The organism is Nostoc sp. LPT (genome assembly GCF_017115165.1).
In the GTDB taxonomy this organism is placed as follows: Bacteria; Cyanobacteriota; Cyanobacteriia; order Cyanobacteriales; family Nostocaceae; genus Nostoc.
In genome coordinates this window covers 1-57,671 of sequence record NZ_JABXKF010000063.1, presented here as the reverse complement: position 1 = coordinate 57,671, position 57,671 = coordinate 1, and the positions used below count along the sequence as shown (strand labels likewise).

Genomic DNA, 57,671 nt, shown 5'->3' with positions numbered 1-57,671 from the left:
GTCAACCAGCGACAAATTCCATAGGTGATTGCGAGAAACACTACCGTCAGCGTGTAAAAAACAAACTGCGTTTTGGCATCGCTGACCGTTGCTCCAAACAAGGTTGTAAAATCTATCAGTCCGTTTGTACCATTGAATAGTTTTTGCTGACCGTTAAAAAAGTTGAAAAATACAATAGTTCCAGCTTGAGTCAAGATAGAAAAATAAACACCCTTGAGACGATTTCGGAAAACCAAATATCCCAACAATCCCGCCAATAACCCTGGAATTAGTACCACCAAAGCTATTGTCAAAGGAAAAGAATAAAAAGGTTGCCAAAACGCGGGAAGTTCCGTAACTCCATAAAGACCCATGAAATCAGGCAATTCTCCAGTAGGGACTTGCAGTTTCAGATACATTGCGATCGCATATCCACCCAAACCAAAGAAAATACCATGTCCCAAACTTAGTAAGCCAGTATAACCCCAAATCAAATCAATACCTAAAGCTGCGATCGCCAGCGATAAAAATCGCCCCAACAAATTCAGACGAAACTCCGACAACAGCAGTGGCATGATAATTATAAGGAGAAGTGCGATCGTAACCACCACCCCTACCTCAATTAATAACCCTCCTCCCCTCTTCCTCATTTTCTGCGTCCTCCCTTCGGGTTCACCAGTCGCCTGCGGAGGGAAACCCTCCCGCAGCGCTGGTTCACTGCGTCTCTGCGGTTTAAACATCAACAGTACGTCCCTTCTGCGGAAAAATCCCTCCAGGCTTCCACTGTAAAAACACAATAATCAGCGCAAACACCATCACCTTAGCCATACTCGTCGTGGCAAAAAAAGTAAACAAATCAGCCAAAGGTTTAACAGGAGTCAACAACAAAGCCAAAGTACCAGAACCAATTAAAAAATTAGCCGTACCAATACCCAACGCCGCCACAATCGTCCCGGCTAAATTCCCCACACCTCCAACGACAACCACCATAAAAGTATCAATAATATAGTTTTGTCCCGTATTTGGCCCTACAGAACCAAGCAAACTAATCGCACATCCAGCCACACCAGCTAAACCAGAACCCAATGCAAAAGTAATTGCATCCACCTTTTGAGTTGGGATACCCAAACAAGCGCTCATACTTCGGTTTTGCGTCACCGCCCGAATTCTTAAACCCCAGCTAGAACGTTGTAAAAATAAGTAAATTCCCGCCACACAGATTATTGTTAAAGCAATAATAAATAATCTGGCAAAGGGTAATTGCACACCACCTAAAGACATCCCTGCTTGTAACCAAGTCGGTGCTGTTACATCTACATTTTGAGCGCCAAACCAAGGTTGAGTTACTGCTAACTGATAAGTTTGACTCAATAAATTGCCCGTTGTGATTGTCACCCCCAGCGATAATAAAAATATCACCGCCACAATCCAGTTACGAACTCTTCCTAAATCAGTACGAGAATTTAAAATCCATAAACCTCCAAAAAACAGCAGAGAAAATAAGCCTATGCCAATTATCAATACCCAATTCACACTGCGGACAAACTGCTGAAAAATTAAACTTACTCCCCAAGTTGCCAATAGAGTTTCTAATGGGCGTCCATAGAGATAACGAATCACGCCTTTTTCTAAAAGTAATCCCACAGCAGCCGTGAATATAAATGCAATGATCAAAGCCAAAAATATATAGACTTCAAACCACAGCCCACCCAATTGTTTGCAAACATTTTGCACAACATAAGTTGTATAAGCGCCAAACATCATCAATTCACCATGCGCCATATTGATAACGCCCATCAATCCAAATATAATCGCCAGTCCCAATGCAGCAATTAATAATACAGCGCCAATACTAATACCATTAAATACAGCTTCTAAGAATCCTGCTAACACTTATTTCTCCACAAAAGCTATCAGCGAGTAGTTAGTGTTTCGTGTGCTTCGTTCCCAGCCTGAGACTGGGAACGAGAATATTACGAATTACAAATTACGAATTATTTAGGTTTTATTGTACTTACCACCTTTAGCAGGGTCACTCCAATCACAAGCAAATCCCTTAGTTTCTTTCACAAATTGATTCCAAGGAACTGGCTCAACTGGTGCAGGAGTAGCATAGACAATATCAAACAAACCATCTAGCCTTACTTGACCAATTCGCACAATTTTAGATATGTGATGATTAGCATCCATTGTCACTTTACCTTCAGGTGCATCTATGGTTTGACCATAAGCCGCAGCACTTACCTTAGCAATGTCTGTAGTACCAGCTTTTTGTACTGCTTGCTTCCACAAATAAACTGCAATGTATGCTGCTTCCATTGGGTCATTTGTTACTCGATTCTCGCCGTACTCTTTCTTAAAAGCTGCGACAAACTTCTTATTAGCAGGTGTGTCTACTGTTTGGAAGTAATTCCAAGCAGCGTAGTGACCTTTGAGATACTCTATACCAATTGCTTTAACTTCTTCTTCGGCAATACTGACAGACATGGAAGGATATCTTTCTGCTGTCAATCCAGCACCTTTCAATTGTTTGAAGAAAGCAACGTTACTATCACCATTCAGAGTATTGTAAATTACACCTCCATTAGGCAAAGCTTGCTTAATTTTAGTGATAATTGGTGTAACTTCTGTGTTGCCAAGAGGTAAATAATCTTCACCGACTGTTTTTCCGCCTAAAGCTTCTAGTTGAGCTTTAATAATTGTGTTAGCAGTCCGAGGAAAAACGTAGTCAGAGCCAACTAAGAAGAATTCTTTGCCCTTGTTTTTTAACAGCCAATCAACAGACGGTTCAATTTGTTGATTTGGCGCAGCGCCAGTATAGAAAATATTTTTAGAACACTCTTGACCTTCGTATTGTACAGGATACCAGAGCATGTGATTTTTGCTCTCGAATACTGGCTTAACATTCTTGCGGCTAGCAGAAGTCCAACAACCAAAGACTACAGCAACTTTATCTTGATCGATTAGCTTGGTTGCTTTTTCTCTAAAAGTATCCCAGTTAGAAGCGCCATCTTCGGTAATTGCTTCAATTTGTTTACCTAAGACACCACCAGCTGCGTTAATTTCTTTGATTGCTAATTTTTCAGCATCAACAACGCTTTTTTCACTAATAGACATCGTACCACTCAGAGAATGCAAAATACCTACTTTTATGGTGTCACTAGCAGTAGCCGCCGCTGGTGAAGCAGTAGGAGGCGCAACTGGACTCTCTGTAGCAGTTGGAGAATTGTTCGCGCAAGCTTTCAAAAAAAAGCTGCTTCCAAAAGTTAAAGAACCGTAAATTATAAACTTGCGTCGGTTAAATTGTCTTCTCATCTTTTTATGAATTTTCCGTTGAGGAATTAGCCAACTTATAGAAAGCTGACAATATCAATCTTTAAAGTGTGATATTAGTGCGATAGTTTACTAGTAAAAAGTGACGCCTTATACAAAAAAGTTTGTTTTTGTAATAAAAAACAAACTTTTTCATATTAAGCTTTATTAACTTTATAAATATTCTCATATCTATGCAATACGTTATGGAAGAACAAAATCTTTCTCTGCCAAGAACATCTTTGATTCTAGACAGTTAAAAACAGCTATCTTTGTGCAAAATTATTGTCGATGCTGAATAGATAGCTGGTTAACACAATAATAGTTTTAATCATTAAGTCAGGTTAAAATGTTCCACCTACACTGCTATTACTTAGATACTCCTGGTTCAATCCGTGCCCCAAGCTGAAGAACCCGTCCAAGATCGTCAGCGTTTCGCCAGGTTTCAATTATCTTGCCATCGGTAATATAATGAATGAACGTAGCAGTGAATGTCTGTTGACGACCGCGACTTGGTATGCCAAGGAAACTCTCCTGGATGCAGGTATTAGTCGCACGCACAACAACTTTGTTACCTTCAGCGATTACGTCTTCAATTGTCCATTTCTGCTGGATAGGCCCAAATGAACCAAAGAGTTTGCGTACCCCTTCAGGGCCAAGGGGAAGTCCTGGTAAACCACCGTGCATTTTCCAAGTCGGGGCGGTTATCTCGCAAATTTCTTCGATCTTATGCTCGCTAATAAGTTCAATCCACCGTTGAGCAATTATTTTGTTGTCCTCAATGGAAGACATTGCTGCTATTCCTTTGTTGAAAATTAGGCGAACTCTAATTATTTATTTAGACAGACAAGCTGCACAATTGTCAATTAACCAAGTATGAGATTGAATTAAAATCAGTGCAGTTATACCATGTCCGCTTGATTATTTATTAAACCCGAATCACCCCACCCCGCCAAAGCTGTGCTTTGTCTCCCCTTCCAAAGAGCGGGGAGGGGATTAAGGGGAGCCAGTGCGTTGGGCGGGCAAAGCCCTACTTGTTCGCTCTTAGCGTTCCTGCAGGGTAGCACCTGGCGTGTGGGGTGCAATGACTATGGGAATCATAACTGATTACGCGAACATGAGCGAAGATGATATTATATCCATTTTTTATAACTCCAAAGTTTGACTGTACCTCATGTATCAGCATCAATAATATTTAATTTATGTCTTTAACTGCGGGGCTTTTAGATTAGCATTTGTGTAATAATTTCATCTTCCTGGCCAGTTGCAAAATTAGCAAAGCGCTTTGCCAAAGGTGGTATCAGTACTAAAGGATTGCTAAATCCAGAGAAAACATGAACGCCTTTAAATCCGGGGATAGCACCAATTAAGGGGAGTTGATTGCTACTAAATGCAACTAAGCAGTGATACCAAGTCCCTGGTAAATTCTCCAATGCTGGTAAAATTTGACCAACACTTTTTCGCAACCATTTTTCGCTTACGTCTGAGTTTACCTTGGCTTGAGGATCTGCGATCGCACGGCTAATTTGACCGATGCGGATACTACCATCTTGAAACTGAATCGCACCCACATCTAAAATTGGCGGTACTAACTCATTACCAAGTTCATCCCATAATTCATCAACTTGAGTAGATTCAGCTTCTAGTTGAAACCGTTGTTGATTCGCTGGCATAACTAAGGTGCGTAACCTGACATCAACGGGTGAGGTTTCAATGATTTCTGCGTGGGTAAAATACAGCTTGATAGAAACACCAGCAGATTTGAGAAGCTGGCGGCTAAGTCCACCCGCACAAACGACAACGTTAGCACTGTGGAAAGTTGCAGTGGTAGTTTGTACACCATCTTGCAATACTTGCAATACTTGAGTAATCTGCATTTCACCCCCAGCCCGCTCAAAGGCTTGGATGTAAGCTTGTGCTGTTTTTTCTGGGTGAATATGACCGTGTTTGACAGTTAAAGCTCCAGATATTGCCTCTCGATTTAGCTGCGGTTCCAATTCACAAGCTTCTTGGATACTGAGTAAACGGGGTGGAATGGCAGAATCATTATATGATGCAGCAGTTGCTTCTGGGTCGCTATCGGCTGAAATAGTCAGTAATAAATCTAATTCCCGAAATTGGATATCAGCGTCTAACTCTTGAGATAGGATATGGTAACGTGCGATCGCTTCTTCGCACAATCGCCGAGTTAGTAGTGTAGTACCCGACCAATAGGCCAGCCCACCATAACTATAGCGAGTTGCATTCTGTGGTCTGTTGTATTGCTCCAACAAAAGTACAGCAAAACCTTTCTTCGCTAGTTCGTAGGAGAGTGCAGCACCTGTAATTCCACCACCAACAACAATCCAGTCGTAGGTTTTCATATTTTGCAAATTGTGAATAGGTCAACCCCTGCAGGAAATTCAAAATTCAAAATTCAAAATTCACGCATTGAAGCACGACCAGGATAAATCCGGGGGCTTGAATTAATGTTGCTTTGCATTTTTTCTTTTCCATAAATAAATTCAGAATTATACATAATTTATTTTCGTTAAAACTTGAGAATTATTAATAAAAATTTTTCAAATATTGATTAACAGGTATAAAATTATACATTATTATCAAAATATGATTGAGGCGATGGCCAAATCCCGCAAAGAAGACAGCCATCGCTCCTATCTAAACCCCAAGATCGATAAAGGCGATCGCTAAATCCCGCAAAGAAGACAGCGATCGCCTTTATATAAACCCCAATATCGGAGTATAAATATCATCATGTCACAATTACCAGAATCTGCCCAGTCCAAGTTAAAACAGTTTTTGTCTGGGGAAAATTTAGATACATCCACTAGCCATCAACCAACCGGACAACCATTACCCCGGCGAGAACCGATTAAACATACATTGATTGGTTCTGCCAAAGCTGTTACCAGCACCATCCACTATTTACAAGTAATTGGTTATGCCAGCGTTGGAGACTGGAGTCCACTAGTACCCACCGAGAACCCAGATAAGGTGATGAGCATTTTAATCCGCCAGATTCTTATGCAATAACCTAAATGTAGAGACTAGCAATTGCTAGTCTCTTTTTCTATTTCAGGATTTACGCAAAACATAACGAAAGTAGCGGTAATTCATGAATTACCGCTACGCAATCATCAGGTTTTCAAGCACATCTTGCGTAAGTCCTGTATTTGATTTACCGAAAAATTGGGTTTACAGCGTTTTTCAAGTAATTGAACCACACCACGCCCTACTCCCTTATCTCCCTCATCCCCCTCATCCTCCTCATCTCAATTGTGGTCTAACTACCTGAAAACTGCTGTAATGTCAAGAACCAGTAAATGCGCGTTCACCGACAGCAGAAACCACGTTTTTACGCACATTACGCTTGCGATCGCTTTTACGAATACCTCCAGCCATCTGATACTCATAGCTATTCTTACCAAATTTATAAGCAATACCACGCAAAATTTTCTCAGAATAATCTGCTAAATCTTGCTCATTTTCAAGGATCTGGGTTAGTAAAACATCAATAGTGGAGAGGGTAGTATTGTATGCTTCTAGAGATTGTCGCAGGCTTTCGATTTTTCCAGTATAATCTTTGACTGACAATCCCTCTCCGACATCTAGACTTGAATTGATAGATTTAATGCTTGCTAGACGTGTTTCAGATTTGCTAAGAATACGTGAATTACGTTTTGGTCTTGCCATAATTGTTACCCATTTTTCAAATTTCCCATAACTCTATAGTGGACAATTGTTTCAAAGGTTGTCATACGTAAAATTATTGGTTTTTATTTAAAAACCTAAAATTTAAGTAATTTCCAGCTACTTCTGATAACGTCAGAGCGGAATTTGATACAGAGTGCGCGAAACACTCAAACGTGAAGGCGGGATTTGATCCAGGGAAGGCGGAATTTGATACAGAGTGCGCGAAACACCCAAACGTGAAGGCAGAATTTGATCCAGGGAAAGCGGAATTTGATACAGACTGCGCGAAACACTCAAACGTGAAGGCGGAAGTTGATCCAGGGAAGGCGGAAGCAGTTATTTCCGCAAAAAGTGAATTATATGTAACTCCAAATTTTGCCCCAATTGCGGAATCTATAAAAGAAAGCGTGTAATATCAGTAAAATGTGATGTTGCATTCCTGAGGTAGTACATGGAGTCACTAACAACGGGTGTGATCGTAACTCTGGCTTTAACCATTGAGAGGGCGCAAATGATGTTTATTTCTCGTGGTCTTTTAGCTAAAGCTTGTGTTTTACGATTGCTCAATGCCAGAGCTTACTTTAATGGATTAATCTTTACTCACTAAAGAAAAAGTTGGATTCTCCAAATTTCAACTATACTAATTTCCAAAGTAAAAATTCATTAATACTAACTTTAAAAATTTTAAATTCAATTATGTTAACACACTGGAAAAATTACTACTGCGCTGTATTGACTATTATAATCTACTTGGTAGTTGGCATGAATTTAGGAAATGCTCATATCGTTTTAAATAAAAATAATGAAGAAACATTGAAGTGTACTGACGCAGAACGTAGAAAGATTAATGAGTTTAATCAAGAAATTTATAAATTTCAACATATATTGGAATTGGATGATGAAGAATTTACAGGGAGCGTTACTGAAGAAGAAAAAGAAAAGCTTGCAGCATGGCGTGAAGCTTTGGTTGCTTGTAATTATAGTTTAAACGACGTACCCACTCTCCTTGCAAATCTTAGTAGTCAAAATGAAAACACTAGGGCTGTGGCGAAAGACGTTCTTACAGAAATGGCTCTAAAAGCCTTGCCAGCAGCTTTCCTTGCAGCCCTTAAAAACAATGACATAACTATTCGCAATAATGCAATAGAAGTTCTAACTAGTTATGAAATTTATACCCATGATGAAAGATACACTAAATCATTGGCTAATGCTCTAAAAGAAGACAATCAAAGCTTTCGTATTTTCGTTTTATCTATCATAATTACTAATCTAGAGATAAATAGAGGAGAAGTCAATGATGAAATTTTATTTGATTCTATAGCTGAAAATCTTGATAATAAAAATCCAAAAATTCGCACTTTAGCAGCAACTATTCTTTACAACAGCGAATACTCTAAAAAGATATTAGATAACTATAAAAATAGTCCAGACCAGAATACCCGTCAACGTGCTGCTGAAATTATCAAAAAAATTGAACAGGAACCAAAGATTGCAATTGAGAGAGGTCCTCGTCGTCTTAAGATTGTAGCTTTCCGCACAGCACTTTTAAAGTATTTTGCAAATCAACATAAGAGAAGACATAATAATCAACGTTCTAGATGACACAATCATTAAATAAATAAAAAATAGTAAAGCCTTTTTCTATAAAAATTGCCAGATAAGAAAAGATTTTAACATTATTTACAGGTACAGGATTGTGATGTTTATTTCTTTCCAAGCGTTGATACCTACTTTAGATTTACTATTATAATTTATGTCTCACAACTTCTACCGCGTTCAACTTCAAGGCAAATCTTTTAAAAACCAAAATCTTACTGGTGCAAACTTTAGTTACGCTGACATTAGAGGTGTAGATTTTTCTAAAGCCATTCTCATTGGTGCTAACTTCGATCATGCTGAAGCTGGATTGCAGCGCTGTTGGGTAATTAGTTTGGCAATTGTCGCATTACTTCTATCAACAATGTCAGGATTTGTTTACACTTACGCCGGCTTAACCATAGCTCATTTAGGCATTTTATCGCGTATGGTTATCTTGCTGACGTTAATTGCCTTCTCTGTTGTCACTATCTACCAAGGTTTAAGAGCAGCAATAGGAATTATAGCTGTTATCTCTAGTATTTTGATGCTCTTCACTGTCGCTATTAGTTCAGAAAATCTAGAAGTGTTGATAGTTGAATTGGTATTTGGAACTTTGAGTATGGCTGGAGCTATAGCTGGGGCTATAGTATTTGCTGAAGCCGTAGTTATGACTAAGGTTATCACTGTGACTCAAACTACGGTGTTGGCTGTAGTCATGGCTTTGTTTGGTTCTGTACTTGGAGTTTTACCTACAGGTTTTGATAAGGAAGAATTTATTGTAACTGCACCTCTAGCTAGTTTTATAGCTTTATCTATGGTTGCTCTTGGCACTTATCTTGGTGAGAAAGCATTTGCTGAAGATGAAAAATATTCACTGCTAAAAAAAATAGCTGTTAATCTCTGTGCTAAAAGAAGCACAAGTTTTTGTGGTGCAAATTTGACCAATGCTGATTTTACATTTGCAACACTCAAAAGTACAGATTTCCGAGATGCTCTTCTTACTCGTACCTGTTTCTATCAAGCAAAAATGCTCAACCGTGTTTGTGCTGAGAAAACTTACCTTCAAAAGGCACAAGTGCGCCATGTGTTGGTTACAGGACAGGGACAGGATAAGAATTTTGACCGCCAAGACCTGCGCGGTGTCAACTTCAAAGGAGCGAATTTGGTGGATGCCAGTTTTATTGGTGCAAACCTCAGTCAAGCGAATTTACAAAATACCAATCTATGCAGGGCAAAGCTAGTCCAAGCACAACTTAATGGAACGGATTTCACAGGCGCTACTCTCACCGGGGCATACATTCAAGATTGGGGCATTACCACTGATACAAAGTTTGATGGGGTGCGGTGTGAATACGTTTATATGCGACTGCCCACTAAAGAGAACCCTGATCCACTTCGCAAACCTGATAATAATAAAGAGGTTTTTGCAGATGGGGAGTTTGGGGATTTTATTCAACCAATATTTGACACCCTTGACCTTTACCACAACCAAGAAGTTGACCCAAGAGCGATCGCAATTTCCTTTAAGCAGTTAGCAGAAAATCATCCAGATGCTGAATTAGAAATTGTGGCGATAGAAAAACGGGGACAGGATAAGTTTCTGCTTCGTGCCAAAACAGCGATCGCGGCTGATAAATCCCATCTGAGTGCAGAGTATTTCGATACTTACAATGAGATAAAAGGCTTGCCGGAGCGGGAGATTAAATTACTACTAGAAGAAAAAGATAGCAGAATTCGTAGTTTAGAAAATTTTGTTAATCAGGCGCTACAACGCCCTAGTTTTTATTCAAATGTAGAACAGGTAGGTACTATGACTAATAACCCTGGTGGATTTTCAATTGATGGTTTAGTTGGCGGCAACGTCAACAACGTTCAAGGTGAAGGCAACCGAGTATTTCAAGGAGATACAACAATGTCTGGCGATCGCAATATCAACACAGGTGGCGGCAACTATAACGAACGCATTGAACGCGATTATATCCAAGGTAATTACTACGCTGCTGGACAGCCCCAAAGTCTTGCTGAAGCTGCTGCCGAGATTCAGCTATTGCTAAAACAATTAGAGCAAACTTACCCGACCACTACTACATCACAGCAAATGGTAGTAGCAGCAGAAGCCATAAATCGAATTGAAAGCAACCCAACCTTGAAAAAACGAGTAATAAATGCTGTTAAAGAAGGTGGTTTAGCTGCGTTTGAGAAAGCTATTGATAACCCAGCAGGTGCTTTTATTGTTGGCGCTATTAAAGGCTGGCAGGAAGTGGAGTTTCGCACTGCGAACTAGTCTAAAGTCCAGAAATTACGAATTACGAACTTGTATTGAGCGCAGTCGAAATATTACGAATTACCATAAGTTGCTTGTAAACGGCTTAAAAGATATTCTCCCGCAAGGATAGGGGGATAGATAGACGATTGTTCTTTCTGGCAAGTCTCCAAACAAGCAATTTCTGTATCATCATTAGGATGACAGAAAAAAGCGATAGAATACCGGGATTGGTTCATCCTGTTATCACTGGGAATCATCACTCGATGCTTAGTTGAGCAAAATCGATGATTTGTCCACCGTTGCATTAAATCGCCAGTATTGACTATTACAGTATCAGGAATTGCAGGCGTGACAATCCACTCTCCAGATGCTGTCTGTACTTCCAACCCGCCAACGTCATCTTGCAAAAGTAAGGTAATACTGCCATAATCGGAATGTTCACCAGCACGCACTTGTCCGGGTTTTGGTGGTGTCTGCAATGGCGGATAGTGGAGTAAGCGCAAGGTATGATTTTGTTGATTATGTCTTATAGTAAAAAAATCTTCTGGCAATTCTAATGCCAATGCATAAGCTTGTAATATCGTGTTAGCAAGTTCTGTGCAATTATCATAGAAGCTGACAATAGAAGCATCTATCTCTGTAACCGCTTGTTTGTTTACATTAAACGCCTCTTTTAAGTCGCCTGGTTGATTGGGGTCAAGACGTTCTCTCTCAATCCCAACGTAACCCATATTACTAAATTCATCACTCCAAGCTTGCTTTTGCTTAACTTCTAAAGGTAAATTGAAAAAAGATTTGCTGTGAGTGAATACTTGTTTGATTAGGTCTTTTGATATTCCCGAATTTTGCAAGTAGACGAAGCCAATTTCATGACAAGCTTCATAGATTTGTTTGATGACAGCTTGTCGATTTATTGCGTTGCCCTTAGTAAAATTAGTAAAATCAATTACTGGAATTGTGACCATTGATTCAAAATACCACATCTTTACGCAACTTCAGATTTTGAATGCGAGTATCTTTGGTAGCTGGTATATCTTCCTGAGCAAATGGAATCTGCTTAAAGTTAGCAGCCAAATATTCTGCTAATGCATCTTGTTCAGAACCATCAGCAGCAAAGGTAGCTAAACCTGTGCGTTTGCTCTTATCAGCATCTTTTGATGTTAAATCAACCCGTTCTGTTTTCGGAAAAGGATAGCCATCACCACCACTTGCTAGAAAGTTTAGGGTGACAGTGCGGAAGATGCGATTAGAGTCACCCACTAACTCTGCATTTTTCACCACTACATCAATAATTTTGCCTTTCCCATCTTTGATAGCCAGGGATTTAACACGCTTACCTGCTGGCAAATTTGGGTCAAAGCTAAAGGCTAATCCCGCTACTTGGGGAAAACTGCCAGGGGTCGCACCGGGCGCTATGGCTGCTACACTGTGTTCAATCACTGCTAGTAATTCTGTAGCATTCAAAGTAACTAAAGTCAAGCTATTGTTAAACCGTAAAGCATTGGTGATATCAAGTTGGGAAATTTCTTTTTCTTTCTTGCCTGCTACAGGATTTGCTTGGGGTGGTAGTTTGATAACATCCCGCGAGCGAGTCGAACCTGCGGGAAAAGTATATATACCGATATTGTCACGGATACCACCACCATTTTTAATGGAAATGACAGTTTTAGGATCATATCGTTTAGCGATCGCTAAATTAGCTTCGGCTGTCAAATTCCCGAAATTGGTTTCTTGAGTGCGGACATCACCTCGCCAGCCATTGAGGAAAACGTTGGTTTTCCCAAAAATCTGACCATCTTGGGCAATAATCACTTTTTTGAGTGCTTCTGTAATCGCGACAATTTTGGCATCGGGTTTCCCACCCACAGCTGCTACACCTTGGGAATCAGTCGCATAAGTACCGCTGATTTTGGGGTCAATACTTTTAGGAATAATTACTCCATTAGCATCAAAATTAACTACTAAACGACCAACGTAACGATAGTTACCATCGGTATTAACTACAGCTATCGGATTACCATCTGCGGCTTTTTTGATAATTGGATAAGTTCCAGCAGATTTATCACCCACTCGCAGACGGTCTGTTTTGTCGGCTAGTAAGGTATTGGAACCACCAGCAACAATAATATCTACTCCCTTGAGTAATGCTGCTAGCTTTTGCTCAATCGCAATTTGCTGCATGTGTGCCAATAGAATGACTTTATTAATCTCTGGATTTTTTGTCAGCAGTGTATCAACAGAAGTTTGAATTTCAGCAGCTAAAGCGGCGATATCTGCGGTATCACGGTCATAAAATTCTTTAGGCAACACAGTCACACCACCGGGAGAAGAAATAGTCCGCAGTGTGGGAGTTGTCGCCCCAACCACAGCAATTTTTTCACCATTGACGGTAATAATGGTGCTACGGGCAATTTTATTCGGAATTTTACTTGCTTCTTGTCTATCAGCAGTAACTAATTTTGCCAGGTCTTTATCAGTGCTGAAATCTAGATTCGTGCTGAGATAGGGAAATTTCGTCCCTGGGTAATCTTCTTTAGCACGGAGTAAGTCGGCAACGACACCCGTACCTAAGTCAAATTCGTGATTACCAAAGGCGATCGCACTAAAACCAAGAGCATTTAAAATTAAAATATCTCCTCGTCCTTGTCCGCCAAAAGCTGTGTCACTGGCAAATAAGAAAGGACTGGGAATGTAAGCATCTCCAGATGAAAGGATTAAGGTATTAGGATAATCAGGTTTACCATCACGATTAATATCCTGATTTTTGAGTGCATTCAACACCGCCGAAAAGTTGGGTGCATCCTTCAGCGCTGGCACACCTGCTTCTTGGTCAGAAGTATGTAAAAGTTGTAGTATGAACCCTGACTTCTGTGCTGTTTTAACTTGCACTACACCACCAGTAGTTCCTAAAAATAAAAAGATGCCAGATATAATCAAGCCAGTCCTTAAATCTCGGCGATTAAACTTACTTAAAAATAGATTTTCCCGATCGAAAAAAGACATAATACATTTTAGAGTTCATTAGTGGTGAATAATTTTCTAGTTTGTTACAACCAGAAGCTATAATATTTAACCACTATTCCAGACATCCAGCGCAAATGTGTGCTAGGAATTACATAACTTTTGCCATTTATATGATTATTTTTACATCTTGACAATAAAATCTGTAATTCTTTTCGTTTGGTTTTCTTACTAAGCGATCGCATATAGCAATCCTAAATGAGATTGTGAAAATTTTTGTTATGGTCGTCCTTGGTCATTTGTCCTAAGTAAATTGCAAATAATATCATGTCCGGCCAATTAGTTATAATTCTCTTTCTCTATGCAGAAAGCCCAAAAACCCGTCCCATCTGATCTCTGCGGTCTTAATGATAAGTCTTTAACCGGACATGATATAACAAAGGACAAATGACTAATGACTAATGACAGCCAACAGAAAAATATTTCACAAATGATTTGATTTATGACTTAAACAGAACTTAAGCAGCAACGAAAATATTTGCATTATTCAGGAATAATCCGGTATCGAGTGTAGCAATTTGGATTTTGGCGATCGCTCCAGTGCCATCTTGATCGAAGAAGAGAGAACCATTACCTGTGTTGTAAATAAATCTTTGACTATTTGTAGTGGCTGCTGTACCGATCACAAAGTTATTGGCAGCGATCGTCGTACCAGCAACTAGCCCTCCACTAAAACCAGCGGCAGAGACAACAATCGTATCCTCCAGTACGTTAAAGTCAGTAATCGAGTCAATTCCTTCACTGCCAGATTGGAAAGTAAAGAGATCGCTTCCAGCACCACCAACTAGGATGTCATTGCCAGCGCCACCATAGATGACATCGTTCCCGTCCTCGCCAGAGAGATAATTGTTGTATTCATTCCCTATGAGAGTGTCATCAAAGTAGCTTCCTATGGCATTTTCAATAACACATATACCTCCTTGGGAGTTAGCGATCGTAAATCCTCCTTTAACACCAACAACTTGACTAATGAAGCCGCCAGCATTAAGGTCGTTATTCGCCAAAGTAGCATTGTTCAAGTTAATAATTACCGAATTAATTGCTTCTTGACCGGATATGGTATCTGTTCCGCCTGCATCCCAAATACAAGACCAATAAGTTCCTTCACCATTAAAGGATGGAAGTGAATAAAAGTTATTACCTGTGTTACTTGTCCGATTGATCCCGTAAATATGTTGGATGGCGGCGATATCAAATGCCATTGGCCCTGCTGCAAATCCCCAATTTGCTTCATATCCAGGGGAATAGGGACTTTGAGTATCAACGTAAGACATGATTGTCGTCACAAACTGATTGAGATTCAAGTCACCAAAATCTTCAGCGTCTTCAACGCCAGGAAAGATAGAAGAACCTCCTCCATCGTCGTGAGGATGAGCTAATCCCAAAGCATGACCAATTTCATGGATAAAAGTGTCGTAGTAGTAGCTACCAACTAAGAGTTCTGAATCAGGATAATTTTGATAATACTCCCAGTTAATTAGAACATCTCCTTCTGCAAAAAGGTTAGAGGATTCTCCTGGTGGCTTTGCTTGACCTAGTACGCTATCACTACTAAAAACAGAAGAATCAACACTATGAAAGGTTAACTCAGCTTGAGGATCGTTAAAACCAGAATACTCTACCTGGAAATTAGCGACATTCGCCCACGCCTGTATTGCATTAGTGAAGGCATTTATTTCAGTGTTATCGAAGTTGTCATCCCAAGACTCATTATCAACAAACGAATAAGTGATTTTTCTACTGTCGTTTTCAATCTTCCAACGACTGCCCCATAGTAAGCTGTCTACATAGATTGAACCAGTTTGAGTAATATCATTAGTAGAAGTAACAAAATTAGACATCTGCTTCTCCTTTTGAGAATTTAGAGTGAGATAGTTATTTCAAAGAATATGGAGTAGATAGAGCTAGATTTTTACTCAATAAAATTAGAAGTAAAATTCCTGATAAAGCATCTTGTGTGTAAGTGTAATGATGCTTGTAACTGGAGCTACCAACTCATCCACAAAATACATAATAAAAAAAGTAGAAAAATTATTCATTCACCCTTTATGTAGTCTTATATGCAAGATAATGTATGTAAAATTGCAGAAAACTGCATTGTAAAAATCACAAGGTTACAAAAGATAGTGCAAATATTAGAATTTAAGGATTAACACTGGAAAGTTGATTGTCTTTGATGTGAATACAGTTTTTGTAAGCAGTAAAAGAACAAGGCAAGCAGGCAATCTAGAAATTACTGCTCGTTCCATCAGCTTAGACATCAAGGAGTAATCGTACGTAAGCTCTAGCAATAACTGCGTTCTCTGATAAATTCTGGAAATTGTATTTAATTTACTAATTAAAATTTGCTTTTCTGATAAAGTTTAATAAAATCAAGCTTTACCTATTCTTTGTATTACTACTATCGCATCGTAATAATACCTAAATTTTGGGATTACTCATCAACGAGGAGAAGATATAAAAATATTTTAGTGAAGTAAAACTACGTGTAATTTAATACACTTTTATTCATGCTATTTTGTGTTGTTGCCGCAGTATTTCCCAAATATTTTCCATGAAAACTGAGGCAGAGAAAACAATATGTTTTTAGACATTTTAGCTAGCCTGCAACGGTTATTTGTCGGTTACATTCCAGCCGCTGTATTAGGTAGTTTCATCGGATATTTAATCGGGATGAATAGCATGATTTATTAGCTATTTAGGCTGATATTTCAGATACCACATAGTATTCCTTCTATAGCTTTGCTACCTATTGCCCTAATTACGTTTCAACTGGACTTTCCCTTAACCCGGCGGGGTTGCTTCTTCAAAGGGACGGATAATCGCCGGGGCTGGTGTAACTTCTGGTTTAAAGATTCCCTGCAATGCTTGTTCTAAGGTTTGCGCCATGACAATCCGGTTTTCGTAAGCCACTACTACCCGTACCAAGGTTGGCAGACTATTCTGTGTAGCTTCTAGATAGATTGGCTCGACATACAGCAGCGATTGCTCAATGGGAATTACTAGTAGATTGCCTTGAATAGCTCTCGAACCCTGGCGATTCCACAAGGAAATTTGCTGAGAAATTACTGGGTCTTGGTTAATCCGCGCCTCGATTTGCTCTGTTCCGTAAATCAGGCGTTCTTTAGGAAAGACATATAGCACCAGCTTACCGTAGTTTTTGCCATCCGATCGCGCCGCTAACCAAGCAATTAAATTAGTCCGTTGTTTGGGAGTATAGGGTAGAAGCAGAATAAATTCTTCAAAGTCTACAGTGGGTAGACTAGTAATCAAATAATACGGATCTACTGGACGGGGTTCGCTGCCATAGATTTCATTCGGAATCTGCCACTGGTCTTCCCGGTTGTAAAATACTTGGGGGTCGGTCATGTGGTACGTCATCAACCGCTCAGATTGAATTTTGAAAAAGTCCACCGGATATCGGGTATGACTGCGGAGATTGACTGGCATTGTACTGAGTGGTTTGAACATATCGGGAAATATCGCTGACCAAGTGGCAATGATTGGATCGCTTTGATCGGCAATGTAAAACTTCACAGTGCCATGATAGGCATCAATCACTACTTTGATAGAATTGCGAATGTAGTTGATCCCATCGCTACCAGTGTCTGAGTAGGGATAGCGATCGCTCGTTGTGTAAGCATCAACAATCCAATAAAGATAACTGGGATTACTTGGAAAATCTTGATTAGCCGCAGCAGCAACTAAATAGGGGTCGCTGTCAAATTTCAGGAAGGGTGCGATCGCTTGAATTCTTTCCTTGACATTTCGTCGCAGTAGCACTCTTGTATCTGGCAAAAAGTCTCGCGTCAGCACCATCTGCCAATCTTTCAAATACATCGCAAATAGCCACCGTCGCCATGCTGAACCGATTTCAACACCACCTAGACCCTCGTAAGAGTTGTAAACATTATCACTACCGCTAGGATAGTCTAGCTCTCTAACTTTTGTGCCAGTCATTACATAAGTATTAGTAATCTCACCGTAATAAATCCGGGGTTGCCCAATCGGAATACTTTGACGAACGGCTTCATTAGAAGTTGTAAGGGCGCTACTATTACCGCTAATATCTTTAACAAAATATTCTGGTAGCCCACCCGCCCCAACTGTATTAACTGGACTAACAGTAAACCCGAAACCGTGGGTATAAATTAAATGGCGATTAACCCATGTTTGAGCTTCCTGTGGTACGGCACTGTAATCTAATTCTCGTGCGGCAATCAGTACCTGCCGCCGTTCTGTTGATTCAACTGCTTCCTGCTTCGGTTCTGGCGGCTTTTGGGGGGCAGGTGGTCGCGGTGAAGGTTCATCTGTTTTAAGAGTATATCGATCAATATCGGCATCGGGGAACTGATAATATGGGCGAATTTGTTGCAGTTGACGGTTAGTTTCTAACAGTGGTCGCTCATCCCACAGGCGAATATTCCGAATTGTCGAGTCATTCTTTTGAATATCAGCTTCAGTCAGTGTTCCTTGGGGGTTGAAGCTTCTAGAATCAATCGCTTCTAAATCGAATGCTTGGCGAGTTAAGGCGATAGTCCGCTGAATGTAGGGTTGCTCTCGTTGCAACTCATTAGGTTGGACAATTAAATATTCCACTACAGTAGGTAAAACAATATCAGCAGCTACAACTAGTATTAGATAAACCCGTAACCCGTAAAATACAAAGCGACGATACTGAGATTTGGGGTTCCAGAAAAACGTTCGCCAAAGTAGGTAAAAGGCGATCGCAACTGCCACAATGCACAAAACGGTGTAGGCTGGCAATTGGGCTCTCACATCGGTATAGCTAGCACCATAACTCACTCCACGGCTAGAATACACCAGTTCATAACGACTCAGCCCATAACTTAGAGCTACTACCAGCATCAATAAGCCACCCATACCGAATAAATGACGCTGCTGCTGGGGCGAAAAACCAGGGAAAATTCCCTGACTCAAACTATCCGCCGACAAGAGATAAGTGAGAGTAACGGCGACGAAGCCATACAAACATAATCCCATCAGCCAGAGTTCTAGTAGTTCCCAAAAGGGTAAGGAAAATACGTAAAAGCTGATATCTCGACCAAATAAAGGCTCAGTGCTGTTGAAAAGAGTGGGGTGCAAATATTCCAGCACCTTTGGCCAGTGTCGGAATATGATGAAGGCAAAAATGAGACTGGAGAGAATTGCGATCGCAGTCAGTAAAAATTGAGGATAGATTAAGATGGCGATCGCTACTCCCCCAATTAAACCGAGATACCAGACTTGAGAGACAATCTGCCTCAAAAGTTGCCAGATTGTCTCCGGTCGAAATAGGGCGGGAACGGGTAGAATAGCCTGATTAACTGGAGAATGCCAGTAGAAAAGAGCAATTTGACCATAGTGAACCAGCATTAACCCAATCAACAAGCTCAGAACCACAGTTAAGGGTAATAACCAGTGTAATTTTAATGGTTGAAAGCGTTGCGGCCCAAGTATCCGGGTTTCGTTGTGTCTTAGATAATTAATACTGAGAAAATTTGTTAATTCACTGTTGACTTCTACTGGCTCAATCTTTAAAGACTGGGAATATTTTAGCCGTTGTGCTAAAGCCAGATTTAGCAGTAGATAGGCAGCAGTTATTCCAGCCACGACTACCCACAAAATACCACGAGTCACCAGCCTCAACAAAAATACTTGGAGATAGCCGACTTCTTGAAACCAAAAAATCTCTGCTCCCAGACGGGAACCCAGATCCAACAGTAGCCACAGCCCCAAGAATACAATTAATAGTCTAAAGCCCCATTTCCAATACATTAATAACTAATTTAAGAAGAACGCCAATTCTCTATTTGCAAGCTAAGTACTCTTTGAAATTCTCGAACATTAGATGTTACAACAAAAGTTCTGGAATTATTTCTCGCAGCTTTTGCGTCAGAACCTCAATCGTAGAAGCTTCTGTTACCAATCCAGGTACATCATCACTAGTTGCTACCCAAACTTCTGCGTCTGAATCCCAAAATGCTTCAACCTTAAATGTGATTTGTGCCATCATTGAGTGCTTACAATGTAGTTCCAGTTTAGAGCATCCGAGTTCTCAAGGTAAGCGTAGATGCACCATTAGATACCAAGTAATCGCATTTTTGCTCATCAAAGCGATGTCTCCAACGGGCTACGCCTACGCCTTTGATTCACCATCATTCACCCTTGGATCTCGGTTGTTGGAGTTCTGAGCATGAAATCTCGTGTTCAAAGGGGTTTGTCGTTAGATATTGCTTTTCACTCACTATAATTTAATACGCACGCTCCCTACTTACTTGCATAAGTTCGTAGATAAACTAAAGTAAAGTTATCGTGAGCTAAAAAAGCATGATGTTTTCGCTTCCTGTCAACGACGCTCAAAATAATTTACAAGAACTGATAGACCAAGTTGCACAGCAGGGTAAGCCTGTGATCATTCAAGGCAATCATGGTAATGCGATTCTGCTGGCGGAAAAAGACTGGTCTGCAATTCAGGAGACTCTTTACTTGTTATCTATACCTGGAATGGGAGAATCTATAAAAGAAGGACTAGCAACTCCGATTCAAGAATGCGATGAGGAGTTGGATTGGTGAGTCAGCGCAGTAATGGAGAGCCACTTCCGAATTCTGAAGAACTGAGTTGGAGGTTGGTTTACACAAAACAAGCGCAAAAAGATGCCAAGAAGTTAGCTTCTAGTAATTTAAAGGAAAAAGCTGAGGAGTTGCTTGTAGTTCTTAAAAAAAATCCCTTTCAAAATCCTCCACCTTATGAAAAGCTGGTTGGTGATTTATCAGGTGCGTATTCTCGCAGGATAAATATATAGCATCGCTTGGTATATGAAGTCATCGAATCCGAACAAGTAGTCAAGATAATTCGGATGTGGACGCATTACGAGTAAGTTTTAGGTACTTGATGAGATGATTTAATTTTGGGGTTGACCCAAACTTGATATTAATTGTGGTTGACTCTTAAATAATCGCCCTTCACTCAGCATGATTGAGCCTTAGATTTCGGATGTTGCGGTTCTGCAAATTATTTATACTGTCCAATTTTGTGTTACCAAACCTGGTACTTGACTAAAATCACGATTGTTTCGGGTCAAAAGTACCAAATTTTGTGAAATAGCAATTGATGCAATTCGCAAATCCATTGTAGCGACACGAACTCGCTGCGCTTTTAGTCCATCGAAAACTGTTGCTGCACTAGTATCGAATGGTAGAACTGGAGCAACTGAGAAACCTTGAAGAATCTCCAGCAGTATCATCTATCCTCGAATTGTATCAGCCGATGTTTGGGCACGATTGATAAAGGTATTAGCACCAAGAACTTGTTCGTGAAGACTAATAATGGAAAATGCAAAATCTGCGGGTGAGTGTTGAGCAATTCGAGCCGTTAAGTTTGCGTATTCCGAAGCAGAACGCCGTTGTAAAAAACTTATATGGTCGGTATCCAAAAGATACTTCACGTTTGGTCACTGGTTTCGTCTGTGGGTCTATCAGCGTGGCGCAAAGACTCACCATACTCCAGAACTTTGAGGAAAACTTGCTCATCCGAAATTGAACCCGTCACTTTCTCAAGCCAATTGCTAGGAGTGGGAGCAGGGATAAGCAAACGTTTAAGTTCGGCAACTGTCTGCTCAAGATTTACCAAACGTTGCTCAATGGTAGTTTCATCTAGCATAATTTTTGAGTAGTGCAAAAAATCAACGGCTGGCATCATGTCAATCATAGCTGACTATCGATCTGCAATAATTTTCAGATATTTATCCTAAGTGGTTGTAATCCATGTATCTGTTAATTATGGGTTGACTATTAATAATCGCCCTTCACTCAGGATGATTGAGCCTTGGATCTCGGATATTGCTGTTCCAAGCACGAAGTTCCGAGTTCAAAGGTCGAAATTCCGAGTTCAAAGGTCGAAGTTCCGAGTTCAAAGGTCGAAGTTTCGAGTTCAGAGGTCGAAGTTTTGAGTTCAAAGGTCGAAATTCCGAGTTCAGGGGTCGAACTTCCGAGTTCAGAAGGTGAAAAGTCGAGTTCTGAGCCTCAACATTGGAGATTAGAGGTTTATTTCTCCTGTTTTCTTCTCATTAATCCCGGCTTTTAACTTCTTCTTTACTCCAAACATATTTACGGCAGACTTCGCAGGCGGCTTTTGCTTCCTCGGTTTGCGGATTGGTGAAGATGGGATGGTAACGCAAGCTGTCGCAACAGACTTGCAACCATCCACGCCAGCCACCGCGCCACAACCTCACTGTGCCGTCATCGCCGCCACTGACAATCGTCTGCCCATCGGCGCTGATAGCAACAGAATTGACATCACCCTCATGACCACGCAATGGTTCAGCCAAGGGAAGACCTTGACAGTTCCACAACCGCACCGTACCGTCATCACCGCCACTGACAATCGTCTGCCCATCGGCGCTGATGGCGACAGAATTGACAATACGCTCATGACCACGCAATGGTTCAGCCAAGGGAAGACCTTGACAGTTCCACAACCGCACCGTACCGTCATCACCGCCACTGACAATCGTCTGCCCATCGGCGCTGATGGCGACAGAATTGACATAACCCTCATGACCACGCAATGGTTGTGCCAAGGGAAAACCTTGGCGGTTCCACAACCGCACTATGCCGTCAGTACCGCCACTGACAATCGTCTGCCCATCGGCGCTGATAGCAACAGAATTGACATCACCCTCATGACCACACAATGGTTGTGCCAAGAGAAAACCTTGGCGGTTCCACAACCGCACCGTGCGGTCTTCACCGCTACTGACAATCATCTGCCCATTGCCGCTGATGGCGACAGAATTGACAATACGCTCATGACCACGCAATGGTTGTGCCAAGGAAAGACCTTGACAGTTCCACAACCGCACCGTGCGGTCTTCACCGCTACTGACAATCGTCTGCCCATTGCTGCTGATGGCGACAGAATTGACAATACGCTCATGACCACGCAATGGTTCAGCCAAGGGAAGACCTTGGTGGTTCCACAATCGCACTGTGCCGTCAGTACCGCCACTGACAATCGTCTGTCCATCGCCGCTGATAGTGACAGAAGAGACATCACCCTGATGACCACGCAATGGTTCAGCCAAGGGAAGACCTTGGCGTTTCCACAACCGCACTGTGCTGTCAGTTCCGCCACTGACAATCGTCCGCCCATCGCCGCTGATGGTGACAGACCAGACATCACCCTGATGACCACGCAATGGTTGTGCCAAGGGAAAACCTTGGCGGTTCCACAACCGCACTGTGCCGTCAGTTCCGCCACTGACAATCGTCTGCCCATCGCTGCTGATGGTGACAGACCAGACATCACCCTGATGACCACGCAATGGTTGTGCCAAGGGAAAACCTTGGCGGTTCCACAACCGCACTGTGCCGTCAGTACCGCCACTGACAATCGTCTGCCCATCGCCGCTAATGGCAACAGAATTGACATCACCCTGATGACCACACAAGGGTTCAGCCAAGACCTTCCCTTGGCGGTTCCACAACCGCACTATGCCGTCTTTACCGCCACTGACAATCGTCTGTCCATCGGCGCTGATGGCGACAGACCAGACATAACCCTCATGACTACGCAATGGTTGTGCCAAGGGAAGACCTTGGCGGTTCCACAACCGCACTGTGCTGTCAGTACCGCCACTGACAATCGTCTGTCCATCGGCGCTGATGGCGACAGACCAGACATAACCCTCATGACTACGCAATGGTTGTGCCAAGGGAAGACCTTGGCGGTTCCACAACCGCACTGTGCTGTCAGTACCGCCACTGACAATCGTCTGTCCATCGGCGCTGATGGCGACAGACCAGACATAACCCTCATGAACACAAAAGGGAATGGAGATTCTTACTTTATTCATCACCCGAATCAAACTGTTCTGAACTGGTGCAAGAATCTGCTGGGGTAGTTTCTCATAATTCTCACCCATAGCTTGAATTGCCAAAACTAGACTATCTAGGGGTTGGAAAGGCAATAAATTCTCTACCCTCGCCGCTTTTTCTCGCAATCGTGATTCAGTGAGTGCCTTTTCTAATGTGGCAATCTGGTGCTGTTCATAAGCATCACTGAGTTGATAAAAATTCTTGGCTTGAGGTGATGATAAAAACTCCAGCTTTTCCAAATTTTCCCGCACCTCTGCTAGCAATCTCCCTTGCATAAACTCTAGCTGTTCCCAATTTTCCCGCACCTCTGCCAGCAATCCCCCCTGCATTAAATATGTTTCATTCTTCCCTTTGTTCAACCACTCTCGTAAAGCATCTGCTAACCTATCACTCAACCACAACAAATCTCGGTCTTGTTGTCGCCATTGGGCAAATCGCTGCCAACCCTCTATTAAGGCTTCATGGGCTAAATCAATCCACGCTTTTCCTTGTTCATCTTTTCCAGCTACCAGCAAACGTCCTTTCACCAATCCTTCATCTAGCAATTCACTCAATGCTTGCTGCTGTTTTTCGTTATAGCCAGCAATGACTAACAGTTTAGCTTTTGGTTGGCGCTGTCGCGTATCCTTTTCTCCCTCTCCCTCTTCCGTTCGCACTAATCGCAGGAAAATTTGCCCAATCCAGTCTTTCTCCTTTTCATTTCGTTCTTGAATCGGGGAATCTTGCTGATAATCTTCGTAAAGATAAACATTTTCTGCATGAAAATTCAGCGCCCCTGTCAATCCTTGGAAGTTTTCATACTGTTCTAGGGTAAGTTGATGCTTTTGTTGGTCGCGTTTTTCCCAGAGTCTAGTTAAAGCAAACTCCATCAACGGCAAATATCCCGGTTCTTTACCAACATCTTCTAAAATTTTTAGTACTAGTCTTTCTTCAACACTATGACCTTGAAGTTTAGCAGGTTCGGTTATTGTCTCTTTTAAATCAACTCCAGTGATACGCGGCATCAAAACAAGCTGATTTTCAATCAATTTATTTAAAGACGGATAGTCTAAACATGGTTCGATAAAATCCGATCGCATGGTAATCACAACTTTCAACTGCGAATCAGTCATGTCTACTACCTGAGTCAGCAATTCAATAAATCTCTGCTTTTGTTCAGCAGCAGAGACAGTAAATAGTTCCTCAAACTGATCTACTACCAATAAAAATTTTTCTGCACCTGTGAGATGCTCCAGAATTACAGGTAAAGGATTCGCTTCTTTAGTAATCAACTCCCAAAGCAATTTTTCTTTTCTCGCTCCCGGAAAAAATGCTTTCAGAACTCCTCTCAATTCCTGCAAAGGCTGAAATCCTGGCTTGATTGGCGGTAAAATTTGCCAGACACTATGATCTAATTCTGGAATCAAACCCGCCTGAACTACAGAAGATTTACCACTCCCGGAAGCGCCAATAATCGGAACAAAGGGCTTTAGTGCCAGTTTCTCCAGAATCTTCCTTACTACCTGCTTGCGTCCAAAGAAAAACTGTTTTTGTTCAGCTTCAAAGGCTTTTAAACCTTGGTAAGGACATTCTTCTTTGACTTCAAAAGTTTGAACTTGTCTTTGATGATTGTAAGTAACTAAAGTAATTGAACTTCCCCAACCCATTTGAATCGGTTGTTGACCACTCCCTTTAAGTTCGGCGCTAATACTACCAAAGAAATCAGCACTTGTCACCTGTCCATGCTGATTAGCCTTCTCTGCTGACAACCCAGCCAGTAAAGCAGTTGTAAAAATGCTGTGTTGTGCGCTTTTTTTGGCATAGGCTTGTTGAAAACCTCTGCAAGCAGCAATAAAGTAATAATCGCGCTGTGAACTAAAAGCGGTAAGACTTTTTTCGATGAGATTGCGTTCTATAAAATCGCCACTGTGACAGCAATCTAACAGCACTACTAGACTACTCAAGTCGGATTCTTTAATTAGTTCGTTCAGTTCAGCAAGACTAATCCCGCCTTTTTGTCCAACAATTTTTGTGTCTTCTGTAAAAATTGTCAAATCAGAAGTTGCCAGATATGCTTGTGGTCTTCCCAAGGAGCTAGATACAGAAATACCATGACCTGTAAAGTAAATTAGGGCTTCGTTTTTAACTGCTTGTTGTTGCAAAAGTGTTTTGAAAGCTTCAGCCAACTTAGTTGTACTAACTTTCCCTTTGAGAACAGCGATATCCTCAAAATCACCATGCGCTTTTAGTACCTTTTCTACCGCTTCTGCATCCGTAGCTGGTTTTGTGAGGTTGGGAAGCTGATTTGTATAATCTGTAATGCCAACAACAAGCGCGTAACGAGCCATCTATACATATTGAAGTTGTCTGTTACAGAATAAGATAACGTAAATACACCTAAAATCTGAGGGCTTGATGTCGAACATAGAACGTTTAGTCTTTGAAGAAGACGGGGAAATCTATACAATTCTGTTCGAGTCAAAGGAAACGCCAACTGTTCCAGAAGTAGTCACACCAGAGGTTAATGACGATAAAGAATCCTACGGCTTTCGAGAAGAGGCATTTGTCAAGATTAACGAAGTTCACCATCAAATTCGAGCTTATACCAAATATGCCATTGGCGCTTTTAAAAATTTAGGTACAGCTGAAGTCGAAGAGGTGACTCTCAAGTTTGGCTTGAAGATAGGCGGAAAAACTGGTATACCCTTCCTAACTGAAGGTTCGGCAGAGAGTAATTTTGAAATTGAGGTGAAGTGTAAGTTTCCTGAAAACAAGCAAAATTCCAGCACTTAAAGTTTTGCTTTGGCAGAGATAAGCTTTATACCTTCAACTCTGCTAGGAATTATGGAAGCGATGTTTCCTGCTGGCTACGCCTACGCCTTTGATTCACTATCATTCACTCTTGAATCTTGGATGTTGCTGTTCAAAGCACGAAGTTCCGAGTTCAAAGAGTAAACCATCGCCTTCCACTCTCCATCATTTACTCTTGGATCTTGGACGTTGCTGTTCAAAGCTTCAAGTTTCGTGTTCTCATCTCGAAATTCCATGTTCTGAGGTTGAAGCTTCGAGTTCAGAACTCGGAACGTCGAGCAATTTACTCCAACATCCGAGTTCTGAACCTCAACATTGCACCTAAGAAGTGCGATGTTGAAGCTATTTTCTACAACGCTGCGGCTTGAGGCTTGGATTTCCGAGATTTACGGGCGAACCTTTGCCCCATTTCCTCAACTACTCCATCTAAACCAGCGCCTTGTCCACTAGCTTTGGCATAGTTATACACCTGCAAGGCGGCTGCATAAGCTTCACTACCCACTGCTATAGATGTATCATCCAGCAACTCTTGTAATTGTGACAAAGACAGCAATACTGGATACAAAGCTTCAAATAATTGTACGTCTTTCCGCATCTCATTGAGGTCAAACGATCGCGGTAAAAACTCTGGGTTCTGTGTCGCTACTTCCAATGCTTTGCTGACAAAAGCGCGGCTTTTATCTCCCATCTTGGGTAAAGCTTTACGCTCCTCGTTACTTAAATCAATCAAAAATGGTAATTTGTCTTTAATTGTGGCGATCGCTTGCAACACCGCATCTCTATCTGATTGCGCTAGTGTTGCACTAATTGGGGCTGTGGACATAGAAATTAGTCTCCAGTATGTTGCTTATTTTTAGTGTGCCCACATATACAAGTTTAATTTCAATAACACCAATAAAAATTCCAAGGTCAAAAGGTGAGCGTTGTCAAAGTGCGGGTTACGCCTAAGCCTTTCACTCACCATAATTTACCCTTGGATCTCGGCTGTTGCAGTTGTGAACATAAAATTTCGAGTTTTGAGCATGAACTTCCAATTTTTAAAGGTGAAAACTGGAGTTCTGAGCCTAAATTGAGAAAATAATAAGTCTCTTTTTCGTGTTCTCCTCTCTTTACTTACTGCCTTTATAGCCGTTTGCAATTGAGTCGAGTACAGACCTTCTTAGAGGCACAGCAATGCCGTGTTTTTACCCGCTTACTTTACTCCAAACATATTTTTGGCAGGTTTTGCAGGCGGCTTTTGCTTCCTCTGTTTGCGGATTGGTGAAGATAGGATGGTAACGTAACCTGTCACAACAGACTTGCAACCATGCACGCCAGTCACCGCGCCACAAACGCACAGTGCCATCTTCACCGCCGCTAACAATCGTCTGCCCATCGGCACTAATGGCGACAGAATAAACCCAACCCTCATGACCATGTAAAGGTTCAGCCAAGGGAAGACCTTGTAGGTTCCACAACCGCACAGTGCCATCATCACCGCCACTAACAATCGTCTGCCCATCGGCGCTAATGGCGACAGAATAGACCCAACCTTTATGACCACGCAATGGTTCAGCTAAAGCAATACCTTGATAATTCCACAAACGCACAGTGCCATCAGTACCGCCACTAACAATCGTCTGCCCATCGGCGCTAATGGCAACAGAATTGACAAAACCCTGATGACCACGCAAAGGTTCAGCTAAGGCAAGACCTTGACGATTCCACAACCGCACAGTGCCGTCATCACCACCACTGACAATCGTCTGCCCATCGGCACTGATGGCGACAGAATTTACATAACCCTGATGACCACGCAAAGGTTCAGCTAAGGCAAGACCTTGCAGGTTCCACAACCGCACAGTGCCGTCACTACCACCACTGACAATCGTTTGCCCATCAGCGCTAATGGCAACAGAATAGACCCAACCCTGATGACCACACAAAGGTTCAGCTAAGGTCAGACCTTGCAGGTTCCACAACCGCACCGTGCCGTCAGTACCGCCACTGACAATCGTCTGACCATCGGCACTGATGGTAACAGAATAGACCCAACCCTTTTGATCGCGCAAAGGTTCTGCTGAGGTCAGACCTTGGTGATTCCAAAACCGCACCGTGCCATCAGTACCACCACTGGCAATTGTCTGCCTATCGGTGCTGATGGCGACAGACCTAACATTACCTTCATGACCACGCAAAGGTTCAGCTAAGGTCAGACCTTGACGATTCCACAACCGCACCATACCATTGGCACTGCCACTGACAATCGTCTGCCCATCGGTGCTGATGGCGACAGAATAGACATTACCCTCATGACCGCGCAAAGGTTCAGCTAAGGAAAAACCTTGGCGATTCCACAACCGCACCGTATCGTCAGTACCGGCACTGACAATGTTCTGCCCATTGGCGCTGATGGCGACAGAAGAGACATTACCCTCATGACCATACAAAGGTTCAGCCAAGAGAAGACCTTGGTAATTCCACAACCGCACCAGACCGTCGGCACCGCCACTGACAATCGTCTGCCCATCGGCACTGATGGCGACAGAATAGACCCAACCCTTATGTCCACGCAATGGTTTAGCTAGGGGAAGACCTTGGCAGTTCCACAACCGCACCGTATCATCAGCACCGCCACTGACAATCGTCTGCCCATCAGCACTGATAGCGACAGAATAGACCCAACCCTTATGTCCACGCAATGGTTTAGCTAAGGAAAGACCTTGATAGTTCCACACCCGCACCGTACCATCAGCACCGCCACTGACAATCGTCTGCCCATCAGCACTGATGGCGACAGAAGAGACATTACCCTGATGACCGCGCAATGGTTCAGCTAAGGAAAGACCTTGGTAATTCCACAACCGCACCGTACCATCAGCACCGCCACTGACAATCGTCTGCCCATCAGCACTGATAGCGACAGAAGAGACATTACCTTGATGACCACGCAATGGTTCAGCTAAGGAAAGACCTTGGTAATTCCACAACCGCACCGTACTATCAGCACCGCCACTGACAATCGTCTGCCCATCAGCACTGATAGCGACAGAAGAGACATTACCTTGATGACCACGCAATGGTTCAGCTAAGGAAAGACCTTGGTAATTCCACAACCGCACCGTACTATCAGCACCGCCACTGACAATCGTCTGCCCATCAGCACTGATAGCGACAGAAGAGACATTACCCTCATGACCACAGAAGGGAATCGAGACTCTTGCTTTATTCACCACCCGATTCAAACTGTTCTGAACTGATGCAAGAATCTGCTGGGGTAGTTTCTCTTGATTCTCCCCCATAGCTTGAATTGCCAAAACTAGACTATCTAGCGGTTGGAAGGGCAATAAATCGTCTACTCTAGCCGCTTTCTCTCGCAACTGGGATTCAGTAAGCGCCCTTTCTATCTCGGCAATCCGGTCTTTTTCATCAGTATCGCTGTACTGGTAAAAATCCTCATATTGTTGGGGTGATTGCAATTGTTCCCAGCTATCCCTCACTTGGGCCAGCAATTCCTTTTGCATTAAATATTTGTCATCCGGCCTTTCGTTCAACCATTCCCGTCGGGTATTTTCTAATGTATCGCTCAACGGTCGCAACTCTCGGTCTTGTTGTCGCCACTGGGCAAACTGCTGCCAACTTTCAATTAAAGCTTCATGGGCTAAATCAATCCAGACTTCTCCTTTTTCATCTTTCCCAGTAATTAATAAGCGTCCCTTAACCAATCCCGCTTCACCATCTAGCAACTCACTAAGCTGTTGCTGTTGATTGGCATCATCACCTGCAATATTTAATAATGTGGCTTTTGGTTGGCGCTGTCGGGTATCCTTTTCTCCCTCTCCTGTTCGCACTAACCGCAGAAAAATCTGCTTAATCCATTCTTTTTCTTGCTGACTGCGTTCTTGAGTTGGATATTCTTTCTCATAATCTTGGTAGTGATAAACATTTTCTGCATGGAGATTTAACACCGCAGTTAATCCTCCCAACTTCTCATACTCTTCTTGGGTTAGTTGATATTTCTTTTGCTCGCGTTTCTCCCAGAGTTTAGTTAAGGCAAACTCTAACAATGGCAAACTCCCTGGTTCTTGTTTAAGATTTGGGAGAATTTTTAATACTCCTGCTTCTTCAACACTATGAACCTGAAGCTTGGCAGGCTTGGCGATTGTTTCCTTTAAATCAATTCCAGTTAAAGGCAGCATAACTGCTGCCTGGGTTTGAATCAGGTGAGTCAGAGAAGGATTATCTAAACAAGATTCAAGAAAATCACCTCGCATAGTAATTACAACTGCTAACCGCGAATCATGAATCTCTACTACCCCAGTCAGTAGTTCAAGAAATCTCTGCCGTTCTTCTTTATCTATACAAACTGTAAATACTTTCTCAAACTCATCTACCACCAGCAAAAATTTTTCTGTGTTAGTCACAGCCTCTGCATCATTAATAGGTTTAATCAGGCTGCCGAAACTGTTGTCATTCTGAGCAATTTCAACCACAAGGGCGTATTGTGTCATCTTCTTTTGCTAAAACTATTGATAAATTACCTCTGTGCTTTAAAATACCCAAATTTACTAGTGATTTACCCATTAGAGTTAAAAACTCTAGATTTAAAATTCAAGTAGCGGTTGAGCAATATACGGTAGAAGCACAATATTAAAGTCTTAGTGACTGGGATAAGCTCTATACCTTGTAGTTCAGTAGTAATTACGGGAGCTATGTCTAAGGGCGGGCTACGGCTGACCCTTGGATCTCGAACTTCCAAGTTCTGAGTATGAAGTTTTGAGTTCAAAGAGTAAGTGTTTGCTTTTTATTCACCATGATTCACACTTGAATCTTGGATATTGCTGTTCTGAGCTTAAAGTACCGAGTTCTCAAGGTAAGCGATCCCGCTTCACTTACCATAATTAAGGAAGTTATACCCTCGCCATTTGTAGAATCAAAACAATAACTGTTACAATATTTTGGAGTTTTGTAAGTAAAAACACTGTACTAGATGAGTTTACAAACAGTATTTTTGAAAAGCAAGTATAACAAATAACTTGAAAGTTTGATGTAGTAATGCCACTTCTACTTTGCTAAGTATACTGATAACTAAAACTTTATCTGGCAAACTTTCAATCAACTTGACTTTTCAAAAATCAAATAGGATTACTATAAAAAAATTAAGCACATCCTGAGATTTAGAAAGGTTACTTACATGGTAAAAGTGGAGTCGTTAAAGTTTAGCATTCAAGAAATTAGCCCAGATTCCGAGTATCTGGAAACTATAATGCGTTTAGGAGATGCCAATTCAAAAACTCTTGGATCATTACCGTATGGAGCTTTCCGTAGACTTGCTGGCGAAGGTTTTGTTCTCGGCTGTATAGCTTCAGAAGTAGGTTGTGTTGGGTATCTCCTTTACGGAATTAGTCGTCGTTGTTCTAGAGTAAAACTCACACATCTTTGTGTAGCTCAAGAGTGGCGAGGTAAAGGAATTACAAAGTTACTTATCCAAGATTTAAGGAAAAGAACTCAGCATCTATACGGTATTCTTGCATCCTGTCGTCGAGACTATCACCTAGATAGAATGTGGGCCTATCTTGGCTTTGTTCCTCTCCATGAAAGGCCAGGAAAAAGTAAGTATGGCAGCATTCTCACTGAATGGTGGTTTGATTATGGTCATTCTGATTTATTAACTACTCTTGCTTACCAAAAAACTGAATCTAGAATTTGTGTGGCAATAGATGCAAATATTTTCTTTGATTTAGTAGATGATGAGAATTTTGATGAAGAAGGCAAAGAATCTAAAGTTTTAATTGCCGATTGGTTAAAACCAGAACTGGAATTATGCCTTACTAATGAAATTAATAATGAAATAAGTAGGAATGAAGATAGTAAAAAGCGGAAAAAATTACGTGAAGTAACCAGTAAATTTACTTTTCTTCCTTGCAGTCAAGAGGAATTTGATCAAGCCTGTAAGGCTATACGTAGATTTTTTCCAGAAGATATGAAAGATAGCGATCATTCAGACCTTCGGCAAATTGCAAGAGTTATTAGTTCCAGTCTAAAAACTTCTTTTTTCGTAACACGTGATAAACGATTACTAGGAATTGAAACAGACATATATAAAGAATTTAACTTATTAATTATTCATCCTATTGATTTAATTATTAGGCTAGATGAACTCCGTAGAGAAACCGAATATCAGCCTGAACGTTTAGTTGGAACTGATATAGAAGAAAAGCGTATACACAGTGGAGATATAGATTCTATAATTGACTTATTCTTAGACAATCCTCAAGGTGAGAAAAAATCTGATTTTAGAAAAAAAATTCGCCAATTACTTTCAAATACAGAACAATTTAAATGCTTTACAGTTGGTCGTCAACAAGAAAAACCAATAGCTTTAATAGTTTACGATAGATCAGAAAATGGCGAGTTAAAAATTCCTGTTTTTCGCTTCAGAGATAGTAAGCTTACGCCTACTGTGTTACGTCGCTGTATCTTCAAGTGTTTTTCTACCGCTGCTAGTGAAGAAAGACAATTTACTAGAATAAGTGAAACATACTTGGAAGATATAACTATTGCTGCGCTTCAGGAAGATAGTTTTATAAAAACTGAAAAGGGATGGTTAAGGGCTAACTTAGCTATAATGCAGAATGCAGCAGATATTTCTTCATATATTTTTAATATATGTCAAGAATCAGGTAAAGGCTATGAAAAATATTTTCCATTTGTAGAAATTTTAGCAAATCAAGAATTACTCAGTAAAACAGAGCTTATGGCAGATATTGAGCGGATACTTTACCCTGCTAAAATTGCTGATGCTGAAATTCCCACCTTCATTATTCCCATTCAATCATGGTTTGCTAAAGATTTGTTTGATAAAGAATTGGCGAGTGAAGTTTTATGGGGATCTAAAGAAGAAATAGCTCTTAAACGCGAAGTAGTTTACTACTGTGCAAAACGTGCAATGCAAGCCCCAGGTAGAATTTTATGGTATGTAAGTAAATCTGGTACTGGAAAAAATAGTTCTTATACTCTAAAAGCTATTCGAGCTTGTTCACGACTTGACGAAATTGTAATTGGGAAACCTAAAGAGTTATATAGACGTTTCAGAAGACTTGGAGTATTTAATTTCAAAGATATTTTACAAATAGCTGACAATGATCTAAATAAAGATATTATGGCTGTCAAGTTTAGTGATACGGAGTTATTTAAAAGCCCAATAATTTTAGAAGATATTAAAAAGATGTTAGGACGCAATATTTCAGTACAATCATCTTCCAAAATAACGACAGAAAACTTTAAAATATTATATAATATAGGAACTTCAAATACTATAGAATAATGAGTTTAATGTCTCCAAATATACTTCTTTTATCTATCCACCACAAGTATGCAAGAATGATATTTGGTGGTGATAAGCAAGTCGAGTTTCGTCGTGTCAGACCTCGCTATTTAAATGAAGGTGATCTGATCCTCGTTTATGCGACATCCCCTGAACAGGCATTAGTTGGAGTGCTTGAAGTGGAAAAAGTTGTCGAAATGCCGCCGAAAAAACTTTGGGAAATTGTTAAAGATAAGGCTGGAATTAGCTATGAATGCTTTCAAAAATACTACGAAAACTCTCAAACAGGTTTTGCTATTTTCTTTAAAAAACCATTCAGTTTTGATTCACCAATTAAGCTTGAACAGTTAAGAGAAGAATGGTCAGATTTTCGACCGCCACAATGTTATCATTACTTAAAAGACAAAGAAATAAATCTTGTTCAATCTATAGCAAAATGTGATATTTTGAGCAGATCAGAAAAACTTAAAGTTTATCAAACTGAATTATTACCTCAAAGCTAAATACTTAAATATAATATTAATATTTTAATCACTAATTTGATTTGATGTTATATATATCTTCTTCTTCCTGGGCTGCTAGTTACAAACAAACGACTTGAGAAAAATCTCACATCGCGCTAGTCTTCATTGACGTAACTGCACGCTGTAACATTAGGCGATGACAAATCAACTCTCTCCAGTAATTCCCTCTTGCACTTGGAGCCGTCCTATCGGCTTAGGCTGGGACAAACCTTATACCGTTCGCTATGCAAGTAATATTGATGATGGCCCTTGGCATGGTATGCCTTTAGGCGGCTTTGGTGCAGGTTGCATCGGTCGTTCTTCACGGGGAGACTTTAACCTGTGGCACATCGACGGCGGTGAACATACCTTTAAAAATGTTCCCGCTTGTCAATTCAGTGTGTTTGAATCCAATAGTACATCTTCCCAAGCCTATGCTTTGTCTACCCAAGCGCCCGATGATGGCACTCTCAAGGCTTGGCAATGGTATCCGACACCTCCCGACACAGAGGGGACGGGCAATTATCACGCGCTATATCCACGTAGCTGGTTTGTGTATGAAAATGTATTTCAAGCACAGTTGACTTGTGAGCAATTTTCCCCAGTGTGGGCAGGCAATTACCAAGAAACTAGCTACCCTGTGGCGATATTTCTCTGGAATGCTTATAACCCCACAGATGCACCGATTACTCTGGGCATTATGCTCACTTGGCAAAATATGGTGGGCTGGTTTACAAACGCTCTTAAATCTCCCGAAGTGCGAGTGCGCGATGATGGTAGTCCGGTTTACGAATACCAACCACGCTGGGGCGAAAGTCAAGGAAACTATAACCAGATAGTTGAAAATACACAAGAGTTTGGCTGTGTTTTAGGTTGGGTTAGTAGCGATCAACCTTTGCAAGAGGGTGACGGAACTTGGTGTATTGCGACGCTGAAACATCCCCAAGTGGAAGTATTTCACCACAGCCGCTGGAATCCTGAAGGTACAGGTGATGAGGTGTGGCAAAGCTTCGCCCAAGATGGCTCTTTGCCTAATTATGTTGATACTACTCCAGCAACAGAGAATACACAAATCGGGGCTGCGATCGCACTTCGTTTCACTCTCCAACCAGGCGAAACTCTGGAAATTCCCTTTGTCCTCGCTTGGGATTTCCCGATCACAGAATTTACTGCTGGAGTCAACTATTATCGCAGATATACAGACTTTTTTGATAAAAGTGGAAATAATGCTTGGGCGATCGCATCTACTGCCTTACAAGAATACCAAACCTGGCGATCGCAAATTCAAAGTTGGCAAAAACCCATTCTCGACCGGGAAGATTTACCCAACTGGTTTAAAATGGCTCTATTTAATGAGCTTTATGACCTCACCAGCGGCGGTACTCTCTGGAGTGCAGCATCAGAACTTGACCCCATCGGTCAGTTTGCGGTGCTAGAGTGCTTAGATTACCGTTGGTATGAAAGTCTAGATGTGCGGTTGTATGGCTCTTTTGCCCTGCTGATGCTATTTCCAGAATTAGAAAAGTCGGTAATTCGGGCATTTGCACGGGCGATTCCTCAAGGTGATGATACTCCCCGAATCATTGGCTATTACATGACAATTAAGGCAGAAAGCCCAATTGCAGTTCGCAAAGTTGCAGGTGCAACACCCCATGATTTAGGCGCACCGAACGAACACGTCTGGGAGAAAACCAACTACACCAGCTATCAAGACTGTAATTTATGGAAAGATTTAGGTAGTGATTTTGTCTTGCAAGTATACCGTGATTTTTTACTCACGGGTGCTGACGATGTGGAATTCCTAGCAGATTGTTGGAATGCGATCGTTCAAACCCTCGACTACCTGAAAACTTTTGACCTCGACGGCGATGGGATTCCTGAAAATTCTGGCGCACCCGATCAAACCTTTGATGATTGGCGATTACAGGGTGTCAGCGCCTATTGTGGGGGGTTGTGGTTGGCAGCGTTAGAAGCTGCGATCGCCATCAGCGATATTTTATTAACTTACCAGACAAGTAACACAACAGAGTTGGCAGCGCAAAAATCCACTTATGAAACTTGGTTACAACAATCTCTTCCTATTTACCAAGAAAAACTCTGGAATGGAGAATATTACCGACTTGATAGTAAAAGTGGTTCCGATGTGGTGATGGCAGATCAATTGTGCGGACAATTCTACGCCCGTCTGCTGGATTTACCTGATATTGTACCAAGCGATCGCGCCCTTTCTGCCCTGAAAACTGTTTATGACGCTTGCTTTTTGAAATTCTGCAATGGTGAGTTTGGTGCTGCTAATGGTGTTCGTCGTGATGGTTCACCAGAAAACCCCAAAGCTACTCATCCCTTAGAAGTTTGGACAGGGATAAACTTTGGGCTGGCGGCTTTTCTCGTGCAGATGGGAATGAAGGATGAAGCGTTGAGGTTGACGCAAGCTGTAGTGCAGCAAATTTATGAAAATGGTCTGCAATTTCGCACGCCGGAAGCTATCACGGCAACTGGTACTTTTCGCGCTAGCACTTACCTGCGGCCAATGGCGATTTGGGGAATTTACTTAGTTATTAATTGATTGACTATCAAAGCGGTTCTCGTTTTGATGCAACACACCCAGATGTCATGGGTGTCAACTTAAGCTGAAATTTTCTGACTGTATGAGTTTTGCCCTCACCCTCAGCCCCTCGCTCATATTGGGAAAGAGGGGAGCAAATTCTCTAGTTCCCCTTCTCCCAATATGGGAGAAGGGGTTAGGGGATGAGGGCATAAGAATCTTTTCTCTTACCTAACTTCTACCTTAAGTTGACACCCATGACAGATGTGCGCCCCTACGAACGGTCATATTCCACGTTACCAAATTTAACCTGTCTTCATCTGAAAAAGCAAAGTTTAGATTTGCGATTTTATAAGAAGAATTCAGAACTCAGGAGTCAGAATTCAGCATGAATTCTGTACGAGTGGGTGATAGCGTAGCGGTAGCGAGTCTGCGATAGCGGAGCGTTAGCGAGTATTCGAGCGTCGCGTCTGAATATTGGTTAAAACCGTACTTCGTCCCGCTGCGCTAACGCCCGAAGTTAAGCGAAACTAAAATAAATATTTTTCGTAATCAAAACTCTATCCCGCAAGTGGCGTAGAGTTTTCACCAATTCTGAATTCTGTCTTCTGACTCTTGTTTATTTTCCGAGTGTTTCCGGAAGCAAAGGAAAATTTCAGTAATGGTAAGAGTTGAAGCATTGAGAATTTAAGACTAACGTTTCAAAAAATGCAAATATTACTAGCTTTAGCTATCAATATTGCTGATAGTTCCTAGACTACGTTCACAATCAAAAGCTAGATTATGACGTGCCTATTCCTTTACTCAACAGCAAAGTTCATCAGATTGTGGCGGTGTGTGTTTGGCAATGATTAGCCAATACTACGACATACGCTTAAACCTCTACAGTTTGCGTAACTTAGCATTAGCAAACCCTACAGGTGCATTTCTCCAGCCTTTAGCAGAAGTAGCTCAAATTTGCAGGATATTGAAGCGCTATTATTGAGGACGAGTCTTAGTAAGGTGGAATCATATTATAACCCGTGGATAGCTCATTGTCAAGAAATTAATCGTGTAGTTGTCTGGAGAGATAAAGGCGATCGCATATTGATTTTTGATCTTGTACAACCATTTAGCCCAATTACTACTACATTTGTAATCTCAATTTTATAAATTTGTTAGATATTCATACATATAGAAATTTCTGCTGAATTAACTTAATAATATTCTGTATTAATTAGCTTTATATCTATTTTTAAATTCTCTAATATTATTGAACAGACTTAGCCTGCTATATTTCTTTTAGTAAAATTATCCATTTGCGGAGCTTTTTCTGGACTCAGCTAAGGCTCGTTATAACTATCTATATTATCACTAACCAGTAATTTTATTTTTCAACTGATCTATTTTATGATTACTGCCTGATTGTTATAAAGTATTTGCGATCGGTTGACAGGGATTATATTTAGATACGCTAAAGCTGTAGTTTTTGCAAACCAATAAAGACAAGTCTAATAAGTATTGTTGTCTAATCGAACTTATTGAAAAATAGGTTCAATCCTATGGCTGTGAACGGTTTTAATCTTTATTACCTAATATTTTTGCAAGTTGTTTTACATTTTATTTAATGGTATTGTTTTCTAGTTACTCGACAATAATAAAGGTTTTAAAATGATATCGGGTGAGGGGTAACACCCCTCAACAATTAGCAAAGGAGGACAAAACTAAAAGCTGCACAATACACAAGTAAGTATCGGAATATATTCAGTAAATTTGACCTACAAATATACTAGATTAGTAGATGACATTAACGACAAAAAATAGTATAAATACGACTAGTGTTGTTAACGCTCAAAGATAAATATATTTTCTCTTGTAGTCTCAAAAAATATGTAAACTTCCCGGAAATTGCCTAATTCAACAGTAGTAAGAAATATAAGCGTGTGAACCAAGAAAATTTATTTACTTATGGATTTTTATCCCTTGTAAACATCAAACACCGCTCCAGTGCTGATAATTTGCCACAAGCAATTCAAGATTTGCAAAAAGGCTAGTGCAGTCTGTACACCTCAATTGAAACATCAACAATCGCAGAGAAGAAAATAGTTTACTTCACCCAAAATAACTAAACACTATGATGAATCAAGACATTACTGGTATTAGTAGTAACTTAGATAAGACAGTGAAAGCTCAACAATTTGACAAAGTAGTTGAAGCAATTCTTGCTGGAAAGTATTCCTGGGCATGTGTTTTAATGCTGCGATTTGGTGGTTATAATCCTCTCCATTACATTCCATATCGTACCTACAATCGATTGCTCAAAGAGAACTCTCAAGCAGATAGGACAAAACAACAGCAAAGTGAAAATCTAAAAATGCTGCAACATGCTCATGATTCTCAGTCTGATAATAATGTGTCATCAAGCTGCTTAAGCAAAATTAAAGACGTAGCTTATCTAGAAGTAGTTAGAAAGCAAAAAGCAGAAATTCGTGCTGGTAGTTTAGACCAGAGATTGACACAGCAAATTAACGAGCATCAATCAAATAAATCGCCATTACAACCAGAAAATGTTCAAGACATTTCTTTGAAATCCTGTGGAGTCAATTAAAAAGTATTTGGAATCAATAGATTCTGCTCTAAAGTTGATTGATTATCTGAAAGCCTGTTATGCTAATTTGAAATTTATAGCATGACAGGTTTTCTATAGCAGTCATTAATTTGATAGTATTTTGCAAAAATCTGCCAAAATGGCAAATATATACTAATGATATTGGTAAACTAATAACAACTACAATTTCAACTAAAATAGAGGTGATTTGGCAAGCAAGTTAATTTAAAAAATAAAATCAACGATTAGTTCTGACTATGAAATAAATCAAACTGATTACAAAAGTAGTCAGCATTTCATGGAGTAAATAACTCCTAGACCAAGACCAATAATCCAACCGTTGCTACTGGTGGTTCTTTTTCTGAGGAAGTCTGAGCAAAGAGAATTTGGGGAGGTGGATTCCCCCAATCCAAATTTTACACAGCTTTCACTGACTGCAGACGGTGCGAGTAATGCTGATAAAACTTTCTATCCTGTGGTTGGTGTTGCTTTAGTTAAATATTGCAAACGCTTAACATCAATTCTAGGAACGGAAATAGAAAAGTTACGGTGAAATTGTTGTCCTTGGCTGGTAGAACTAGTAGCTCATACGCTTCTCTTTCGACTATTGTAATCCTAGTCCTCCCAACCTGGATTATCTTTAGTTTCTAAACTTTCAATTTATATAGCAATTACTGGAAGTTCAAAACTTGAATAGCTTCCAGTTTTTTATCTGTATATAAAAATAAATAAGGTAGGCAAATTGCCCACCTTATTTTTTGTGGAGAATAGACATCTGGTGAAATTAATCTAAAACCCTTGTAGAGACGTAGCGGTGCTACGTCTCTACATTCTTTTTCACTTCCATGTTTAATGATTGGTTAATTCAAAAACGAATTAAACCTTGGCTAATTCTGGAGTAGGACTCTTGCTGTTGCGAATTGCTGTAATAGCCTCAGCATAATCTTTAGCGTTAAACACAGCTGAACCGGCGACGATCGCATTGGCTCCCGCTTCCAAAACTTGCCAGGTATTATTTGCCTTCAGTCCCCCATCTACTTCAATCCACGGGTCAAGACCACGTTCATCACACATTTGGCGCAGCTTGCGGATTTTGGGTAACACACCAGGGATAAAGCTTTGACCACCAAAACCAGGGTTGACGCTCATAATTAGTACTAAATCGCACAAATCTAAAACGTATTCAATTAGTTCTAGAGGGCTACCAGGATTAAGTACAACTCCAGCTTTTTTACCAAGCTCTTTAATTTGCCCCAAGGTGCGGTGCAGATGTGGAGAAGCATTATGTTCGCAGTGTACGGTAATATGATCGGCACCCGCCTTAGCAAAATCCTCTACATACTTTTCTGGCTCCACAATCATCAGATGGACATCCAGTGGCTTGGTTGTAATCGGACGAATCGCCTCCACAATCAGAGGGCCTATCGTAATATTAGGTACAAAACGACCATCCATTACATCAACATGAATCCAATCTGCTCCAGCCGCGTCTATGGCGCGAATTTCGTCACCCAGACGACTAAAATCGGCTGATAGGATAGATGGAGCAATTACAATGGGCTTTTGAGATAGGTTTTGGGTCATGGCTAGTGGATTTTTAAGCGTCCTCGTCTGTACGCATTGTAACAAAACATTGAGCAAGACTCATAATTTTGATCCCGGTTTTTTGGGGACTGGGGAAGGTGGGGCCCCCTCTGGGGATAAGGGGTAATGGGGATTGGAGACTGGGTAATGGGGATTAGGGACAAGGAGAATAATTTATGCCCAATGCCTAATGCCCTTCAGAAATTCTGAGTGTTAAGTGCTGAGTGGGAAATCTCACTTCTTCACTTCTTTACTCAGAACGGGCTAAACGCCCCGCTACCGCTAACGGAACTGCTTTTCCCAAAATGCCCAATACCCAATAACCAATGACTAATGACTAATGACTAATGACTAATGACTAATAACTAATGACTAAAAAATTAACCTGGATATTTTGGGGATTAACTGCTTCTTGTCTGAGTGCGCCGGTAATTGCTTCAGCTTTAGAATCTGGACTAGGAACTAATGGCATTGATGCTCTGAAGCTACACAAACCTCCTTATAATTTAATCGGTCGTAAGATTGCTATTGGGCAAGTGGAAATTGGTCGGCCAGGAATGTTTGGGTGGGATAAGGCGGTGTCTAAAAATCGTGCTATATCTGTAGCTGCGGTTTTCTTACGCAATGGTCCAGCTAAGTCTAATACTGGTGTTGACCCCCACGCCTACAATGTCGCTGGTGTGATGGTGAGTCAAGACAAAGCTCTGCCAGGAGTTGCTCCAGGAGCGCGATTGTATTCATCAGCGGTGGGTTCGACTAAAAATATGGGTCAGCCAGAAGAGTGCTTGTCGGCACAGCACATAGCGCTCCAAAATGGTGGCGATGTCCGTGCGATTAACTTTAGCTTTGGGGAACCTCTGAGCCGCGATCCTCGACCGGAAGCTACTTTAGACGGCAATGCTTTACTAACTTTATGTGTTGACTGGTCTAGTCGCGCTCATGATGTTTTGTATGCGATCGCTGGCAACCAGGGGAAAGGCGGTATTCCTATTCCCACAGACAATTTTAACGGAATAAACGTGGCTTTTTCATCCCGCCGAGGGGGAGTTTTTAACAAAGTAGACGTGGCTAATCTGGCGGGTGTTAACCAAGGTGTGAATGGAAGACTCGCTGGAAGGGAATTTGATCTTGATGGGCGTCGCGCTATCAGTTTAGTTGCTCCGGGGAATAATATTCTTTTGCTCAATCCAGACGGCAAATTGAACAAGGTTACAGGTACAAGTTTTGCAGCACCTCAAGTTACAGCTACTGTTGCTCTGTTACAAGAACTTGCTAACCGACAAATGCGGACAAAACAACCCCACTGGAGCGTCGATTCTCGGCGTCATCAAGTGATGAAAGCTGTGTTGCTGAATTCAGCAGACAAACTTCTAGATAGCGGCGATGGCTTAAAGTTGGGAATGACTCGGACGCTAATTGATAAGCAAAATCAAAACTGGCTAGATTCTGATGCTTACAAAGATCCAAAAATTCCCTTGGATGCCCAAATGGGAGCGGGTCATTTGAATGCATTTCGTGCTTATCAACAATTTAGTGCTGGTCAATGGCAGGCATCAGCTGCGGTGTCGGCTATCGGTTGGGATTATCGCACAGTTGATGTTGGAGCATCTATTGACTATATATTAGCAAAACCGTTAAAGCAGGGAAGTTTTGTTGCTGTCACCCTGAGTTGGGATCGATTGGTAGAACTCAACGATAAAAATAAAAACCAGCAATATGACGTAGGCGAAAATTTTCGCGATCGCGGTTTGAATAATCTTGACCTGTACTTAGTAAAAGCTGATGCTCCTCATTCTGATGCTGGTGCTGTTTGCTCCTCAATCAGCCAAATTGATAGTGTAGAACACATTTTCTGCCCCGTTAGTGCTACTGGCAATTACAAAATCCGTGTCCAGTTTCGTCAAAAGCTGAATGAAGCGACTCAACCCTACAGTTTAGCTTGGTGGACTGTACCTATTAATTGAAATAGATTAGCACAAATATCTGTGTAAAATTACAGCGTTTTTCTCGTTCCCATATCGAGCAGGGGAACGAGATTTCGTGCCTCTAAAAAACGTTATTCGATTTATAAAAACCTCACAGAAGTGATTATTTTATGATTACGTAGCTTACAATACGTTTATACGTAAAGAGAAAAATTCTTAAAAATCAAAATTTTTTATAACTCGTCTGTATAGCCTTCTCAATAAGGAATTAGCAACTCCACAAGTTGTGTTTAATTCCTCTAAGCTACTAATTTGCTGTTACGAAAACTGTAACAGTCCCATTTTTGCATTGGAGTAAATGCAATAGTTAGTCATTGACACAGTATCTGCGTCAACTCTAAGAACAATCGGGAATCTTTGGCAAGTGAGGTAGCAGAATGAATCGCCATAAATTGAGTGATGCGAAAGAAAATTTCCTGCAAAGACGTTACGGTGTTAGCCTGGGCAGACGTTATGCGCTGGCTGCTGCAAGTGTTGTTCTATTCAGTGTATTAGGGTGTTCTCAAGTAGATAGTAATAAAAGTGCCCTTGCCCAATCTAGTTTACCTCAGCCAGAAACTCCATTGCAAAAAAAAACAGCCAAAACTGATACAAAAATCGTTGAGTCTAGCAATAAATTTGGCTTCAAACTATTTTCAGAAGTTCTGAAAAACGATCGGGGTGAGACAAATATTTTTATCTCACCTTCAAGTGTTGCGATCGCTCTTGCTATGACTTACAACGGCGCTAGCGGCTCGACTCAACAAGCAATGGCAAAAACCCTGGAATTACAGGGGATGGATCTACCAGAAATCAACTCTTCTTACGCGGCGGTATTAAAACAGCTTTTAGATAATTCAGATACGAAAGTGCAATTGAAAATTGCTAACTCACTTTGGGCCAATCAAGATGTTAGCTTTGCGCCAGACTTTATCAATAGAACCCAGGACTTCTATCAAGCCAAAGTCAGCAATTTAAACTTTAAAGATGCCGCTGCATCTAGTATTATCAATAACTGGGTCAAAGAAAATACTAACGGCAAAATCACTAAAATAGTTGAAAAAATTGAACCAGATCAGGTGTTATTCCTGATTAATGCCATATATTTTAAAGGTAATTGGAGTAAAGAGTTTGACAAAAAGCAAACTGCTCCATACCCTTTTTACATCACATCTAGCAGGCAAAAACAACACCCAATGATGTCACAGGAGGGTGATTATAGATACTATGAAAGCGAAAAATTTCAGGCAGTTAGTTTACCTTATGGTAAAGATGGTAAGATAAGTTTTTATATATTTCTACCCAAAAATAATTCTAACCTCAAAGCGTTTTCTCAAAACTTGAATGTTGAGAATTGGGAAAAATGGATGACTCAGTTCAATAACCAAAAAGGATTTATTCGCCTACCCCGCTTCAAAACAGATTACGATATTACACTCAATGATGCTTTAAAAACTTTAGGCATGGGGGAGGCTTTCAGCAACAAAGCCAATTTTTCTGGCATGGGTAAAAATTTTGCTATTAGCCAAGTTAAGCATAAAACTTTTGTTGAAGTAAATGAAGAAGGCACTGAAGCGGCAGCCGCTACTTCAGTGGGAATAGTAACAACATCTTTGAGACAAGAACCAGAACCATTCCGAATGATTGTTGATCGTCCCTTTTTCTGTGCCATTAGAGATAATCAGACGGGAAACATTTTGTTTATGGGTTCAATCATCGAGCCACAATGAGGATATAGTGGGACTTAGACAAAAAGTAGCTAGAAAAAAGCCTCAAATGTATATACAGAGAGATTTGGACATCTATTTGCCTGGTTTGTTGATATATTTGGGTTGCAAGCATTTTTGATTTGGTGTATTTTCCTGCTGTGTATGGGTTTGAGGCTTGTTTTTGCTTCAAAAATGTTTAAGTCCCGCTAGGTGGTAAGCACATTCAAGGCAAGCTCATGAGTAAAGTCGTAAATCTACTGTTCCAGGAATTGTGTAGAATAATTCCTCTGACCTGATGCTATTAACCCTTCATCCAAATGAAGGGTTTTGAAATGTCTCAAACTTTCAGTTACCCTGAACTGTAAGTGTGAATATTACAGACTCATGTAAGTTGAGACAGCCAATAATAGCGCCTAGATATTACTGTTTAATTATCAGGAGCAAAGCGCGATTCTTTTGTGGAGAGGCTGCGCAATCGCGTGCAGAATATTTACAGTATTGCCTAAAATTATGGATAATTCCCCAGTGGTCGCTCAAGCAGATGCATCTTTACCAAATTACACTCAGGAAAATACACGAATAGTGGAGTCAGCAGCTGGCTCGAATTCACCACCGAAGCAAAAGGTAGGAAGTGACTTTGACTCTCGCATGATGCTGCGGTGTTTGGAACTGGCTCGCCGTGCTTTAGGGCGGACTTCGCCAAATCCGTTAGTGGGAGCAGTGATTGTCAAGGATGGCGAGATTGTTGGTGAAGGATTTCATCCTCGCGCAGGTGAGCCTCATGCAGAAGTGTTTGCTTTAAAAGCAGCAGGCGATCGCTCTCGTGGTGCAACAATCTATGTCAGCCTCGAACCTTGCAACCACTACGGGCGCACTCCGCCTTGTTCGGAAGGATTGATCGAAGCAGGGGTGGCAAAAGTAGTAGTGGGTATGGTTGACCCCAATCCACTGGTGGCTGGAGGTGGTATCGCCCGTTTACGGGCGGCGGGGATCGAAGTGTTGGTAGGAGTAGAAGAGTCAGCCTGTCATCAGTTAAACGAAGCTTTTGTGCATCGCATTCTCTACAAGCGACCTTTGGGAATTTTAAAATATGCCATGACTTTAGATGGCAAAATTGCTACTACCTCTGGTCATAGCGCTTGGGTGACAAGTCAAGAAGCCCGCAGTGAAGTACATCTAGTGCGAGCGGCTTGTGATGCCATAATTGTCGGCGGTAATACAGTCCGACAAGATAATCCTTACTTAACCAGCCATCAGGTGGGGGTACATAATCCCCTGCGGGTGGTGATGAGTCGCCATCTCAACTTACCCGCAAGTGCCCATCTGTGGCAAACTGCGGATGCTCCAACTTTGGTATTGACACAGAAGGGTGCTAACCCCGATTTTCAAGAACTGTTGCTCAAACAGGGTGTGGAGGTGGTGGAATTAGCATCACTTATACCGGATGAGGCAATGGCGTACTTATATGAACGAGGTTTTTGTAGCGTGCTGTGGGAGTGTGGTGGTACCTTAGCTGCTAGTGCGATCGCTCAAGGAGCAGTGCAAAAAGTTTTGGCATTTATTGCCCCAAAAATCATTGGTGGTAGTATTGCTCCCACACCAGTGGGCGATTTAGGTTTTACTACCATGACTGAGGCGTTGTCTTTAGAACGCGTTCGTTGGCGTGTAGTCGGCTCTGACTGCTTAGTGGAAGGTTATTTTTCCCCAAAAGCTAATAGTCAACAGTAATAACACTTGACGATCAATCTATTTATCTTGATTTTGCGTTAGCGTAGCCCGCCGTAGGCATCGCGATCACTGGCGTTCATGGGCAATATCACGTATAAGGGCTAGTCGAGATTGAATGTAGTGGCTAAGAAAATCAGTTTCGTTAGAATCTAACAACACTTGCGTTTCGGTTTGTTTTACTAACCACTGCACCAAGCTAGCATCATCCAGTTGTAAAAGGAGCTTGGCTTGCGCGGTTTCAACCACTGACCAAAGCTGACGCATAATTGTAGGAGTCATCAGACCTCAATTGAATAATTTAGCTTTGCTGTCTTCAGATTACACAATTCCAATCGCACTTTACGACATGAATGTAGAAGCTGAGACAAGTATTATTAAAAACTTAATAATGGTATTTATAACTTTATGAAGATTAAGAATTTAAAACTTAGTTTGAAAATGGATATTGGGCATTGGACATGGGAAGGATAGATTTTCGTGTGTTAAGTTGCAAAAACTAGAAAACAAATAAGTAGGACGGCGTAAAAATTTGTCGTTGGGATAAGGCAGTTCTTGCTGGAGGTAGAAGGCAGGGGGAAAAGGGGTTTTAGCCTAGTTTATCTTTATTCACATAGTTTGGTTTTATTGTGCCAACTTACTTACACTAATTCTAAAAACTGGGTTTTTGTATTTTACAATACCGAAATTGTGTTGATTATAGCCCAAGTAAAGCCCGTTTTTTATGGACTATATTGAATACTGAATTGTCTTATAAAATACAAAATCCTGCGAAAGCCATTTTATTGTCAAACAACACACTCAAATTTATCCTGTTTTACTAATCCAAAATTACTTATTCTGCTTTTGAGCCACAATCTTTGATGCAATTAAGGCCGATAGTAGCTAGATTTAAAATCTAACTTTTGAGAACAATGTTTCTCAGAACATTAACATTGTTTGGCTGTAGATGGATTCACAAAATCATGTAAATCTACATCCCAAATACTGATGTAAATAAAATCACATTTTTGACGAATAATTTGACCTTTGACTGAGCCATTCGTAAAACTAAAATTATCAGATTGGCGCTGTTGTACCTGTTTGAGTCCCTGCTTAATCTCTTCAGTGGTTTGCCCTTTTAACATTCCATTTAAGGTAGTCTCCATTACCTGTGGGTCTACTGATTGGGCAAAAGATACCTCAGTTTGGCGTAGCACTTTAGAATTACGATCAAATAAGTAGCCAAGGTCAATTTTGTTGGGCACTAATTTGTAAACGACAGCACGAGTCTTACCCCATGCACCTCTTAAATCTTGATTTGGTTTACCGAGGGTCGCTTCTACGTCACTTCTTGATGTACCTGTAGGAAATGCGGGAACGCTTTGGCTAGTGGTAGCTAATTTACTAGGCGGCCGATCGCTATTTTGTGGTCTGGAACGAACTTGTGGTTTGGGAACTGGGCTCGCCTCATTCTTTGGTTCTGGCTGTGGTGTGGATACTGCTATCGGTGCTGGAGTATCTGAAGTGACAGGCTCTTTTTCTGGCCGTGGTATGGATACAACTGGGGGATTAGAGATTGGTCGCTGTGGTGAGCTAGGAATAACTGGAACTGGAGAGGTTTGGGAGGAAACAGGTGGTTCGGTAGATGCAGAAGTCGGAAAAGATTCTGGAGATGGCGTGGGACTTGTGCCAATCGTTGTTTCTGGTTGTTGCTGACGAATGATGCTAGGAATTGCTACTGCACCAATCAAACCACCGATGAGCAAACTACCAACAATCACAGCAGATTTTTGCCAGCTTCCAGAAGTGGAAGACCCTGGAATCGCAGAATTTTTTTGCGGGGAATATAATGGCTGGGTTTGTCGAGTCGAGGTAGCAGTGGGAGAAAAAATGATTGTAGAAGTATTTGTAGCTGATTGCAAGGCATATAGCATTTTACTGGCAGTGCTGTAGCGATCGCCAGCATGAGGCCTAATTGCCTGATTGAGTACCGCCGCCAATTGGGAAGAGATGTTAGGGGCGTGCTGCTGCCAAAGTATTTCCCCAGTTTTCAGATCGGTTAGTAATCCTTGTGGGTGTTTACCAGTCAGCAGATAAATCGCCGTTAAACCCAAGCTATAGATATCAGTGGCATAAACTGGGCGGCCAACGGCTTGTTCGCTAGGCATATATCCAGGCGTACCAATGACAAGCGATCGCGTGGGGTATCCTGGAGAATTCACCACTGAACGGATTGTTTCTTTGACTGCACCAAAATCAATCAAAACTGGATTGCCATCAGCAGAACGCAGAATAATGTTATCTGGCTTGATATCCCGGTGAATAATGCCTTTACTGTGAACATAATCTAAAACTGAAAGCAGACTCAAGAGAATTTGCCGAACAGCAGTTTCATCCTCAAATCCTTTGGCTTCGACAATTTTTGTTAGGGTTTGGCCGTGAATCCATTCTTGGACGAGGTAAAACTGCCCGTTTTCAGAAAAGTAAGCGTAGAGTTTGGGAATTTGGTGACTACTTTCACCCAAATACTCTAAGGTTGCTGCTTCCCGTTCAAACCGTTGTTGGATAAGTTGGTAGGTTTGCGGGTCATTATTGGTTATCGGTTTTAGTTGCTTAATTACACAGCGACGGCGAGAAGGCATGTGGACATCTTCTGCTAGAAAGGTTTCTCCAAACCCACCAGCGCCGATTACCTGGATAACTTGATAGCGATTGTTCAGCAGGGTTATTGTCATGAAAAATTACAAGTGTATACACCCAGTGCGGAGCCGGAGACTTCCTCTCTTCTCCAGGCTTGTCGTCAGACATCGCCCTTTCCAAATGTACATCAGATGAGTTGATGAGTTATGGACACTGAATTTAGAACGGGTGTAGCTAATGGGGGAATACAAGGATGCTCAAGTCAACTGTCTGAGTGGAAAGTGCTACAAGCCAAACTTTCTGTCTCCCAGTAGGGCGGATTGCCAAATTGCTGAATCAGGAAATCCATAAACACTTGAACGCGTCGCGAGTGCTTACGATTGGGTAAATACAACGCATAAACGCCTGTATCTCGATCAGTTTGTGGAGAGATTTGAAAATCAGACAACACTGCCTGCAATCGTCCAGCTTTAATATCTTCACCGATCAACCAGGTTGGCATCAAGACCAAACCACTGCCATCTAAACAAACTTGACGCAGCACCTCCGAATGGTTTGCCACTAGAGATCCACTCACTTTCACTTCACACACTTCTGTCTCACGCTGGAAGCGCCAGATTTGATGATTTGTGGAATAAGCAAACAGCAAACAATTGTGCTGAGTTAAGTCGTTTGGATGACTCGGTTTACCCTGTTGCTTAAAATAGGCTGGGCTACCGCAGACTAGGCGATGGTAGGTCGCGAGTTTACGAAGCATTAGATTGGCATTGGAGCGATCAAGGTTGCCGATGCGGATGACCATATCTAGATCGGCTTCTGCTAGGTTTGCCAGTCCATCGCTCAGTTGGAGGTCGAGTTTCACTTCTGGGTACTGAATCAGAAAATCGCTCAGAATCGGAGCAATGTGCAACCGCCCAAATGTCACAGGCAGACTGATTCGCAAAGTGCCGTGCGGAATATCACCCTGTTCTCTAACACAAATATTGGCTTCTTCTACATCTTGCAGAATTTGCACGGCTTTGTCGTAGTACTTCTGCCCCTGTAGTGTGAGCGTGATGCTGCGCGTGGAGCGGTTAAGTAACTGAGTGTTCAGCATTGCTTCCAGGGAATTGATTTGGCGCGTCACCGAGGAGACGGCTAACTCTAACTGCCGTGCAGTTTCCGAAAAGCCACCAGTTTCTACGACTTTGACAAACGATCGCATCGCTGCCAGTTGATCCATCGCATTTCCTTCAACTACTTATTGCAAAAAACGCAAAAGTGTTTAGCGTATTTAGTAGATTAACATTCTTTTCAATTGAGATTAAAGTGAAACTATCAACAGTTGCAGAACAGTCCCAAAGGAGGCAACGATGACGCTGACGATCGCAATTACTTCTGATTTCATTTGTCCTTGGTGTTTAGTTGCAGAAACACGGTTGAATCAAGCGATCGCCCAACTAAATTCTGCTGTTGAGATTGAATACCTCTGGTTTCCCTTTGAGCTAAATCCGCAAATGCCAGCAGCCGGAATGGATCGCAAAGCCTATCGCACTGGCAAATTTGGCAGTTGGGAATACTCACAAGGGTTGGATGCAAAAACGGTGCAAGCAACACAAGCTGATGGTATTAACTTCCGCTACGACCTGATGAGCGTCACACCCAACACCCTGAAAGCACATCGATTGACCTGGTTTGCAGGCAATCAGGGCAAAGCGACTGAGATGACTGTCCGCATTCTCAATGCCTATTTCACAGAAGGTCGAAACATTGGTAATGTTGAAACTCTAGCAACTTTGGCAGCAGAGATCGGGATTGATGCTGCTCAAGTAAAGGCGTTTCTGGAATCAGAAGCAGGAATTCAAGAAGTCAAAGACTTAGAACAACAGGCGATCGCCCAAGGAATTCATGGTGTTCCGGCCATTCGCATTGGTCGAGAAATCATATCTGGAGCACAATCAGTTGAAGTCTTTCTGGCAGCATTGCAACAAGCAGTGAATGAATTAGCAAAGGCTTAATCACGCCCACAACTCAAATCGATAGTGACAAAACAATGACAAATGAAACAACTGCACAATCTGCTGCAAAAGTTCGGCTCTATGGTTTACCGAATTCAGCAGAAGCCTATGAAATTCGAGACTTCCTGAATCGCAGTGTGGTCGAATTTGATTGGATTGAACTTACAAATGATCAAGACTGCGATCGCGAACTAGGGTTTTCAGCCCTAAGCGATCTCCGCTTGCCAATGGTTGAGTTTCCAGATGGCACGCAACTTTTCTCGCCTTCGATTCGAGAAATTGCTCAACGACTGGGTTGGGTGACACAGCCAAAATTCCGTAAATACGATTTGTCAATTTATGGAGCAGGCCCGGCGGGCTTGAGTGCGGCAGTATATGCTGCATCCGAAGGGCTACGCACGGTTTTGATTGAGCGTCACGCGGTGGGTGGACAAGCGGGTACGAGTTCACTGATTGAGAACTACATGGGTTTTCCCAAAGGAATTCGCGGGGCAGATTTAGCTGAACGAGCGCGGCAGCAAGCTGTTAAGTTTGGGATTGAACTGTTGCTGTTGCGCGAAGGCATCAAAGCTGAGTTTAAAGACAATCACATTTATGTTGATTTAGCAGACGGCAGCAAAATGATTGCCCGTACCAACATTTGTGCTACAGGTGTGGAGTATCGACGGCTGAATGTTCCAGATGAAGACCGATTTCTCAATCTGGGCGTATTTTACGGGGCTGGCGCAAGTGAAGCGCCAATGTGTCGTAATGAGCATGTGTTTGTAGTGGGCGGTGGTAACTCGGCAGGTCAGGCAGCACTACACTTCTCGCGTTATGCCAAACAGGTGACAATGTTGATTCGCGGCAGCAATCTAGCAGCAACGCTATCACAGTATTTAATTCATCGAATTACCAGCACTCCTAACATCGAAGTCCTCTTCAACGCTCAAGTTACAGGATTAGATGGGGACACAATTCTGCGAGCAATCACGATCGCAGATGGGCAGGCTGGAACTGTGCAACGGGTCGATACTCAGCGATTGTTTGTGTGTATCGGCGGTGTTCCGAACACGGACTGGGCAAAGGATACTCCGATTATTCGAGATGATGCAGGCTATCTGATCACTGGATCAGAGTTGCTCAAAGCAGGTCATCCGCCAGCAGGCTGGACTTGCGATCGCGACCCGTTCTTCTTAGAAACCAGTGTTCCTGGCTCGTTTGCGGCAGGAGATGTGCGCCACGGCTCAGTCAAGCGTGTCGCTTCTGCTGTGGGAGAAGGGGCGATGGCAGTTACGTTTGTGCATCAATATCTGGAGGAAAACAGATGAACGCTACTGATCGTCGTGCCATTGTGATCGGTGGATCACTGGCGGGATTATTTACGGGAACCCTGCTGCGATCAATTGGTTGGCAAGTCGATATTTATGAGCGATCGGCTCATACGCTCGACAGTCGCGGCGGCGGCATTGTGCTCCAGGTTGATGTGATTGAAGCGTTTCAACGCGCAGGCATTCTCCAGGATAACCTGGGTGTCGTGGCACAGGAGCGCTATTACTTGAAGCAGAATGGCAGCATTCAACGAATGCCGATGCGTCAAACCTTGACCTCCTGGAACTTGCTCTACGCTTCAATGCGGCGGCAGTTTCCAGATGAGCATTACCATCAAGGGAAATCCTTGAGCGAGATTGAGCAAAACGGCAATCAGGTGACAGCCATCTTTGAGGATGGTACTCGTGAGACGGGCGATTTATTGGTAGGAGCCGATGGGCCGAATTCGACCATCCGCCAATTGCTGCTGCCTAGCTACACACCCCAGTATGCAGGCTATGTCGGTTATCGCGGCTTAGTCGATGAATGGGAGCTAGACCCAGAAACGGCTGCCATTTTTACCGAGCGCTTTGTGTTCTATCAGTTTCCCAATTCACACATCTTGCAATACGTCATTCCAGGCGAGAATGAATCGCTTGTGCCGGGAGAACGTCGCTTTAATTGGGTGTGGTATGTCAATTACGATCAAACAACTGAATTGCCGCACATTCTGACTGATAAGTACGGCAAGCGTCGAGATTTCTCGATTCCACCCGGTCTGATCGCGCCATCTGTAGAACAAGAGATGCGAGCGTATGCGAATCGAGTCTTAGTTACTCCGTTTCAAAAGCTAGTGGCAGCAACAAAAGAACCGTTTGTACAAGCTATTCTGGATCTGGGTGTGCCCAAAATGACTTTTGATCGCATTGCCTTGGTGGGAGATGCAGCGTTCATCCCCCGCCCGCACACCGCAGCAAGTACCTCAAAAGCGGCAGCAAACGCGATCGCGCTCGTCGATGCCCTGATGGATCATCAGGATGTCTCGGAAGCACTCTCCGCTTGGGAAGGCGATCAGCTGGCACTGGGAATGCGGCTATGGAAACACGGTCAAGCATTGGGAGAGCAATCCCAGTTTATCTATGGCAGAGAGCGCTGGGAGGGAGAGGAATGAGAATACGCTTGGGTTAAGGAAATTTATTCGTTGAGCAGGGGATAGCAGGGAGAGCAGGGGGAGCAGGGGGAGAGAAAAAAGGCTTATCCCAAGCGTATTGAGAGCAATGAAGTCATTAATGAGCCGGAATCGGTTTGAGACATTTAGCGATGGCGTGTTTGCATATTGCACTGCATCTGTAATTCGTAGCGAATTAAATTTTGCAAGACTCTGTAATCCTAATGCGTTGGTTTGCATTGTTAATGCATCGGTTTGCATTGTTAATACGTCGGCTTGCATTGTTAATGCATCGGTTTACATTGTTAATACGTCGGCTTGCATTGTTAATACGTCGGTTTACATTGTTAATACGTCGGCTTGCATTGTTAATGCATCGGTTTGCATTGTTAATACATTGGTTTGCATTAAAAACGCTACGTTTTTAGGCAAAGCTGTACTAAGTGAACTCTATAGTCTCAACAAACTCTAAAATACTCTCCTTGATGTCTTCGGCTTCTTCTTCAAGGGAATCGGGAGTTTCGCCGTCAATAAAGCTGTGCTGACTACTAACTATATATAAAAATTCACCACTGATAAAGGTGAGCAACCCCCGGTATGCATCTAATCTGATTGCAGTTCCATTATTTTCCTGCTTAGAAATTGTGGAACCTTTGGGCATATCGATTAACACGTAGTAAGCGCCTCGCAAAGTATCTTTTAGATATTCGGTATACTCCACAGAAGCATCTGGTACATTGGCAAAAATCGCTTGGGGTACATACTTGTCTACTAAAATTGTTTGTAAATATTCTTCTTGTCCAACAGATTCCAGTTCCTCTAACTGTTCTAGGGGGAAAGGATAATAATCGATTCTCAACAAAGTACCGATGTCATCAGAAAAGCCAACTACTCCTTCTTGACTTTGAATTCTACCGCCCTGCTGCGGATCGACCGGAATCGGTACGGTAAAATTACCTAATGGGGATTGATATGCTTGTTCACTAAAATCTTCGATGACCACTGTTTCATCATCATCGTCGTCTGTATATTCTTCATCTTCTGCTTCTTTAAAGGCTGCGATTACCTCCTTGATGATTTCCTCTGCTTCTTCATCCTCAAGTTCTAAAGCTGCTTGTAGCTTTTTCAGGTAGATTTGTTTCGGTTTGGGAATGGCGAGTTCATCGTCTAAAAGCACTATTACCCCAGCAGCAAAACCATCTAGCACTAATTCATCTGAGAGAGATACTTTGGCGGCATTAAACAGGGGCCCAATTCCCTCTTCTTCTGCAATGGAGATCAGTCTATCAACGATTTCTGCAATTTCATCTTCTGAGTATTCCTCAAAAACCTCGAATTCCCAGAGGATACCCGCTAAACTTTCTGCATCTACCTCTTCAATAAATGAATCAGCGATCGCAGTCACAGTTGCGATCGCCGCCACCGCTTCCTCTGGACTTAGTGATTCCTCTGATGTCTTTGGTGAGTTAAAAACCTTGTCATATTTGGTCATAATTGCTACCTAAATTAATTCCTTGATAGTAATAACAGATTGAAAGTGACAATGGTCAGTTTACCAATGGAGCGAATCTTCTAGAGAAAAAGTTAGCTTATACGTGGTTGACTCAGTATTTTCAGGTAACAAAACTTTATTGACAAATCATCTCCAAGGAGTTGAGGTGTTCTCAAATTTATTATCTAATATACACTTAAACATGAGCTAAACTCAGTATTTACCGCAAGTCAACTTAATTAAATATTGTAAATTTTTGTGAGCGAGCAATTATCGTTAATAACTGCTATGTTCTTTTATTTTTATCCTATAGCAAATGAATTATATCTATCGATAGAATTATAAACTAGCTAGCGATAGATACCTACACCATAGGCAGGATGTCACAATACCGAAGTTTGTAGTAACACACAATACTCGAAACGTTGTACTGTTGGTTCTGCAAGTGTGAATTAGATGAAATTTTGAGTTTTTTTATGGTACAAACCCCACCATCCCAGTTTTCACCAGATCAATATAAAGTAGATCCTGCAAAGGAAAACGTAGAAGCTCTTATACAAGAACCGCAGCTAGATATTGAGATTGCTCTAGAGTTCCTTTACACCAGAGATATTGAATTTCGTCAGGAAACAATTTATTTTCTCGTAGTCGATCGCTTTTATGATGGCGATCCAGATAACAGCGAAGGTGCAAACTCAGAACTGTACGATTCAACTAGACAGGATTGGGGTAAGTACTGGGGTGGCGACTTGCAAGGCGTCATCGATAAATTAGATTATCTCAAAAATATGGGAGTTACCGCTCTTTGGCTAACTCCACTGTTCGAGCAGGTTGAAGAGTTATTTGTTGGCAATGCAGCAATACATGGCTATTGGACAAAAGACTTTAAACGGCTCAATCCTCGATACATTGCTGAGGGAGAGAACCCTTCTTTAAACGCCACTCAAGAAGAAAAAAATACAACCTTTGATCGGTTAATTACAGAACTGCACAAGCGCAATATGAAGCTAGTGCTAGATATTGTCTGCAACCATAGTACACCTGATACTAGCGGTAGTAAAGGTGAATTGTATGATGATGGTGTCAAAATTGCTGACTTCAATGATGACGCTAATAATTGGTATCACCACTATGGCGAAGTGCAAAATTGGGAAGACGATTGGCAAGTACAGAACTGTGAACTATCTGGTCTAGCAACCTTCAATGAAAATAATACTGAATATCGTCAGTATATCAAGTCAGCAATTAAACAATGGCTAGACCGGGGTGTGGATGCACTGCGGGTGGATACTGTCAAGCACATGCCGATTTGGTTTTGGCAAGAATTCACTGGCGAGATGACGAATCACAAACCAGATGTATTTATTTTTGGTGAATGGATTTACAGTAATCCAACTGACGATCTCTCAGTGGAATTTGTTAACCACTCAGGCATGACACTTCTAGACTTTGGGTTGTGTGTGGCAATTCGAGCTGCACTAGGGCAAGGTTCAGAAAACGGATTCCAAACAATTCAATACATTTTTGACCAGGATTATCGCTACAACGGGGCAACAGAGCTAGTTACCTTCATCGATAACCATGATATGTGCCGCTTCCAATCGCTGAACCCCGATCCAGCGATGCTGAAGGTTGCGATCGTTTTAATTATGACCTGTCGCGGCATTCCTTGCATATATTACGGCACAGAACAGTATCTGCATAACGACACCGATGGCGGTAACGACCCATATAACCGCCCAATGATGGAAAGTTGGGATACAGAGAGTGAGATTTATCGTTGCATCAGGCTGCTGTCTGGCTTACGACGACTGAATCCAGCCGTATCAATGGGTAGCCACTGGCAAAAATACTTAACACCGGATGTTTACTGCTATGTACGCCGCTATCGTGACTCCCTGTGTTTTGTCGCTTTAAACCGGGGAGGAGAAGTTACTTTACCAGAAGTAGAAACAGAATTGCCCGATGGCGAACATACCTGCGTGGTGACTCGCAACAAGTATGAGGTAAAAGATGGCAAGATTTATGACTTAGTACTAGAAGAAAGGGGAGCAATTGTTTTCAGCCACGTTGGCGAACGGATAAAAGCACAAACAATTGTCCGCGTCCAACTCAATGGCGTGGAGACCAAACCTGGGGAAATCGTTGTGGTGACAGGAGATTGCCCAGAGTTAGGTAACTGGGATATTGGCAAAGCCTATCCCCTAGAGTACATCAACACCAATACTTGGTTTGCTGAGATTCCCTTTGATGAAAGTGCTGGTCAGCTGATTGCTTATAAATATGCCATGTGGCGGGAAGGGCGATCGCCTCTGCGCGAAAATCTCGTAAATCGCCGCTGGGTGATTGCGAAAGAAGGTACTGTCAAATGGCGTGATACCTGGGCATCGGGAAGAGAATCTTAGAAATATAGAATAAGGTAGAGTGAAGGATTCAAATTTTGATTCTTCACTCTTCATTATTTTTGAATTTCCAGTAACAAAAAATACATAAATAAGCGTATCGAACCGCAGTGTGCGCCATAGTGTAGTAGACAATTTTGCGTAAAAGCGTAGCGTTTTTAATGCAGGGGGATGCAATGGCATTGTAGGGCACGCATTAACATTGTATCGGGATGCATTGGCATTGCAGAGGGACGCATTAACATTGTATCGGGATGCA

At 41.8% G+C, this 57,671-nt stretch carries 43 protein-coding genes and 1 pseudogene (1 of these 44 running past the window's edge); 22 read left to right on the top strand and 22 right to left on the bottom strand.

The features are described 5' to 3' along the window. The 5 genes from urtC to HWQ58_RS14555 form a co-directional block, all read right to left on the bottom strand. Window positions 1–629: the 5' portion of an urea ABC transporter permease subunit UrtC gene (urtC, locus tag HWQ58_RS14575; protein ID WP_292863574.1), read on the bottom strand. It extends 490 nt beyond the left edge of the window; 629 of the gene's 1,119 nt are visible here — the first part of the coding sequence; its start codon is at window positions 627–629; the stop codon falls past the left edge of the window. Between the two features lie 82 nt (window positions 630–711). Next, complete coding sequence (urtB, locus tag HWQ58_RS14570) at window positions 712–1,872, bottom strand: urea ABC transporter permease subunit UrtB (protein ID WP_292863518.1); 1,161 nt, start codon at window positions 1,870–1,872, stop codon at window positions 712–714. A 105-nt stretch (window positions 1,873–1,977) separates the two neighbouring features. Beyond that, window positions 1,978–3,294, bottom strand: a complete 1,317-nt coding sequence (gene urtA / locus HWQ58_RS14565) for an urea ABC transporter substrate-binding protein (protein WP_292863515.1) — start codon at window positions 3,292–3,294, stop codon at window positions 1,978–1,980. A gap of 366 nt (window positions 3,295–3,660) precedes the next feature. Then, window positions 3,661–4,083 (bottom strand): nuclear transport factor 2 family protein, encoded by a 423-nt coding sequence (locus HWQ58_RS14560; protein WP_292863512.1) that lies wholly within the window; start codon window positions 4,081–4,083, stop codon window positions 3,661–3,663. Window positions 4,084–4,514: 431 nt separating this feature from the next. After that, complete coding sequence (locus tag HWQ58_RS14555) at window positions 4,515–5,654, bottom strand: FAD-binding oxidoreductase (protein WP_292863509.1); 1,140 nt, start codon at window positions 5,652–5,654, stop codon at window positions 4,515–4,517. 391 nt (window positions 5,655–6,045) lie between these two features. Here HWQ58_RS14555 and HWQ58_RS14550 point away from each other — a divergent pair, with 391 nt between their 5' ends. Beyond that, a complete protein-coding gene (locus HWQ58_RS14550) occupies window positions 6,046–6,324 on the top strand; it encodes a hypothetical protein (RefSeq protein ID WP_292863506.1) in 279 nt (92 codons plus the stop codon). A 276-nt stretch (window positions 6,325–6,600) separates the two neighbouring features. Here HWQ58_RS14550 and HWQ58_RS14545 read toward each other — a convergent pair whose 3' ends face one another. Further along, entirely contained in the window at window positions 6,601–6,984 is a 384-nt protein-coding gene (locus HWQ58_RS14545; protein ID WP_292863503.1) for a hypothetical protein, read from the bottom strand. A 173-nt stretch (window positions 6,985–7,157) separates the two neighbouring features. Here HWQ58_RS14545 and HWQ58_RS14540 point away from each other — a divergent pair, with 173 nt between their 5' ends. The 4 genes from HWQ58_RS14540 to HWQ58_RS14525 all read left to right on the top strand — a co-directional run bounded on the left by HWQ58_RS14540 (window position 7,158) and on the right by HWQ58_RS14525 (window position 10,846). Then, on the top strand, window positions 7,158–7,397 hold the full coding sequence (locus HWQ58_RS14540) for a hypothetical protein (protein ID WP_292863500.1): 240 nt from the start codon (window positions 7,158–7,160) through the stop codon (window positions 7,395–7,397). A 38-nt stretch (window positions 7,398–7,435) separates the two neighbouring features. After that, window positions 7,436–7,591 carry a hypothetical protein gene (locus HWQ58_RS14535; protein ID WP_292863497.1) on the top strand — a complete coding sequence of 52 codons (156 nt, stop codon included), beginning with the start codon at window positions 7,436–7,438 and terminating at the stop codon, window positions 7,589–7,591. Window positions 7,592–7,599: 8 nt separating this feature from the next. After that, window positions 7,600–8,586 (top strand): hypothetical protein, encoded by a 987-nt coding sequence (locus tag HWQ58_RS14530; protein ID WP_292863494.1) that lies wholly within the window; start codon window positions 7,600–7,602, stop codon window positions 8,584–8,586. A 151-nt stretch (window positions 8,587–8,737) separates the two neighbouring features. Then, the gene (locus HWQ58_RS14525; RefSeq protein ID WP_292863491.1) at window positions 8,738–10,846 is read left to right on the top strand and encodes a pentapeptide repeat-containing protein; all 2,109 of its coding nucleotides are present in this window, start codon (window positions 8,738–8,740) and stop codon (window positions 10,844–10,846) included. Between the two features lie 53 nt (window positions 10,847–10,899). Here HWQ58_RS14525 and HWQ58_RS14520 read toward each other — a convergent pair whose 3' ends face one another. From HWQ58_RS14520 to HWQ58_RS14510, 3 genes are all read right to left on the bottom strand, one after another. Next, entirely contained in the window at window positions 10,900–11,793 is an 894-nt protein-coding gene (locus tag HWQ58_RS14520; RefSeq protein ID WP_292863488.1) for a 2-oxoglutarate and iron-dependent oxygenase domain-containing protein, read from the bottom strand. 4 nt (window positions 11,794–11,797) lie between these two features. After that, window positions 11,798–13,831 carry a bifunctional metallophosphatase/5'-nucleotidase gene (locus tag HWQ58_RS14515; RefSeq protein ID WP_292863485.1) on the bottom strand — a complete coding sequence of 678 codons (2,034 nt, stop codon included), beginning with the start codon at window positions 13,829–13,831 and terminating at the stop codon, window positions 11,798–11,800. A 476-nt stretch (window positions 13,832–14,307) separates the two neighbouring features. Continuing rightward, window positions 14,308–15,690 carry a M10 family metallopeptidase gene (locus tag HWQ58_RS14510; RefSeq protein WP_292863482.1) on the bottom strand — a complete coding sequence of 461 codons (1,383 nt, stop codon included), beginning with the start codon at window positions 15,688–15,690 and terminating at the stop codon, window positions 14,308–14,310. A gap of 739 nt (window positions 15,691–16,429) precedes the next feature. On the opposite strand from HWQ58_RS14510, the pseudogene HWQ58_RS14505 reads away from it, so the two are divergent. Further along, window positions 16,430–16,621, top strand: a pseudogene (locus tag HWQ58_RS14505) (nitrate transporter); the annotation flags it as partial. A 12-nt stretch (window positions 16,622–16,633) separates the two neighbouring features. Here the strand turns inward: HWQ58_RS14505 and HWQ58_RS14500 are convergent. Together HWQ58_RS14500 and HWQ58_RS14495 are read right to left on the bottom strand one after the other, a co-directional pair. Then, entirely contained in the window at window positions 16,634–19,627 is a 2,994-nt protein-coding gene (locus HWQ58_RS14500; protein WP_292863479.1) for a UPF0182 family protein, read from the bottom strand. Between the two features lie 76 nt (window positions 19,628–19,703). Then, window positions 19,704–19,862: a DUF1902 domain-containing protein gene (locus HWQ58_RS14495; protein ID WP_292863571.1), complete on the bottom strand. Its 159-nt coding sequence runs from the start codon at window positions 19,860–19,862 to the stop codon at window positions 19,704–19,706. Window positions 19,863–20,182: 320 nt separating this feature from the next. On the opposite strand from HWQ58_RS14495, the gene HWQ58_RS14490 reads away from it, so the two are divergent. Beyond that, window positions 20,183–20,425 carry a type II toxin-antitoxin system Phd/YefM family antitoxin gene (locus HWQ58_RS14490; protein WP_292863568.1) on the top strand — a complete coding sequence of 81 codons (243 nt, stop codon included), beginning with the start codon at window positions 20,183–20,185 and terminating at the stop codon, window positions 20,423–20,425. Beyond that, on the top strand, window positions 20,422–20,655 hold the full coding sequence (locus HWQ58_RS14485) for a Txe/YoeB family addiction module toxin (protein WP_292863476.1): 234 nt from the start codon (window positions 20,422–20,424) through the stop codon (window positions 20,653–20,655). Before HWQ58_RS14490 ends, HWQ58_RS14485 begins: the two co-directional genes overlap by 4 nt. Before the next feature lie 213 nt (window positions 20,656–20,868). Here HWQ58_RS14485 and HWQ58_RS14480 read toward each other — a convergent pair whose 3' ends face one another. From HWQ58_RS14480 to HWQ58_RS14465, 4 genes are all read right to left on the bottom strand, one after another. After that, entirely contained in the window at window positions 20,869–21,096 is a 228-nt protein-coding gene (locus tag HWQ58_RS14480; RefSeq protein ID WP_292863473.1) for a type II toxin-antitoxin system VapC family toxin, read from the bottom strand. After that, window positions 21,097–21,297 (bottom strand): hypothetical protein, encoded by a 201-nt coding sequence (locus HWQ58_RS14475; protein WP_292863470.1) that lies wholly within the window; start codon window positions 21,295–21,297, stop codon window positions 21,097–21,099. Then, window positions 21,294–21,551, bottom strand: coding sequence for a transferase hexapeptide repeat containing protein (locus HWQ58_RS14470; protein ID WP_292863467.1), 258 nt, complete (start codon window positions 21,549–21,551; stop codon window positions 21,294–21,296). The genes HWQ58_RS14475 and HWQ58_RS14470 overlap by 4 nt, the downstream gene beginning before the upstream one ends. A gap of 367 nt (window positions 21,552–21,918) precedes the next feature. After that, window positions 21,919–26,055, bottom strand: coding sequence for a caspase family protein (locus tag HWQ58_RS14465; RefSeq protein ID WP_292863464.1), 4,137 nt, complete (start codon window positions 26,053–26,055; stop codon window positions 21,919–21,921). 67 nt (window positions 26,056–26,122) lie between these two features. Between HWQ58_RS14465 and HWQ58_RS14460 the strand changes: the two genes are divergently transcribed. Together HWQ58_RS14460 and HWQ58_RS14455 are read left to right on the top strand one after the other, a co-directional pair. Next, window positions 26,123–26,500 carry a CU044_2847 family protein gene (locus HWQ58_RS14460; RefSeq protein WP_292863461.1) on the top strand — a complete coding sequence of 126 codons (378 nt, stop codon included), beginning with the start codon at window positions 26,123–26,125 and terminating at the stop codon, window positions 26,498–26,500. 9 nt (window positions 26,501–26,509) lie between these two features. Next, window positions 26,510–26,662, top strand: a complete 153-nt coding sequence (locus HWQ58_RS14455) for a hypothetical protein (protein ID WP_292863458.1) — start codon at window positions 26,510–26,512, stop codon at window positions 26,660–26,662. Between the two features lie 205 nt (window positions 26,663–26,867). Here HWQ58_RS14455 and HWQ58_RS14450 read toward each other — a convergent pair whose 3' ends face one another. Together HWQ58_RS14450 and HWQ58_RS14445 are read right to left on the bottom strand one after the other, a co-directional pair. Further along, complete coding sequence (locus tag HWQ58_RS14450) at window positions 26,868–27,341, bottom strand: hypothetical protein (RefSeq protein ID WP_292863455.1); 474 nt, start codon at window positions 27,339–27,341, stop codon at window positions 26,868–26,870. 361 nt (window positions 27,342–27,702) lie between these two features. Next, complete coding sequence (locus tag HWQ58_RS14445) at window positions 27,703–31,008, bottom strand: hypothetical protein (RefSeq protein WP_292863452.1); 3,306 nt, start codon at window positions 31,006–31,008, stop codon at window positions 27,703–27,705. A gap of 683 nt (window positions 31,009–31,691) precedes the next feature. On the opposite strand from HWQ58_RS14445, the gene HWQ58_RS14440 reads away from it, so the two are divergent. The 5 genes from HWQ58_RS14440 to HWQ58_RS14420 all read left to right on the top strand — a co-directional run bounded on the left by HWQ58_RS14440 (window position 31,692) and on the right by HWQ58_RS14420 (window position 39,459). Next, window positions 31,692–33,824, top strand: coding sequence for an N-acetyltransferase (locus HWQ58_RS14440; protein WP_292863449.1), 2,133 nt, complete (start codon window positions 31,692–31,694; stop codon window positions 33,822–33,824). Continuing rightward, window positions 33,824–34,327, top strand: a complete 504-nt coding sequence (locus HWQ58_RS14435) for an ASCH domain-containing protein (protein WP_292863446.1) — start codon at window positions 33,824–33,826, stop codon at window positions 34,325–34,327. The genes HWQ58_RS14440 and HWQ58_RS14435 overlap by 1 nt, the downstream gene beginning before the upstream one ends. A gap of 157 nt (window positions 34,328–34,484) precedes the next feature. Continuing rightward, complete coding sequence (locus tag HWQ58_RS14430) at window positions 34,485–36,893, top strand: GH116 family glycosyl hydrolase (protein ID WP_292863443.1); 2,409 nt, start codon at window positions 34,485–34,487, stop codon at window positions 36,891–36,893. An 826-nt stretch (window positions 36,894–37,719) separates the two neighbouring features. Beyond that, window positions 37,720–37,857 (top strand): hypothetical protein, encoded by a 138-nt coding sequence (locus HWQ58_RS14425; protein ID WP_292863440.1) that lies wholly within the window; start codon window positions 37,720–37,722, stop codon window positions 37,855–37,857. A 1,131-nt stretch (window positions 37,858–38,988) separates the two neighbouring features. Continuing rightward, window positions 38,989–39,459 (top strand): HetP family heterocyst commitment protein, encoded by a 471-nt coding sequence (locus HWQ58_RS14420; RefSeq protein WP_292863565.1) that lies wholly within the window; start codon window positions 38,989–38,991, stop codon window positions 39,457–39,459. 876 nt (window positions 39,460–40,335) lie between these two features. On the opposite strand, the gene rpe is transcribed toward HWQ58_RS14420, so the two are convergent. Then, window positions 40,336–41,043, bottom strand: coding sequence for a ribulose-phosphate 3-epimerase (gene rpe, locus HWQ58_RS14415; RefSeq protein WP_292863437.1), 708 nt, complete (start codon window positions 41,041–41,043; stop codon window positions 40,336–40,338). A 368-nt stretch (window positions 41,044–41,411) separates the two neighbouring features. On the opposite strand from rpe, the gene HWQ58_RS14410 reads away from it, so the two are divergent. The 3 genes from HWQ58_RS14410 (at window position 41,412) to ribD (ending at window position 46,444) form a co-directional block, all read left to right on the top strand. Further along, window positions 41,412–43,007 (top strand): S8 family serine peptidase, encoded by a 1,596-nt coding sequence (locus HWQ58_RS14410; RefSeq protein ID WP_292863434.1) that lies wholly within the window; start codon window positions 41,412–41,414, stop codon window positions 43,005–43,007. A 398-nt stretch (window positions 43,008–43,405) separates the two neighbouring features. Continuing rightward, window positions 43,406–44,737 (top strand): serpin family protein, encoded by a 1,332-nt coding sequence (locus HWQ58_RS14405; protein ID WP_292863431.1) that lies wholly within the window; start codon window positions 43,406–43,408, stop codon window positions 44,735–44,737. Between the two features lie 489 nt (window positions 44,738–45,226). Beyond that, the gene (gene ribD, locus HWQ58_RS14400) at window positions 45,227–46,444 is read left to right on the top strand and encodes a bifunctional diaminohydroxyphosphoribosylaminopyrimidine deaminase/5-amino-6-(5-phosphoribosylamino)uracil reductase RibD (RefSeq protein ID WP_292863428.1); all 1,218 of its coding nucleotides are present in this window, start codon (window positions 45,227–45,229) and stop codon (window positions 46,442–46,444) included. A gap of 66 nt (window positions 46,445–46,510) precedes the next feature. On the opposite strand, the gene HWQ58_RS14395 is transcribed toward ribD, so the two are convergent. The 3 genes from HWQ58_RS14395 to HWQ58_RS14385 form a co-directional block, all read right to left on the bottom strand. Continuing rightward, window positions 46,511–46,723, bottom strand: a complete 213-nt coding sequence (locus HWQ58_RS14395; protein WP_104908896.1) for a hypothetical protein — start codon at window positions 46,721–46,723, stop codon at window positions 46,511–46,513. Window positions 46,724–47,370: 647 nt separating this feature from the next. Continuing rightward, window positions 47,371–49,158 carry a serine/threonine protein kinase gene (locus HWQ58_RS14390; protein ID WP_292863422.1) on the bottom strand — a complete coding sequence of 596 codons (1,788 nt, stop codon included), beginning with the start codon at window positions 49,156–49,158 and terminating at the stop codon, window positions 47,371–47,373. A gap of 167 nt (window positions 49,159–49,325) precedes the next feature. Beyond that, window positions 49,326–50,285, bottom strand: coding sequence for a LysR family transcriptional regulator (locus tag HWQ58_RS14385; RefSeq protein WP_292863419.1), 960 nt, complete (start codon window positions 50,283–50,285; stop codon window positions 49,326–49,328). A 130-nt stretch (window positions 50,286–50,415) separates the two neighbouring features. Here HWQ58_RS14385 and HWQ58_RS14380 point away from each other — a divergent pair, with 130 nt between their 5' ends. The 3 genes from HWQ58_RS14380 to HWQ58_RS14370 are packed head-to-tail and all read left to right on the top strand — an operon-like array spanning window position 50,416 to window position 53,521. Beyond that, window positions 50,416–51,060: a DsbA family oxidoreductase gene (locus HWQ58_RS14380; RefSeq protein WP_292863416.1), complete on the top strand. Its 645-nt coding sequence runs from the start codon at window positions 50,416–50,418 to the stop codon at window positions 51,058–51,060. A 35-nt stretch (window positions 51,061–51,095) separates the two neighbouring features. Continuing rightward, window positions 51,096–52,370 carry an FAD-dependent oxidoreductase gene (locus HWQ58_RS14375; protein WP_292863413.1) on the top strand — a complete coding sequence of 425 codons (1,275 nt, stop codon included), beginning with the start codon at window positions 51,096–51,098 and terminating at the stop codon, window positions 52,368–52,370. Beyond that, on the top strand, window positions 52,367–53,521 hold the full coding sequence (locus HWQ58_RS14370) for an FAD binding domain-containing protein (protein WP_292863410.1): 1,155 nt from the start codon (window positions 52,367–52,369) through the stop codon (window positions 53,519–53,521). Before HWQ58_RS14375 ends, HWQ58_RS14370 begins: the two co-directional genes overlap by 4 nt. 436 nt (window positions 53,522–53,957) lie before the next feature. Here HWQ58_RS14370 and HWQ58_RS14365 read toward each other — a convergent pair whose 3' ends face one another. After that, complete coding sequence (locus HWQ58_RS14365) at window positions 53,958–55,010, bottom strand: hypothetical protein (RefSeq protein ID WP_292863407.1); 1,053 nt, start codon at window positions 55,008–55,010, stop codon at window positions 53,958–53,960. Window positions 55,011–55,486: 476 nt separating this feature from the next. On the opposite strand from HWQ58_RS14365, the gene HWQ58_RS14360 reads away from it, so the two are divergent. Next, window positions 55,487–57,415, top strand: a complete 1,929-nt coding sequence (locus HWQ58_RS14360) for an alpha-amylase family glycosyl hydrolase (protein WP_292863404.1) — start codon at window positions 55,487–55,489, stop codon at window positions 57,413–57,415. Window positions 57,416–57,671: the final 256 nt, after the last annotated feature.

Bases quoted from the DNA above. Each gene is read 5' to 3' on its own strand.
- HWQ58_RS14555 (WP_292863509.1), bottom strand. From the start codon at position 5,654: ATGAAAACCTACGACTGGATTGTTGTTGGTGGTGGAATTACAGGTGCT.
- HWQ58_RS14430 (WP_292863443.1), top strand. From the start codon at position 34,485: ATGACAAATCAACTCTCTCCAGTAATTCCCTCTTGCACTTGGAGCCGT.
- HWQ58_RS14370 (WP_292863410.1), top strand. From the start codon at position 52,367: ATGAACGCTACTGATCGTCGTGCCATTGTGATCGGTGGATCACTGGCG.
- HWQ58_RS14545 (WP_292863503.1), bottom strand. From the start codon at position 6,984: ATGGCAAGACCAAAACGTAATTCACGTATTCTTAGCAAATCTGAAACA.
- ribD (WP_292863428.1), top strand. From the start codon at position 45,227: ATGGATAATTCCCCAGTGGTCGCTCAAGCAGATGCATCTTTACCAAAT.
- rpe (WP_292863437.1), bottom strand. From the start codon at position 41,043: ATGACCCAAAACCTATCTCAAAAGCCCATTGTAATTGCTCCATCTATC.
- HWQ58_RS14405 (WP_292863431.1), top strand. From the start codon at position 43,406: ATGAATCGCCATAAATTGAGTGATGCGAAAGAAAATTTCCTGCAAAGA.
- HWQ58_RS14535 (WP_292863497.1), top strand. From the start codon at position 7,436: ATGGAGTCACTAACAACGGGTGTGATCGTAACTCTGGCTTTAACCATT.
- HWQ58_RS14460 (WP_292863461.1), top strand. From the start codon at position 26,123: ATGTCGAACATAGAACGTTTAGTCTTTGAAGAAGACGGGGAAATCTAT.
- HWQ58_RS14500 (WP_292863479.1), bottom strand. From the start codon at position 19,627: ATGTATTGGAAATGGGGCTTTAGACTATTAATTGTATTCTTGGGGCTG.
- HWQ58_RS14360 (WP_292863404.1), top strand. From the start codon at position 55,487: ATGGTACAAACCCCACCATCCCAGTTTTCACCAGATCAATATAAAGTA.
- HWQ58_RS14465 (WP_292863464.1), bottom strand. From the start codon at position 26,055: ATGGCTCGTTACGCGCTTGTTGTTGGCATTACAGATTATACAAATCAG.
- HWQ58_RS14470 (WP_292863467.1), bottom strand. From the start codon at position 21,551: ATGATGCCAGCCGTTGATTTTTTGCACTACTCAAAAATTATGCTAGAT.
- HWQ58_RS14365 (WP_292863407.1), bottom strand. From the start codon at position 55,010: ATGACCAAATATGACAAGGTTTTTAACTCACCAAAGACATCAGAGGAA.
- HWQ58_RS14550 (WP_292863506.1), top strand. From the start codon at position 6,046: ATGTCACAATTACCAGAATCTGCCCAGTCCAAGTTAAAACAGTTTTTG.
- HWQ58_RS14395 (WP_104908896.1), bottom strand. From the start codon at position 46,723: ATGACTCCTACAATTATGCGTCAGCTTTGGTCAGTGGTTGAAACCGCG.
- HWQ58_RS14385 (WP_292863419.1), bottom strand. From the start codon at position 50,285: ATGGATCAACTGGCAGCGATGCGATCGTTTGTCAAAGTCGTAGAAACT.
- HWQ58_RS14510 (WP_292863482.1), bottom strand. From the start codon at position 15,690: ATGTCTAATTTTGTTACTTCTACTAATGATATTACTCAAACTGGTTCA.
- HWQ58_RS14520 (WP_292863488.1), bottom strand. From the start codon at position 11,793: ATGGTCACAATTCCAGTAATTGATTTTACTAATTTTACTAAGGGCAAC.
- HWQ58_RS14525 (WP_292863491.1), top strand. From the start codon at position 8,738: ATGTCTCACAACTTCTACCGCGTTCAACTTCAAGGCAAATCTTTTAAA.
- HWQ58_RS14490 (WP_292863568.1), top strand. From the start codon at position 20,183: ATGTTTTCGCTTCCTGTCAACGACGCTCAAAATAATTTACAAGAACTG.
- HWQ58_RS14495 (WP_292863571.1), bottom strand. From the start codon at position 19,862: ATGGCACAAATCACATTTAAGGTTGAAGCATTTTGGGATTCAGACGCA.
- HWQ58_RS14450 (WP_292863455.1), bottom strand. From the start codon at position 27,341: ATGTCCACAGCCCCAATTAGTGCAACACTAGCGCAATCAGATAGAGAT.
- HWQ58_RS14515 (WP_292863485.1), bottom strand. From the start codon at position 13,831: ATGTCTTTTTTCGATCGGGAAAATCTATTTTTAAGTAAGTTTAATCGC.
- HWQ58_RS14390 (WP_292863422.1), bottom strand. From the start codon at position 49,158: ATGACAATAACCCTGCTGAACAATCGCTATCAAGTTATCCAGGTAATC.
- HWQ58_RS14375 (WP_292863413.1), top strand. From the start codon at position 51,096: ATGACAAATGAAACAACTGCACAATCTGCTGCAAAAGTTCGGCTCTAT.
- HWQ58_RS14410 (WP_292863434.1), top strand. From the start codon at position 41,412: ATGACTAAAAAATTAACCTGGATATTTTGGGGATTAACTGCTTCTTGT.
- HWQ58_RS14420 (WP_292863565.1), top strand. From the start codon at position 38,989: ATGAATCAAGACATTACTGGTATTAGTAGTAACTTAGATAAGACAGTG.
- HWQ58_RS14445 (WP_292863452.1), bottom strand. From the start codon at position 31,008: ATGACACAATACGCCCTTGTGGTTGAAATTGCTCAGAATGACAACAGT.
- HWQ58_RS14440 (WP_292863449.1), top strand. From the start codon at position 31,692: ATGGTAAAAGTGGAGTCGTTAAAGTTTAGCATTCAAGAAATTAGCCCA.
- HWQ58_RS14380 (WP_292863416.1), top strand. From the start codon at position 50,416: ATGACGCTGACGATCGCAATTACTTCTGATTTCATTTGTCCTTGGTGT.
- HWQ58_RS14480 (WP_292863473.1), bottom strand. From the start codon at position 21,096: ATGATACTGCTGGAGATTCTTCAAGGTTTCTCAGTTGCTCCAGTTCTA.
- HWQ58_RS14560 (WP_292863512.1), bottom strand. From the start codon at position 4,083: ATGTCTTCCATTGAGGACAACAAAATAATTGCTCAACGGTGGATTGAA.
- HWQ58_RS14425 (WP_292863440.1), top strand. From the start codon at position 37,720: ATGATTAGCCAATACTACGACATACGCTTAAACCTCTACAGTTTGCGT.
- HWQ58_RS14435 (WP_292863446.1), top strand. From the start codon at position 33,824: ATGAGTTTAATGTCTCCAAATATACTTCTTTTATCTATCCACCACAAG.
- urtA (WP_292863515.1), bottom strand. From the start codon at position 3,294: ATGAGAAGACAATTTAACCGACGCAAGTTTATAATTTACGGTTCTTTA.